A 53,575-nucleotide genomic window follows, 5' to 3' on the forward strand; every position below is an offset into this window, starting at 1 on the left:
CAACTTATTAACCCGTCGCTCATGGGCGACTTTTTAATATTACCAGAATCAACTTCACGAGTCAATAACTTTTTTAAATTATTTTCTTAGAAGTTTAACTTCTTTTGCGGCAACAGATAATAATATATCACCTTATTCATCCGAACGCAATATATTTTTTATAAAAAAAATGGCGGACAAGAATAATTCATATTCTTGCCCGCCATATAGGAAATTAACGATGTCTCATTGCCGGGAATAACAATACATCTCTAATAGATGGTGCATTTGTTAGTAGCATAACTAGTCTATCAATACCAATTCCTAATCCACCCGTTGGAGGCATCCCATATTCAAGAGCTTCAATGAAGTCATCATCCATCATATGGGCTTCATCATTTCCTTCTTCACGCTCTTTTAATTGTGCTTCAAATCTTTCACGCTGATCAATTGGATCATTTAGCTCAGTGAACGCATTTGCATGCTCACGAGCGACGATAAATAATTCAAATCGATCCGTGAATCGAGGATCTTGATCATTTTTCTTTGCAAGTGGAGAGATTTCTACGGGATGACCATATATAAATGTTGGTTGAATTAACTTTTCCTCAACTTTCTGCTCGAAGAACTCGTTAACAATATGACCATACAGCATGGTATCTTTAATTTCTACTCCGTGTTCCTTCGCTAGCGCTCTAGCTTCCTCTACACTCATTTCCTTCCAAAAATCAGCACCTGTATATTCCTTAATGGCATCAACCATATGAAGTCTCTTCCACTCTGGCTTAAGGTTTACTTCATGCTCCCCATATTGAACAGTAGTTGTACCTAACACTTCTTGAGCAATATGAGCAATTACATTTTCAGTAAGACTCATAATATCTTGATAATCAGCATAAGCCTCATACAGTTCAATCATTGTAAACTCAGGGTTATGACGAGTAGATACACCTTCGTTACGGAACACACGACCTATTTCATAAACTTTTTCTAAGCCGCCGACAATAAGGCGCTTTAAGTGAAGTTCGATTGCAATACGCATATATAGTTCCATGTCTAGTGCATTATGGTGTGTAATAAACGGACGAGCTGACGCCCCACCTGCGATAGCATGCATCATAGGAGTTTCTACTTCTAGATAACCCTTTGAATCCAGGTATCTTCTCATTGATTGAATGATCAAACTACGAGTAATAAATGTGTGTCTACTTTCTTGACTCATAATAAGATCAACATAACGTTGGCGATAACGCTGCTCTACATCCTTTAGACCGTGGAATTTATCAGGGAGTGGTCGTAAGGACTTAGTTAAAAGCTGAAAATCTTCTACCTTTACAGAAAGCTCGCCTACCTGTGTTTTAAACAAAGTACCCGTTACACCAACAATATCTCCTAAATCAGCAATATTAAAAATCTCATATTGCTCTTCTCCAACAGCATCTTGGCGAACATAAATCTGTAGTTGCCCTTTAAGATCTTGGATATGTGCAAAGCCAGCTTTCCCTTTTCCACGCTTTGTCATAATACGACCAGCAATAGTTACGGCGATATCTTTATTAGCTAGTTCTTCTTTTTCCATTTCTCCGTATTGACTAATAAACTCTTGAGAGAAACCAGAACGTTCAAATCTCTTTCCAAATGGATCTAGACCTTTTTCTTGAAGAGAAGCTAGCTTTTCTCTTCTGACTTGCAATTGGTCATTAAGTTCCTCATGACTCATTTCTATCAACTCCATTTTCCTTCTTACTATCTATCAAACATCTTTGCTTGAATTATGTAATAACTCCATCATATAAGCATACTATATTATTTTACACAAAGTCAGAAAAACAGACATTAAAAAAAATAAAATAAAATAAAAACTGCCAGATCACTGGCAGTTACATAATTACACGTATTATATTGAATGTGTACTTAGAAGTCAAACCTTAACCTACAAGAGATTCCATTGCTTCTTTTTCTTCCGCTTCAATAACTAAAGCCATTAATAGAGTAACCAGGTCCTCGCGGGTGTTGCACTCATTAATACCATTACGCACCTTTGCATTTCCTTTAATTCCTTTTAAATACCAAGCTGCATGCTTACGCATTTCACGAACGGCAACATATTCCCCTTTTAGAGCTATCAGACGATCTAAGTGTAGAATACACACATCAATCTTCTCACGAACGGTCGGCTCACCCATGAGCTCACCGGTTTGAAGGTATTGAACGGTACGGTAGATCATCCAAGGGTTTCCTAGTGCCGCACGACCAATCATGACTCCGTCACAGCCCGTTTCTTCTAGCATACGCTTAGCGTCCTGAGGTGTTGTTACATCTCCATTACCAATCAAAGGAATTCCAATAGATTGCTTAACCTCACGAATGATATCCCAGTTCGCATGTCCCTCATACATTTGAACACGGGTACGACCGTGCAATGACACAGCCTTCCCACCAGCTCGTTCAACGGCCTGGGCATTCTTAACCGCGTAAATATGGTCTTCGTCCCAGCCCATGCGCATTTTTACTGTAACTGGCTTTTTCACTACATCCGTTACTGCAGAAACCATTTCATAGATCTTATTTGGATCTAAAAGCCACTTGGCCCCTGCATCACATTTTGTGATTTTAGGAACTGGACAACCCATATTGATATCAATAATGTCCGCGTTCGTATTTTCATCAACAAATTTAGCCGCTTGGACCAATGTCTCTTTTTCACCACCGAAAATTTGTAAGCTCAGCGGCTTCTCTCTCTCATCGATGTAAAGCATATTCATCGTTTTTTCGTTTTTTAAAATAATTCCTTTATCACTGACCATTTCGGCACAAACTAATCCTGCACCAAACTCTTTAACTGTTAATCGAAAAGCAGAGTTACATACTCCAGCCATCGGAGCTAACACTACTTGATTTTTCAATTCAATATCGCCAATTTTAAGCATGTTACTCCTCCATCTTACGAATATATTTATTCATCCACCTGTTGTGGCATTAGATCGTTCACTGAAACTTTTAGTGCCTGAGCCGCTGTTTCCACTAAATGTTCTGAAGGCAATCGATTTCCACGTTCTATTTCGCCCAACACGGAAACAGAAACACCGATTTCCTTGGCAAACCCTTCTTGTGTAAAACCCTTTAGTTTTCGAAAAGCGCGAATACGTCTTCCCCATTTTTCTGCTTCCATATTCGTACCCCTTCTTTATCAGCGTTCATATTAAAATAATCCTTTAAAGACTTCTTCTGATTAGATAGCTTGATTGAAGAATCTATCTCAAGTAATGGAGCAAGAACAAACGCACGTTCCTGCATTCTAGGATGTGGAACAATAAGGTTCTCTGCTTCAATATTTTCTTGATTGTAGAGCAAAATGTCAAGGTCTATTATTCTTGGACCCCACTTAATTTCCCTTTTTCTACCTAACTCTTTTTCAATACGAAGACATACTTCCAATAAATCATGTGGTGTAAGTGTTGTTCTAACCATGATTACCATATTTAAGAAGTCATCTTGCTCCGTATACCCAACCGGTACCGTATCATAAATAGAGGACGATTTTACCAAAAATATTCCTGTTTCCTCTTTTAAAAGGTGAATGGCATCAACAAGGTTTTTATACCGATCTCCCATGTTGGTACCTAAGGCAATATAGGCCAAGTTATTCAATTTGATCTACTCCTCATAATTTCAACTGCGACTGATTCGTAATGACCTTGAATCGGTGGATCAGGCTTAATTACCTTTACCGTTACTGCATGGGCTTTCGTAAAGTCTCTTAAACAACGTGTTGCGATTTCCTCTGCCACTGCTTCAACAAGCTTAAAAGGCTCACCTTCTACAATATCTTTACACATTTGAAAAAGCTCACCATAATTGATTGATTCGTTCAAATCATCGCTTTGGCCCGCCTTCTTCAAATCCACTTCAACAACTAGGTCGACCATAAATCTCTGCCCTAAACGATTCTCTTCCGGGAACACACCATGAAAACCATAAAATTGCATTCGGTTGACGTAAATTTTATCCATTATACTCTCCTTTCCCCATCATCGCATCCATCATTTTTGCCATTCGGCTCATTTCCTTCACATCGTGAACTCTAATCATTTGGCATCCCTGTTGAATACCGTAACATACTGTTGCACCCGTTCCTTCCATTCGTTCATCTACAGGCAAATTCAAAATCGAGCCAATCATCGATTTTCGAGAGGTACCAAGAAGAACTGGATAGCCTATTGCTACAAGCTTATGTAGATGTCTCATCATTTCTAAATTAAATGATAAATTTTTCGCAAATCCAATTCCCGGATCTAAAATAATTTGCTCGTCACTAACACCAGCATCTTTTACAAGAGTTATGCTTTCATACAAATCATTCATCACATCCCTAAAGAAGGACTGATAATTCCGATCCTCTCGATTATGCATTAGGATAATAGGTGCCTTTGATTCAGCAGCTATATGCTTCATATTGGCGTCTGCCTTCGCTCCCCAAACATCATTAATAATATGGGCTCCAGCTGCTAGTGCCTGTTTAGCGACATCCGCTTTATATGTATCGATGGATATAGGAACATTGACTGCTTTCGATATCGCTTCTATAACGGGAACTACACGTTCTATTTCTTCCTTAGCAGATACAAATTTCGCCCCAGGTCTTGTAGACTCCCCTCCGACATCAATAATATCAGCTCCCTCATCCACCATCTCTACCGCTCGTTTGACCGCCTCATCTATTCTATTAAAACTTCCACCATCAGAGAATGAATCAGGGGTGGCATTTAGAATCCCCATAATTAATGTTTTCTTCTGAAAATCTAACGTATATGGTCCACAAGTAATCAATTAAACGCCTCCTAATTCCATTATTTCCTTTTTACTCCATAGCTTATTTGAATACAAACGATACTCTTTATGTAGTGCTTGCAATAACTCACCATTCACTCCCGGGAGTACTAACGAGTCTATTTTTGAGATTGCAACAAGCTCTTGAATTGAATTTGTAACAAATACCTCCGTTGCACTATTGAGTATTTCTGGTTGATAAAAACCTTCCTCTACACATATTCCTCTTTTTTTAGCAAGTTCTATGACAAAGGATCGAGTTATTCCGTTTAAGATTCCTGTACGAATGTCAGGGGTAAACAATTTGTTATCTATTACCCAGAAAATATTTGAGACGATGCCTTCAGCAATCACCCCTTCCTTCGTTAGAAAGATTCCCTCCACATCTGTCCGAGTTCCTATTTCTTTTTTTGCTAATAGGTTATTCATATAGTGATGGGACTTCAAACGCAAGGGACCTTCAGGTGTGTTTCGACTAATCTTAAGAAATTGAGCTTCCTTCTCAGTCGGTACACCGGCTTCAGGAAGAGCTTTTACAAACATCATTACAATTGCATCTTCATACGGCTCTACAGGAAGACCTACTCCTCTAGCACCAGCTGATACATTTAATCGAATATAAGCATTGTCCAGCTCGTTCTTTTCCAATAGAGGCTGAAGTGCTTTTACCACCTCGACTATAGTAAGGGATTTTTGAATCCCAAGAATCTTAAGACCACTATTTAGCCGTTCAAGATGATCTACTAATAAAAAGGGATGACCTCCATATACACGAAATGTTTCAAATAAACCCATCCCGTAAAGGAAACCATGGTCAAAGGGAGAGATTCTCGCCTCTTCCTCCTTGATAACTTCTCCGTTCATATATAGATACATATCTATCCCTCATTCTTTGGAGATAATTCCATTTTGTAAAAGGAAACAAAATTCTGAAGTAACTGTTTCCCCGCCGTAGTCATAATGGACTCTGGATGGAATTGGACTCCCTCAATCGGAAGTTCCTTATGTCTGATTGCCATAATCTCTCCTTCTGTCGTCCAAGCAGAAATTTCAAAGCAGTCGGGCATTGTTTCTCGCTTTACAATTAGAGAGTGGTATCTTGTAGCCGGAAATGGGTTTGGTAACCCTTCAAAGATCGTTTTTCCATCATGATACATCAGAGAGGTTTTTCCATGCATTAACCGCTCTGCCTGTACTACATCTCCCCCGAATACTTGAGCAATAGACTGGTGTCCTAGACATACACCGAAAATAGGAATCTTCCCGGCAAACTCCTCTATCGCCCGTAATGATATTCCCGCTTCATTCGGGCTACATGGCCCTGGGGAAACCATAAGAAAATTTGGAGCTAACTCTTGAATATCTTCAATACTTATCGCGTCATTTCGTTTTACTTCTAAATTCTCACCAAGTTCTCCTAAGTACTGAACAAGATTAAAAGTAAATGAGTCATAGTTATCTATCATTAAAATCAAAGCGATTCACCTTTTTCCGCTAGCTCTTTTGCTCGCCAGAGAGCCATAGCCTTTTTCAGAGATTCTTTATATTCATGCTTAGGATTGGAATCGATGACAATTCCTGCTCCCGCTTGAACATACGCTTGTCCATCTTTCACTAGCATCGTTCGAATGACAATATTAATTTCCATGTCATCATTAAACCCAATCCACCCCATGGAACCGGTATAAATTCCGCGCTGAACTGGCTCTAGCTCTTCAATGATTTCCATCGTCCGAACCTTGGGTGCTCCTGTAATCGTACCACCCGGAAAGGAAGCATCAATCAAATCAAAGGATGTCTGGCCCTCTCTTATGACTCCTCGAACATTCGAAACAATATGCATCACATGCGAATACCGTTCTATTACCATAAATTCATTCACTTCAACAGAACCGTATTCACAAACCCTTCCTAAGTCATTACGTTCTAAATCTACGAGCATCACATGCTCTGCTCTCTCTTTTTCATTTTCAATTAATTCCTTAGCAAGCTGCATATCTTCTTCTTCATTCTTTCCTCGAGAACGAGTCCCAGCAATAGGCCTTGTACTAACTTCTTTTCCATGCTTTTTAACTAGAAGCTCAGGTGATCCACCGACTATCTGAAACTCCGGAGTATGTAAATAACTCATATACGGAGAAGGATTCAATTGTCTGAGCTGATCATAAACATTTACCGCCGGAACGGAAATTGCTTTTGCTTGACGGACAGATAAATTCACCTGAAAGATGTCCCCTTGCGCAATATATTCCTGAATTCTTTCTACCGCATGCATAAACTGCTCATCATTCATGGAAACATGTAGCTCATCATTATTAGGAATCAATCTTTCTTGTTCAAACGTCATAAGTGAACCCGACCACTTTGACTCCCATTCATTTAGATCCTCTTCGTTCTCATGGCCGTTTTCTTGAATCTGCAAGAGCCAGAGTGTTTCCTCTTCATGATCAAATATAAACCATTCATTAAAGAGGAAGAAACAAACCTCTGGCATCCCTAAATCATCAGATGACCAGTGGGGCAGCTTCTCTATATATCGTGCATAATCATAGCTTATATATCCAATAAGGCCTCCTTGAAAATCTGGAAGTCCTTCCTGTCGCTCAAGCTTAAATTGCGAAAGATATTCTTTCATTAAATGAAGGGGATTCCCTTGTAATTCCTGTTTATTTCCCTTCTCAACAATCGTTAGTTTATTATTCTTTCCTGTAAAAATCGTTTCGGGTCCAAAAGCGGCAATATTGTATCGTCCACCTCTACCACTTTCTAACAATACATGGTGTTTATACGATTGGGAAAGTTCCCGGTATTTCTGATAGAACCTTTCTTTATCAAAAGGTATTTGTTTGCTACTTACTGTTAATATTTTCAAAAAAGGTTCTCCCCTTTAAAAAAGTGAAAATAAAAGTTCCTTGTCTTATTTTACTATTTGCCTAAATAAAAACAACAGCCCTAGGGACTGTTGCTTATGTTTTATTAGTCTTCGAATTGGTATAATGGAGTACTTAAGTAACGCTCTCCGTTACTTGGAATAATCGCTAAAACTTTTTTACCTGCTCCAAGCTCTTTCGCTACTTTTAACGCAGCACAGATAGCTGCTCCAGAAGAAATACCTCCAAGAATTCCTTCTTCCTTCGCTGCACGGCGTGCATATTCAAAAGCTTGATCATTAGAGATTTGAACCACTTCGTCATAGACCTTTGTATCAAGAATATCAGGGACAAAACCTGCACCGATCCCTTGAATTTTATGCGGACCTGGCTTACCACCAGATAATACAGGAGAATCAACCGGTTCAACTGCATAAATTTTAACATTGTCAAAATTTTGCTTAAGAACTTGACCAGCACCTGTTATTGTTCCACCTGTTCCGATCCCTGCAACAAACGCATCAAGACCTTCACTCATTTGCTCAACAATTTCCTTACCTGTCGTTCTTCTGTGAACTTCCGGGTTAGAAAGGTTTTTAAATTGCTGTGGCATAAAATAGCCGTTTTCTTTTGCTAGCTCCTCCGCTTTACGGATGGCTCCACCCATTCCTTCTGGGCCAGGAGTTAGAACAAGCTCCGCTCCGTATGCACGAAGTAGATTACGTCTTTCCATACTCATCGTTTCAGGCATAACTAGAATAGCTCTATACCCTTTTGCTGCAGCAACCATGGCAAGACCAATTCCCGTGTTACCACTAGTTGGCTCAACAATCGTATCTCCAGCTTTAAGTTCTCCACTCTCTTCAGCTGACTCGATCATCGCAAGAGCGATACGATCCTTTACAGAGCTTCCTGGATTCATATATTCAAGCTTTAAGTATACATCGGCGCTTCCTTCTTCAACAAGACGATTAAGCTTAACAATCGGCGTTTGTCCGACTAGTTCTGAAATAGAGTTTGCTACACGTACCATCAACAACCACTCCTTATTCCGACTAATTTTATTGGTTTAATTTAATTTATATCATAAATTTGCCAAGTGTCAATCTTTTTACACAAAACTCCACTGATTATTCAATGAATTATCGTTCTAATGAACTATCCTAGTTCTGTTCGTAAAACCAATCAACCTTAGCTTCCTTCCAAAAGTCACGGGCCGTTGTGGTTACATCCATTTGTTCTAAGGCAATTTGTCTTCGAATACTATCCTTGACATCTTTAAATTTAAAAGTACGTCCTTTTATTTGATCATGGAGCATAACGATGGCATATCCATTCTCTGTTTTTACTGGACCCGTCCACTCGTTTTCCTTTAAATTTCCTACAGCAGCTAAATAATCACGGGCATACTGATCCATTTCTTCACTAACATAACCAATGTCTCCACCTTGGTTTGCACTGAATTCATCTTTGGACCGCTCCATCGCTAATGCCTCAAAGCTTGTACCCTGTTCAAGTTCCTCTATTGCCTTTTTTGCTTCTGCTTCCGTCTCAACAATAATATGAGAAAGGTGATAGGCGGTTGGTATTTCGTATAGGCTAGAATTTTCCTCATAATACTTTTTTAAATCTTCTTCTTTGACTACCACATCTTTTGTTAACAGCTCATCTAGCATCAGGCTATATTGAATTTGCTGTCTCCATATTTCCTCATCTACATTCTCATTTGTTCCTGAACCATACATGGTTTTTACTAAAAGAAGCTCCCGATCCACAGCCTTTTTGGAAATTGAGATATCATATTTACTAGCTAATTGAGCAATTGCTTTTTGATCAATCATCTCACTTAATACATCACGCCCATACCGCTCTTCCATTTCCCCAAGCCATTCTTGTCTTGTTATTGTCTCTTTCCCTATCGTTGCAACTACTTCTTTACTGCCACCGCTATCCCGTGATAGAAAAAAAATAATCGTAGCACAATTCAATAAGAGAAGGCCGACAACTATAGACCTAAAATACCTTTTATCCACCATTTCTCCCCCAGGTTTATTTATAATTTCGCCTGTTCCTTTAAGCTCTCTAATTCTTCCTTTGTAAATTGGTATTTTTCATTACAGAAGTGACACTGTGCCTCTGCCTGACCATCTGTTTCGATCATATCCTCTATTTCCTCTTTACCTAAAGAGACAATCCCATTAGAGAATTTCTCCTTTGAACAACTACATGAAAATGTAACAGGTAATGTTTCGAGAATTTTTACGTTCTCTTTACCTAATAGCTCATTTAGTATTTGTTCTGGGGTAAGGCCCTTTTCAATCATCTTAGAAATTGGTTCTATCGTTTTTAGACGATTTTCAATTTCCGTAATGGTTTTGTCTTCAGTTCCAGGCATCAACTGAATAATAAAACCACCTGATGCGAGAATACTATTATCGGGATTAACTAAGACACCCACTCCCACGGACGAAGGAACTTGTTCCGAAGTGACAAAGTAATAAGTAAAGTCCTCACCTAATTCTCCTGAGACAATCGGTACTTGACCTGTGAAATTTTCACGAAGACCAATATCTTTAACAACCGACAAAAAACCATCGGTTCCAACCGCTCTTCGAACATCCAGTTTCCCATGTTCATTTAAATCAAAATGGGTTTGAGGGTTGGTTACGTATCCCCGTACCTCCCCTTTTGCATTTGTATCAATTAAAATAGGACCAAGCGGACCTCCACCATTTATCCTAATAGTGATTTTTTCCTCACCCTTTAACATTGCACCCATCATTACACCTGCAGTCATTGATCTCCCTAATGCAGCTGAAGCAGTTGGCCATGTGTAGTGACGTCTTTGTGCCTCTCCTACTGTTTCTGTAGTCTTTGTCGCATAAGCACGAACTTGCCCGTTGTAGGCAAGAGCCTTAATTAAATAGTCACTCATTGTTTTACCCCTTTCAGTCAATCATAGCTGTTCCTTACTTTATCGTTTCCAAATTTCTTTTATAAATAATCTGAAGACCCTTTAATGTTAAAAATGGATCAACAATATCAATAATATTAGATTCCTGTGCAATGAGGTTTGACAATCCTCCTGTTGCAATTACGGTTGGCTTTTCTTTGCTTTGATCCTTCATCCGTTTTACAATCCCTTCGACTTGACCTACATAGCCGAAAAGAATTCCTGCTTGCATGGCAGCAACCGTGTTTTTACCGACAACTCCCTCTGGACGTGCAATTTCTATTCGAGGTAGTTTAGCAGCTCTTGTATATAATGCTTCGGTTGAAATATTAATCCCAGGAGCAATTGCTCCTCCCATATATTGCTTGTGTTCATCTATGTAACAGTAAGTAGTCGCTGTACCAAAATCAACGATAATTAACGGACTTCCATATTCATGGATAGCCGCAACCGCATTCACAATTCTGTCTGCACCAACTTCTCTAGGGTTTTCATACTTAATATTTAATCCTGTTTTAATGCCTGGACCAACAACCAAAGGTTTGATATGGAAATACTTTTGGCACATACGCTCCAACGAAAACATAATCGGTGGTACAACAGAAGAAATAATGATTCCGTCTATATCGGAAAAAGAAAGATTTGCATGTGTAAATAGATTCTTTATGACCATCCCAAATTCATCTTCTGTTTTCGATCGGTTTGTTTCTATTCTCCAATGATGCTTTAACTCTTCTCGGTCATATACACCTAACACTATATTGGTATTTCCCACGTCAAATACAAATATCAAACGTCTCACCACTTTATCAAAATTTCTAAAACGTTAGTTTCATTCTGCCAACATCATACCATAACTATCCAACCCAAGCATAGAAAAGAGGTACTCAAATATGAGTACCCCTTCTTGGTATTTATTCTTTTTTATCCGTTGATTCTGGTTCGGAATCAGCGCTTGAGGATGATTCATCTTCTAAAGATTCCTCTTCCTTTTTGCCACCAATATTCACCTTTACGTCGTCGATAACAGCTGATGTGTTAGTAGACTTAGTCGGATTTTCATCATTCTTTGGTCGATCAGGAAGTGTACCCTTTTCAACTAAGTGCTTAATTTGTTCAGCATCTAGAGTTTCTACTTCAAGTAGCGTATTTGCTATCAAGTCTAGCTTATCGCGATTTTCAGTGAGTACCTTTTTCGCTTTCGCGTAACACTCTTTAATAATCGTTTGAATCTCCACATCAATTTCATAGGCAATCTTATCTGAATAGTTTTGTTCATTGTTGATGTCTCGACCTAAGAACACTTGACCACCAGAAGATTGACCAAATTGTAATGGACCTAACTTTTCGCTCATTCCAAACTCTGTAACCATACGACGAGCAATTCCCGTTGCACGTTGGAAGTCGTTATGAGCTCCTGTACTTACTTCACCGAAGACGATTTCCTCAGCAACTCGCCCTCCTAGTAAGCCAACAATTTTATCAAGTAACTCAGGTTTGGTCATGAAATATCGATCTTCTTTTGGAAGCATAACGGCATAACCGCCTGCCTGCCCACGAGGAACAATCGTTACTTTATGGACCATTTCCGCTTCCTCTAATACAACACCAATAACCGTATGGCCCGCTTCGTGGAAAGCAACAATATTGCGTTCTTTTTTAGATATGATGCGGCTCTTTTTCGCAGGTCCCGCAATGACACGGTCTGTCGCTTCATCAATATCAGTCATATCAACTTTTTTCTTATTTCGTCGAGCTGCAACTAATGCTGCTTCATTCAATAAGTTTTCAAGATCTGCTCCAGAAAACCCTGGAGTACGAGCAGCAATTGCTTTTAAGTTGACTGATTCATCAAGTGGCTTGTTACGTGCATGTACTTTTAATACGGCCTCACGACCAACAACATCCGGACGGTCAACAGTAATTTGACGGTCAAAACGTCCTGGACGAAGCAAGGCTGGGTCTAGTATATCCGGACGGTTTGTAGCAGCAACGATAATAATTCCTTCGTTCGCACCGAATCCATCCATTTCAACAAGCAACTGATTAAGCGTTTGTTCACGCTCATCGTGTCCACCACCAAGACCAGCTCCACGCTGACGTCCAACTGCATCGATTTCGTCAATAAAGATAATACAAGGTGCATTCTTCTTTGCATTTTCGAATAAGTCACGTACACGTGATGCCCCAACCCCAACAAACATCTCTACAAAGTCAGATCCACTAATAGAGAAGAACGGTACACCTGCTTCACCAGCGGCCGCACGGGCTAATAGTGTTTTACCTGTACCTGGAGGTCCTACCAAAAGGACACCTTTTGGTATACGTGCACCTAATTCTGCAAATTTACGAGGATCCTTTAAAAATTCTACCACTTCAACTAGCTCTTGCTTTTCTTCATCAGCACCAGCTACATCTTTAAAACGTACTTTCTTCTTGTCATCGTTGTAAAGCTTCGCTTTGCTCTTTCCAAAATTCATGACACGGCTTCCACCGCCTTGTGCCTGATTTAAAAGGAAGAAGAACAAAATAAAGATAATGACAAACGGAATAATAGAAGTAAAGAAAGTCACCCAACCACTTGTCTCTTTCGCTGGAAGCACATCCACAGTTGGATCGGCCTGCTCAATTCTTTGCAACAGACTTTCACTGTTCCACACATAAGTAATAAATGATTTTCCTTCCTCAGCACCTTCAAGTGTTCCACGAACTTCATAAACCCCTCTTTCAGGCTGGACTGAGATGGATTCCACCTGTTTAGCCTCAAGATGGTCTACGAATTTGCTATAAGATATATTTTCTGTTGGTTCATTATTACCATTAAAAAAGCTAACCACACCAATAATTACTAGAAAAATTAATAAATAAAAGATGGTATTACGAAAAATCCGATTCATCCCTTACCTCCTCCCACGGGTAAACAAACTATAGTAAATAGTAACATAGAAAATTGTTCCAGTATATGAATATGCCTTTGAAATATGCATACTATACTTACCTTATGTCGTGCGCTTACTCGTTATTTGTTGTATAAACTTCCGGCTTTAAAACCCCAATATAAGGTAAGTTACGATATTTCTCTGCATAATCGAGACCATAACCTACAACAAATTCATCAGGAACGATAAATCCAACATAATCAGCTGCAATATCAGCCTTACGACCAGTAGGCTTATCTAACAAAGTAACAATATTAATCGACTTTGCCTTTCGGTAACGGAAAAGTTCCACAAGATAGCTAAGAGTTAACCCACTATCAATGATATCCTCGATAATTAATATATCTCTACCCTCTACTGAAGTATCTAAATCCTTTAAAATTTTTACTTCACCAGAAGAGACGGTCGAATTTCCGTAACTTGAAACATCCATAAAATCCATTTCAAGATATGTATCCATTCGTTTTAAAAGATCTGCCATAAAAGGCATGGCTCCCTTTAGGACACCAATTGCTAACGGAAACTTATCACTATAATCTTGTGATAATTTCGCCCCCAACTCTTTGATTTTTTCCTGAATTTCTTCTTCAGAAAATAAAACTTTTTCAATGTCATTTTTCATCATGATTTGCTTGTGCCCCCTAGAAGATCATTGCTTGTTATATTTTAAAAGTATGTATTTCTTTTGATCAGCTTGAATCCAAGAAGATGTATCCGATTTCTTTATTCCGGGAATCCAAATGATATGATCATTTGAGTCTGTTACTAGCGGCCACCTATTTCTATCAGGAATGGGTAGCTTCTTGTCAATAAAGATATCTTTAATCTTCTTTGTTCCTTTCATCCCTTTCACTCGCATTTTGTCTCCCTCTCTTCTTGTTCTCACCTTCAGTGGAAGACCACTGCAAGGAAAAGGAAGTAGAAGTTGATTAATGTTAGTATATTCTATTTCTTTATCAACATATTCCCAAGTAATGAAATCCCCTGTCGGCAATAACGTTTTTCCAACTGTTAATTCAATCTCATAGGATACATCCTTTGGTACAGAATGTTGAAATTGAAATTCCAACTCCCCATACGAGCGAGCTACCTTTAATTTGTCAGGTAAATCAATCATACCGGAGGGATGAGGGTTGTTGATAAGAGAAAAGATCTGTTCAATGTGAACAGCAGCAAGGGAAGCTGGTTGATGCTTGTAAAGATAGTTTAATATTAGTTTAATCACTCTTCTTTGTAAAGGCATTGGCATTGAGCAGAGGATTTGAATGTCAACTATAATTTTCTTCTCACTTTGAAGCTTCATTACCTTTGGTAATTGTTGGTTAGCTAACTCTTCCATATATCGCTCTGTTTCTTCCATTTCCTCGCTAAACCTCTGAAAATGCTCATGTACCCGTGGGTTCTCGCCTTTTAAAAAAGGAAGAATCGTATGACGAAACCGATTTCTACTATATTTGTTACTATCATTACTAGGATCTCTTCTTGGCTCTAGCCTATTTATTTGGCAATATTCTTCAACCTCTTGTTTAGAAACGCAAAGGAAAGGTCTAAGGAGTGTCCCAGTATCAAACGGTCTTGAAAAAGGGATACCGACTCTAGCTTTTCCTGAACTTCCTCTTGTTAATCTCATAATCACCGTTTCAATTTGGTCATCACCGTGATGTCCTAGCATTAAATAGTGAAGGTTTTCCCTTCTCATCGTTTCTTGAAAAAAAGAATATCTGCATTCCCTTGCTGCCACCTGTGAGCTCAACCCTGTTTCTTCCATGTACAATGGAACATTTATGGAGTGAACAGTTATAGGAATGTTCCTTCCTTCACAAAAGGATTGAACGAACCTTGCTTCACGCTCGGATTCATCTCCTCTAAACATATGGTCAACATGTGAAACAAAAAGCTTTAGTTGATAGCGCTCTTGGCGCTTCCATAGGAAGTGTAAAAGCGCAAGTGAATCTGGCCCACCAGATACACCTACTAAAATGCTAGCTCCCATTAAGTTTATTTTTTTTCGAGTTAGAAAAGCTTCCACTTTTTGTTCAAGCATGAGATTCTTCCTTACTTCATTGTCTTATCATAAGCTTAACATTTTCTATACATTCCTTCAAAAACTAAGGGGGTTATTTATCAATTTTTTATAACTGTCCATAAATATAAAGAAAATATAGAAAGGATAAGGTTGTTACAATAAGCATCGTTTCTAGTGCATATCTTTTCTTTTTCTTTTTAACAATTGTTTGACGACTCTGAGCAGCACGGGTTTGCGCTTGTCTTGTCTGTTGCTGCATGACTGGTTTGGAGTGTTGTTGTTGTGATTTTGTATTTGAAGTCTTCGGCGCACTTGGTCGAGTATGAGTCTTATCTGTATTAATAAGTGCTTCTCTCATTTCGTTAGCTGTTTGATATTTCCCTTGGAGAGCACTTATGATTACTTGTTCAAATTTATGTAACTCAGGCTTTTGTCTAATCATCATCTGAAGCTGATTAAGGCCACCTGAATTTTTTTGGAATCGTTTTGGATAGGATGTATTGATGATAATCATAGCAACTGCAAATAAATCATATGTTGGATCTGCTTTTCTTGAACCTAGTCCCCAATATCCTCTATCATAAAACTCAGTAAATTCTTTGATTGCTCTCCCCTGAATGGTTGTGCCTCCAACATCAATACAACGAATTTTTGATGGCGGTCCTGTAACGATTAAATTTTCCGGCTTTAAGTCACCAAATATCCAACCATTTATATGCAATAAATGTAGATCAGAGAGTAGCTGTAAAACAAGTACTTCAATCCAAACGGATCCCTTTTGTTGGATAAACGTTAAAAAGTCAGGTCCTTTAATATATTCCATTGTATAAAATGATACCTTTCCTGATGGCCTCATCCAATCATCCACATCAACCAAAGAAGGCCCTAGGGTTGACCCTTGGACCTTAGCAAAGGATTTGAGGACATTAACCTCAGAAGTAATTGACATGCCGTTATGACTCAACTTTAACGCTACATACTGATTTAGATGCTGAGCAAGATAAACAATCCCGTTTGCTCCGTACCCAAGCTCCTTCACAATTACATATCTGTTTTTATGCCATTTTCCTTCAACAATTGTCCCTGGTGTTATATTAGACAGATTCTTCAAAGTATTGTTCATCATCACGAGAAAGTAGGCTCCTTAGCGAACGTTTTTTCTTAAAGGATGACAGTGCTTCACGAAGTGCAGGACCGGTTGGGGTGATTCCTCCTGTTGTAAGTTTTGAGAAAACACTAGTTAATGATTCTAATCTAGGGGTCCAGTCTAGCAATTTTTCGACATCATTCTTTTTCCCGGGAAATACATACACAGAGAAATGATTGTCACCTGATCTAGCATTTAGGCTTAACGATAGGTCTAATAAAGCCTCTTTCACAGTCGGAAGCTTATGTTTCATACTTGCGCTTGTATCGACAAGAATCAACACTTCTAGCTCTACCTTTTCCCCAAGTTCATCTACAACCTCCATGACTTCTCCTCGCTTTTCAGGAGGTAAGTCCTCAACTGTCTGTGAGCCACCAAGGATTTGCTGTAGTTCCTTGTTGACTAAACCTTGTAGTGTTTGTGTCATCGCTTTTCTTGTAACCATTTGTACCGTTTGAGAAAGCTGCTGTGAATAGACAACTTGGCTTACACCACCACCAGATAAGGCAATATTCTCAATTTCTCTTAATCCTTGGTCATCAATAACATCCTGTTCCATTACTCCAATCACATTTACAGTTATTCCTTGCTCTTTTGCTAATGCTGAAACAGCAATTGGGTCCTCGCCTTGGTTTGAGCATCCATCAGTTATCAAAAGGATTTGCTTTAATGTGCCAGTTTTCATTTGGATTCCCCTCCACGTCTAAATGTTGCTAACATTTTCGACTAGATAGAGAGGAAATATACATATATTTTCTCTATACTGTATAAAATAACTAGTTTGCTTTTGCTCGATATTTATTAATAGGTATTGTTGACCACTTTGGAGTGTTATGTTTTATCTTCGACACAACGACTGTCATATCATCCTCAATGAACCCTGAACGAGAGCGAATAACTTCCTCCATTATTAAATCAGCCACCTCTTGCGGATCGTCTGTTACTAACTCTCCGATTTTCCGTTTCATCCATAGGTCATAGTTTTCTACATGTTTAGGACCTTCAAATACTCCATCACTCATCATGATTAGAAGATCACCTGCCTTTAACTGTTCACTTACCACATCTACATCAAATTCCTGGATAATCCCCATCGGTAGATTACTCGCTTGAATTTTAATAACAGCATTCCCTCTCTTTATAAAACTTGGTGTTGAACCAATCTTCAAAAACCGAACAGCCGCATTTTGGAGATCTATCATCGCTAAATCTAAGGTTGAAAAAATTTCATCGGTTGTCCTTAGAGATAGGACGGAATTAACCGATTTAATTGCCACCTTCTCCTCTATTCCTGACTGTAGGATCTTTTGCAAAAGTTGCAGAGTTTCCTGACTTTCGATATGAGCCCTTTCCCCATTTCCCATTCCATCACTAATGGCAACAGCATGCTTTCCACCGCCAAGCTCAATCGTTGAATAACTATCCCCTGATACAAAGCCGCCGTCTTTCGCCGCATGAGCAACCCCTGTATCAATCGTAAAGGCCTTTGCAGATCGGAAGGTTACATGACAATACCCATTTGGATAGGAAGCACACTCCTCTGCATTTACGACGATGTTTTCCCCTAAAATATCCGAAAGCATTGGTGCTATAAGTTTTTCACATTCACCATGTCCATTGCAGTAAGGAATGGTTATATCTATATCAACATTTCCTTGTTCAAGACTATAGATCTCAACATGTTCAATATGAACACCATATTCTCGTAATGCTTCTAGTATAAGCTCTTCCTGCTTATAATGATTATCTCTTTCCCTTTGAATTTCCTTCGCAAAGTTCCCCATGACCGTTGAGACACCAAGGAGTTGATCAGCAACAAGCCTTCTGCTTTCCTGGACTTGCTTCTTTAGTTTTTGATTTGCTTGGTAGAAGCTTAGCTCCTGTTGAATGGTATCAACTACCTTTTTGGATTTTGTACAATGTTTCTCCCAATCTCTTGAAAGCTTCACTGGTACAACACCCGAATTTTGATCCATTTCACTCATAATATCCTTCATGTATTCATATGTTGTATTAAAGTTTCTGGACCAGCAATTCTCCTTTTTAAAGCATGTTTGACAGGTCTTTTCGGTTACATTTCCAAGGAAAAAATCAAGTTCTCTATCCTTGTCATTATCCGTACTTTCATCAAATGATGAAAAACTGTCTGACAGAGCTTGAAAGACAGAAGAAAATTGTTCTACTCTTTGTGCAGTGACATCTCTCATTTTCCTCATATACTGCTGTTGCTCTGCAGAATACTCAGGTGTACCGGGGATATGCTTTGCTAATTTAGATGTTAAAGCTTGAGGAGTAAGGAAAAATAATAGAATCGCTGCGGACGTTTCTAATACCGTTTTATAAAGAGAGCCTCCACCCTCCCCATACATCCCAATTAATAAAGTGGCTATTAAAAGCCCGACGGCTACTCCCACTTTTTTCCCTTCTTTTAAAAGCCCTCCTAGTAGGCCCGAAAAAGCTAGTAAACTCATATGATAAAAACTAGTTATGTTTGCTAGGCTGAAAATTAACCCAGTTACAACTCCTACAGTAGATCCTACAGTCGCCCCTGCAACAAATGAAAATACCAAAACTAAATACCTCGACATGATATGTTCAATAGATAAGTCATACAATGACCATCCGATCGTTCCAGTCATAATAGATGCCAACATGATAATTAAACAAACGATCTCTTCTGTTTTTAACGTTTGTCTCCTTTTACTCATAGAAAGTAGAGGGATACTCTGAAGGAAAATCAAAGTAAGTATGAAGCCCAGGCTAGCCTCTACCCCTGCCATCATTCCATCGTAAAGGGTTACATTTCCTGTTGTAAGATAGCATTTTGCAATCTCACCCAAACCCAGAGTGAAGAATACATAAAAGGGGATTGCTCGAACTTCTGTTTTCAGCCATCTTTTAGTTAATCGAAAAGTAAATAAAAATAGAAAGGCTGTGCAAAAAGCAAATGCGGAATTTACAATTGAAAGGGTTGCTGCACCAGCTACTAGTCCGATTAAAGCAAGAGGAGCTTTGTCCTTTTTTACGAAATAGACTGCCGCAAAAAAAGGAAGGGCAAAAGGCGTTAGTTTAGACAATATCAGGGCCCGTCCAAGCAAAAAACCTATGAGTAAAAGAAGAATTCCTTTTTTCACGAAAAACGTCTCTAACTTTGCTTGTAGCTTGTCCAATATATTTCCAAACTCGATCTTATGTTTATTAAAATTGACTTCACCGACAGGATCAATAATATTCCTTTCTACCTTTTCCATAGTTTTTACACCCCATTTTTGTTTCGTTGCAAGCATTATAAAAAACATAAGTTCAAAATTTTGTCATAATTACTCAACATATTCCATTTTTTGTTCGACGTAATTCTCTGATTAATTTAAAACTGGTTCAATAACGTGACAAGATTCTATAAATTTCTTCGCCTTCATAACTATATTCGTAACTTCGGAAGCAAAAACCCCTTTCAAAAAGAAAGGGGTTTTTGTAGAAATTAAAGGAATAAAAATTGGTATATGATTTTAAAAAATTTGGAAATAAACACAAAAAAGCAAGCCGTTTTGTCGGCTTGCCTTAAATTTATAAATATAAGCAGCAAGTTACCCTCTTCTAGCTCCTCTTCCACCGCGCTTAGATTCTGTATTGCGTTTAAGAGAAGACAGTCGATCTTCACTATCTTTTAAGAAACGAGCCATTTTTGATTCAAAGTTCTCTTTAGCAGGCATTCTATCATTTGCTTTCCCTTGACGAGGACGGCCTGCTCCTCTTGAATCATTTCCACCCCCACGATATGGTGGTCTTTCCGATCTTTCTGGACGAGAGCTGCGTTCAGGTCTCTCAGGTCGATCTACAGCTTTTTTAATTGATAAACCGATCTTGCCATCTTTCTCAACATTGATGACTTTTACCTCTACTTGATCACCAACTTTTAGATGGTCGTTAATGTCTTTAACATAATTATCTGCAACTTCACTAATGTGAACAAGACCTGTTGATCCTTCCGGTAGCTCTACAAAAGCTCCAAAATTAGTAATGCCTGTTACCTTTCCTTGTAACTTGCTGCCTACTTCGATTGACATAAAAAGAATGTTCCTCCTTAAGAATATAAAAAATCGTACTTTATATATATTATACAGAAAGGAAAAAAAGCGTGTCAATAAGCCGAGTTACCGGTTCATTTTTCCTTGTCTTTTTTTTCCACTGGAAGATTGAATATAATCTCATTACTATTGGAAAGAAAGTAATCCTTTCTTGCTAGTTTAGCGATATATTCTTCGTCATTTAGTTTAACGATTTCCTCTTTAAGGATAGTTTCATCCTTTTTAAGTGCAACTAATTCCTGATCAGCCTTTTGTTTTTCCTCTTTCATTGCCTCTAGAGTTGCGGATTGCCTAAGGAGTGTAGATACGATAAAGTATGCTGCTAATCCTACGATTACAATAAAAACTGTTAGCCTTCTCATAAGCAGAGTTCTTTTTCTTGCATTTTGAATTACTGCCTTTTCCTGATGCTGCACATATTGTGACGGTATTTTAGATATATTATGTTTCCTGACAACACTCACTTCGGCGTTCCCCCCTTACTCTTTGTCCTTTCTCCATCTAGAAAAGACGTTGTTAATGGTATTCTTTATTCCCTGGAAATTTCCTGCTAACTTATTATATAACTTCTCGACGGATTTTTTAATATGTTTCGGCAACAAATTCCAAAATAATATCAAGAGCCATTGGACAGGGGTGAAAATTACCTTAATTATCATCCATAATACCTGGATTGTCCACTTAACAAGCACGAAAAGTCCCTTTCCTATAATAGTTACTAGACTTACACAACCTAGCAAGAGAGAGACAATTGGCCTATAAATAAGCATAAGGAATATTTTGACAGCATACCGATAAATAGAGATTATCATTGTTATGATAATCTCTAAAACTCTTGCGTAACCTCGCTTTAAGAGACTTTGGTAAGCAGCAAACCCACACAGAATAGCCAGGAAAATATAAGACCTTAATTCTCCTTGGTTAACAACAAATAAAACGTAGAAAAAGATCAAACCCTGTAGAACCCAAAAGAATATGTCGTTTAAAAATACGAGCCAAGACTTCCTTTTTGATCGAATTAAAAATCGATTATACGTATCAATTGCAGCACCTAGATAACTTCCCATAGCAGCCATGGAAAGCATTGTTAAAAATTGTGTTGTTAGCGTCATCGGAATAGCTTGCTAAAGAAGCCTTTAGCCTTCTCCCCATGCTGATCATCTAAATACACAAGATCAAAAACTTTCCCCTTTATTGAAACAATCCCCTTATCCACATCTAGGTTTTTCATCTGCAAATTCTGACCCTTAATAGCTAGAAAGCCCATCACTGTTTCAAGTAGAAACTCTTCGTTATCAAAACTTTCAACTTGCTTTACACCTGTGATGTCTAAAAGTCTACGCCCTCTCATGATGACATCATGATCTGGTACCGTGGTCCCTTTTGAAGTATTTGTGTCATAATATTGGCTCATTCTCTCATCCCTCACAATCACTTTGTACAACCTTTTGTACATATGTATGAAAGATATGAATCAATTAGAACAGAAACATAAGGGAACGATTCGGTGTCCTAGTAGCTATTCAGTGGCTTCCTCAACCTTCTCTTCCTTAACAAGGCTATACATATCCGCTGCTTCCTCTTTTCGGGAGGTTTCTTGAAGCTTTTCAATTTTCACCGTTACAATCTTTTGCCCAAATCGAACAGCCAGCTCATCGCCGACCTTAACAGTTGAGCTCGCTTTAGCTTGAAGGCCATTAATGGTAATCCTTCCTTGATCACTTACCTCTTTCGCAAGTGTTCTTCTTTTAATAAGACGTGAAACTTTTAAAAACTTATCTAACCTCATGTAAAACTCCTCCTCATTGTTCTTCTTTTTTTGCCTCGTTCCAAAACTTATCCAGCTCTTCTAATGTGAATTTATCAAAGCTTTTTCCACTTTCTAATACCTTAGCCTCTATAAAGGCAAAGCGTCTCATGAACTTTTGATTGGTTTGAAATAAAGCTTCTTCTGGCTGAATTTGTAAGAATCGAGCAATATTGACCAGAGCAAACAAGATATCTCCAAATTCTTTTTGCAGATCATCTGTATGTGTTTCCTTTGAGAGTTCTACTTCGAATTCTTGTAGTTCCTCTTTTACCTTTTCCCATGCTTGAACTACATTTTCCCAATCGAAACCTACTTTTGCAGCCTTTTTTTGTATTTCATAGGCACGAATTAAGTTTGGTAAATGAGTACCTATACCATCAAGAATGGAGGTTTCTTGTTCTCCTTTTTCTTCCAATTTGATTTCTTGCCAATTCTTTAAAACATCCTCAGTTGTTTCAGCTGTAGCATCTCCAAATACATGCGGATGCCTTCTAACCATCTTAGATGATATTCCCTCAATTACTTCGTCAATTGAAAAGTATCCTTCATCCTCTCCAATTTGTGCATGCAACATAACTTGAAGCAGTACGTCTCCTAGCTCTTCAATCATGTGGTCAATATCTTCTTCGTTTATTGCTTCAATTAACTCATAAACCTCTTCTAGGAGATACTTTTTTAGGGACTGATGAGTTTGCTTTTTGTCCCAAGGACAGCCATTTGGTCCACGGAGTTCAGCAATAATATTTCGTAGCTTAGAAAATTCTTTATAAGTCAATTCTTCTCTCTTTATAGGCGCTACATATACCGAAGTTAAATTATTTAGTGTTACTTCACGATCAAGCTCATGTAGCTCCACCTTTTTGACCGTTTCTTTGGTTGTTCCTGCTGCTGTAACAATAACTACATCATGGTCATAAGGGTATTTTTCCATCAGTGTCAGTTTCACTTCAGATGCAATAAAGGTATCGTAGACCTGCCCAATAATTACATGCTGACTGACTTGAATATCATCACGCTTCAGATTTGTCCCATCTAATAGCTGGAATCCTTCAATTGGATCCATTTGTACTGCTTGAAACAATGGGTCTAAAAAGCTTTGACCTCCTATAACCTCAATCTCTACCTTTAACGTTCCTGCTCTTTCTAACAGAATTTGAACTGTACGTTCTGCAACCAACGGATGTCCGGGAACAGCATACAAGAGCGACCCCTCAGCGGCCTTTGAAATTAGATCATCACATATGGACTCATATACCTCATCAAATGTATTCTTTGCTTCGTAAACATGGTCATATGAAGTAAACTGCATACCCTCATCTCTAACTAGCTCTTCAACTACTGGATGCTCTTTCGTTCGAAGATACACTTTCTTACTATTCTTTAATAGTTTATATATCCCTAATGGCAGCTGATCTAGATCACCTGCACCCAGACCAACGATTTGAATCTTATTCATACTCATCAACTCCTATTTTTTTTCGGAAGTAATTTTATTAGTTTGCTTCCTAGAGGCAATAAACTCAATTCGCTCTCTTTGAATGTATGTAATTTCAAAATAATAATTAAATAGCTAAGTCCTCCTAAAAAGACACCAAACATTGCCTCAAGCCCCGCCTCTAAACGGTTTGGTTCATCTAGAAAAGGATCAATAAGCCAGCGGTACCCTTTTAAAACAAAAAACATAATTAAAGCAGCCACCGCAACCTTTATTAACTCTTTTCCTTTCATAATCTCTCCCTTTACCCTTGATAGTAGAACCATAAACAAGAGAATAGCAATTATAACAAGGGATAGTACGGAAGCAAAAGCAGCACCATAAGCTCCAAACAGGGGTACGAAATAAATATTAAACAAGTATTTAAACAAACACCCAAGAACAATCATTATAGCGGGAAATATAATTTTCCCTAGTCCTTGAAGTACTGCACATAAAGTAATAATAAGGGAACTTAAAAGGATAATTGTACTTTGCATAGCAAGAATGGATGATCCTTCACTATTTTGAAATAAGAAAATATTAGTCGGTTCAATAATGGATATTAGCCCAATACTTGCTCCGATACCAACCATTACACTAATTAGTAAGGATAAACGGATTCTATCATGTAACATCGATATATCCTTTTTCACTTTTTCACTAGAGATGATGGGTACTAGTGATAATGACATGGATGTAGCCACCACTGTTCCAAGTTGAATAAGTGGTAACCCTCGGTCATAAATTCCTTTCATTTCTTTTGCAGCCTGCTCGTTTGTCATATTTAATAATAACGAATATAAATTTAAGGAATCTCCTAGTTGGATAAACAAAAGAAGCATACTGCTGACACTTATAGCAAACCCTTGTATGCACAGTACTTTTATTATACGCCTAGCTTCAGACCACGTCGGGATCGATTCCTTTTCGAAAAACACCGGTAAATATTTTGCCCTTTTTTTAAAAAAGAAAAGTAAAACCAATACCGCTACAATCCCTCCAACAATGGAGCCAAACATAGCTCCTGCCCCGACTGTATAAAGATCCTCGTTCCTCAAGTAGAAGGCAACCACTAAGATTGTGCTTACCCTTATAAACTGTTCCGTTACTTGTGATATTGCTGTTGGCTTCATATCACCACTTCCCTGGAACACACCTCTCATAATGGATAGAAAAGGGATTAAAAGAAAGATAAAAGAAATTGCCTTTAAGAGAAGTGCAATATGTGGGTCCTTCATAAAAGAGGCTATATAAGGAGCTCCATAAAACAAAGCCACAAATAGTAGAACTCCAATCAACGATAAAAGAATAGAGGATGTAACGATTAGCTTCTTTGCACCTTGAATGTCTTTTACACTCATTTTTTCGATATAAAGCTTAGATATAATGACAGGAAATCCATATGTACATAACACAAGCGCCATTCCGTAGAAAGGATATGCCTGTTGATAGATATAAAATCCAACGTCCCCAACTAGGTTTTGAAAGGGAATCCGGTAAAATGCACTTAATACCTTTACAATAAGCGCTGAAACCGTAAGAAGTAATGTTCCCTTTAGTATGGCATGTGACTCTTTATGGGGTTTAATCACCCTCACCCCCAATTTTAGGTAATTCGGAGTTATTATAGCATATCGGAGACATTCATACATGGTAAGACGGAAAAAGAGGTAGCTATCGCTACCTCTTCTTTCCCTTGAATTTTATGACTCCATTTGCCTAGCTAGAAACCCTGCTGCTGTTTCTACCGCTTTACGCTCTACTTCACCGATAGTGGATTCTTTTGAGAAGATGATGACAGCACCGATAGGATCACCATTTGCAATAATTGGACCCACCGTATATGAAGAAATAGTTTCTTCAATTCCATCAATTAAAGCTACCTCACCCTGTTGTGTAATAATGACGGACGTCCTGTCTTCCATTGTTTTTTCAACAAGGTCACTAATATTCTTATTTAAATAGTCCTTCTTTGAGCTACCCGCAACAGCTATGTATGCATCTCTGTCGCAAATTAAGATTGGATTTCCTAGGCTATCGTATAGAGCCTCTGCATATTCCCTTGCAAAGTCACTTAACTCGCTGATTGGAGAGTACTTCTTTAAAATCACCTCTCCATCGCGGTCAACGAAAATTTCTAACGGGTCTCCCTCACGAATTCGAAGAGTTCTACGGATTTCTTTAGGAATGACGACACGACCCAAATCATCGATTCGACGAACAATACCAGTTGCTTTCATCCAACGTTGCCTCACTTTCATCTGATGATTTAAACGTTTGGCATCCATCTCTTTACGTGGTGAAATGATTGCCATTGTTTGAACTTAGTATCTTTCATATGGAAAGTTCTATACACTTACATAGTTTTTTCTCTAAAATGTTAAAATTAACAGTCGTGGATAAATAATCCAATTTATCTTTATTTACCCCTTATCCTATCGATTAAACATTTTACTATGCTTGATTATCCCTTAAGAGACAATACTTCCTAGATCCTTCCTTGCATTATGAAGACCCTTCATCATTTTGAAAGCAGCTTCTAACCACTGATCTATCCCAATCCCCTTAATATGAAGAACCATCTTTAATTTACTTCCGTCCATTCCAAGTCCAACCATACGGCCAAATTGGCTGCTTACCTCAAATATCTTTTGACCATCTATTTGAGAACTGTCCTCTTCAGAGACAATGATATTAATTTCATTTTTACTTTGCTTAATTGTCTCAACACCTGCCATTCTCGCATACACCTTTAACTCGGATAATTGGAACAAGTACGCAACTTCATCAGGATATTCACCAAATCGATCGATCATTTCCTCTTGAAGCTCTTGTACATCTTCAAGAGTTAATAGTCCACGGAACCGCTTATACATTTCAATTTTTTGATTTCCATCACGAATATATGTGTCTGGTAGGTACGCATCTACCTCTACATCAATCTCAACAGATTTTGTAACTACCTCTTTATCAATACCGACTTTTCTTTCCTCGATTGCTTCCTTAAGCATCTGAGAATATAAATCAAATCCGACAGAATCAATAAATCCATGCTGTTCGGCACCTAATAGATTACCAGCCCCACGAATAGATAAATCCCTCATTGCTATTTTGAATCCAGATCCAAGCTCCGTAAACTCTTTAATTGCCTGAAGCCTCTTTTCTGCAACTTCTGTTAAGACTTTATCTTTTCTATAGGTAAAATACGCATATGCAACTCGATTGGATCGACCTACACGTCCTCTCAGCTGATACAACTGAGAAAGTCCCATTCGGTCCGCATCAAATACAATCAAGGTGTTTACATTTGGAATATCTACACCTGTTTCAATAATGGTTGTACTAACGAGTACATCCGACTCCCCTTCTAAAAATCCAAGCATGACAGATTCAAGCTCATTCTCAGACATTTTCCCATGTGCATACGTCACGCGTGCATCTGGAACAAGCGCGGTAATTTCTTCCGCCTTTCTTTCAATATCCTCCACACGATTATAAAGGAAATACACCTGTCCACCGCGTGCTAATTCCCTCTCAATCGCTTCCTTAACCAATCCACCATTATACTCCATTACATATGTTTGAACGGGAAAACGGTTCTCTGGTGGGGTTTCAATGACAGATAAATCTCTTACTCCTAACATGGACATGTGAAGAGTTCTAGGTATAGGAGTAGCTGTTAACGTTAGAACATCCACATTTGTTTTTAGTTGCTTAATCTTTTCTTTATGTGTTACTCCAAAACGCTGTTCTTCATCAATAATTAACAGTCCTAAATCGCGATACGTAATATCCTTCGAGAGAATTCGATGTGTTCCAATCACCACATCAACCGTACCTTGCTTTAAACCATTAATTGTTTCATTCTGCTGCTTTCTACTTCTAAATCTACTTAACAGACCAATATTGATAGGATAGTCCTGAAAACGCTCCCTCATTGTTTCATAATGCTGTTGCGCTAAAATCGTAGTTGGAACTAATAAGGCAACCTGCTTACCATCTGCAATGGCTTTAAATGCTGCACGAATGGCCACCTCTGTTTTCCCATAGCCTACATCCCCGCATAGCAGTCGATCCATCGGACGTTCTCTTTCCATATCCTTTTTAATTTCATGGATAGAACGCAGTTGATCCTCTGTTTCTTGATATGGAAAGGCTGATTCAAACTCTCTTTGCATATCTCCATCTGGATTGAAGGCATATCCGACAGCAGCTTCTCTTTCTGCGTAAAGCTTAATAAGATCATCAGCAATGTCTTGAACAGATGACTGAACCTTTGTTTTGACTCGTTTCCAGTCGTTCCCGCCAAGCTTATATATTTTGGGCTCCTTACCTTCTGAACCTACATATTTTTGCACCAAATCAATTTGCTCGACAGGAACATAGAGCTTATCCGTCCCTTGATAACGAATGTGCAAATAATCCTTATGCACTCCGTTAATGACAAGAGTTTCTATTCCCAAGTACTTCCCTATCCCATGGTTCACGTGAACAACATAGTCGCCCACTTTTAACTCTGAGTAACTCTTAATTCTCTCAGCATTTGATAGCTTTTGCCTTCTTGTTTGTCTCTTGGAGCGTTTATTAAAGAGCTCTTCTTCTGTTATAACAACGATTTTCTGTATAGGTAACTCGAAGCCCGTTTGTAGTCCGCCTTGCATGATTTGAACTTTTCCTTTTAAAATATCCTGCTTTTGGTTCGCCACAACAGCTTCAATTTCATAGTCTTCTAATACTCTTTCAAGCTTCTTACTTTTCTCACTATCCTCACCTAAGAAAATGACGGAGTACTTTCCTTTTTTCCACCGCTCAATTTCCCCTTTTAGTACATTCATCTGTCCATGGAAATTTTGCATTTGTTTACATGCAACATTAATGATGTTTTGAGGATTCGTATTTGGAACATGCCTTAGGAAAAGCGACATATAAACAATTGGTTTTTTTGATTTTTGAAACATCCCATTTAAATGGTGAGATACAGGAATATCATGGACAATCTTGCCTTCCCCAAGGAGGCTTGTATACCATTCTGCTTCTTCCTTATCTAAAGAGTCGCTCATCTCCTGAACTCTACTAATTTCATCTACAAAAATAAGACCATTTTTCGGCAAATAGTCTAATAGACTGTTAGACTTTTCATAGGCAAATGACAAATACTTAAATAGCTGCTCTGGTCTTTGGCCATTCTTTAATTGTTCAATTTCATACCCTATATTTTGAGACAATAACGTTTTTACCTTCTCATCCTTCAGCTTTTTCAAACTCTTGGCTAAGTGGTCTTCAAGCCTTTTTGCCATGATTGGATAATGAGCATCATCTAGTGGAGATTCGGTGGCTGGTCCGATAAAAACTTTAGATAGCTTTTGCTTTGAGCGTTGGTCTTCTAAGGAAAAGGTACGAATAGAATCAACTTCTGTATCAAAAAACTCTACTCGAATCGGATCCGCTTCCGTAAGTGGATATATATCTAAAATTCCTCCACGAATACTAAATTCACCAGGTGCTGCAACCATTTCCGACCTTGTATAGCCCATTTTTACAAGCTGAACACTGAGCTCGCCCAGCTCAATATCCTGACCCAGCGAAATGGTATATTGTTTTGATTTCCAAAGCTCGAGTGGCGGAAGATATTTTCTAACTCCAGCAATCGGAGCAATAATAATTCCACCTGCATTGCTGCTTAAATAATTTAAAGCTTCAATTCTCTGAGCCTTTAATTCTGGACTAGCAATACTCATCTCAGCCGCTATTAACTCATTAGCGGGATAAAGAAAAACCTCATCAACATCCACCAGTTGTATTAAATCATCATATAGCTTTTGGGCTTGTAACAAATTATGAGTAACGATTAACATCGGCTTTCTCATACGTTCATATACAGAAGCCAAAAATACTGTTCTTGCAGAACCAGATAACCCAGCAATCAGCTGTTCAGTAATACCCTCTTCAATTCCTGAAAGGACGGATTTCGTATCGTCTAGTTCACTAAATAGTTGTTTTATTGCTAACATGTATTACCCTCCTCCCAATACCTATACCTTTTATGTAATATGAAAACAGAAAAATGCTTTGGATGTTTCTCCAAAGCGTTTTACTGAATGAGATAATCTTGTCCATGGAAGTCTGGATTTCTTTCAAGCAGCTCCTGACAATCCTCACAAATTGATTTAATATGGATATTTCCCTCTGTATCATAACTTACCATATCGAGTCGTTCTTCACCATTCAGCTTGTGAAGCCCTAATCTTTCGGACTCTAAAGTAGATTGTTCAATCGTGCCCATTGTATGCCCGCAGTGTCGGCAATGGTAATGAATGGCCATGCCTGTCCCTCCTAGTAAACAATTCATTAAGCTTAGTATTGACCTATTAGGACAGACTTTATTCATTAGTACTTATATACGATATGAAATCCACCTACTAATCATAACCGAAGATTCATTTTTTTATTATGATTATTGATTATAACGATTCATTACCTGCAAGAAAGGCTCCTTTAGCCAATCTAAGCAAGCCTCACCACTCTTCTTCACTATAAGGTCAATGGTTTCTTGCTCTTCCTTGGTAAACCTACTAAGAACATAGTCACTTATGCTCATACCATTTGTTGGCCTTCCGACTCCAATTCGTATCCGTTTGAAATCCTGTGTACCAAGATGAGCAATAGAGGATTTGATACCATTATGCCCTCCAGCACTGCCTTTTTCTCTTAAACGGAGCTTTCCAACTGGTAAGTCTAAGTCATCATAGATGATCACGATATCCTCAATCGAAATATTAAAATAATCCATCAGCGGACGGATAGATTCTCCGGATAAATTCATATAGGTTAATGGCTTTAAGAGAAATACCTTTTCCCCATTCACATAGCCAACACCATAAATCCCTTTGAATTTTGATTGATCCAGCTTAATATTATATTCATTGGATAAATGGTCAATGACTTCGAATCCTACATTGTGTCTGGTTTGATCAAACTGCTTTCCTGGATTGCCTAAACCGATAAATAATTTCATGTTTCACCTCTTACAACATCAAAAGGGGGCTGGCCAAACAAATATGGTCAGTCCCTGTTGTGATTGCTCTGTATCTTTAATTATTCGACAGCCTTTGTCTCTCTTCCTTCTTGATTTTCAGGAATTCCTGGTTCTTGTTCTTCACCAGTACTAATTTCCTCTTCCTGTCTAGGAGGAAGGATAGAGACGACGGTCTCATCATCTTCATGGTTAATATGGTAGGATGTACTTCCTTGAATATCTGCGATAGACATCGTTTCACCAACTTGCAGATTGCTAACATCGACTTCAATAACCTGAGGAATGTCCGCTGGTGTTGCTGTAATACTTACTTCATGTAAAGGTTGCTGAAGAACCCCACCATCTTTAACACCCGCAGCTTCCCCAATAAGAGTAACACGAACATTTACTTCAATTTCTTTTGACATATCGACAGCTAGAAAATCTGCGTGTAAGATTTCCTTCTTTATTGGATCCATTTGATAATCCGATAATATGACATCATAAGTTTCTCCATCAAGATCAAGAGAAATTACACCATTTCTCCCCACTTCTCGAATTGTTTTAAGGAAATCAACAGCATTTATGTACAGTGATTTATTATCTACATTTGTGCCATAAACAACTGCTGGGACTTGTCCTTCGTGACGCATAATTGATAAAGTGGATTGACGGAAATCCTCACGTTCCTGTGCATGTAATTGCGTAGTCAAAATCGTTTTCTCCTTCCAATATTAAGGTCTCTTTATAAAAAATGCCCTTAAACAGGAAAGTCTAAACGTAGAAAATTTTAATTTCAGCAAACAGATGAGGCTTGCACAAATAGCAAGCCCCAGAGTTTTAATCAAATAGTATACTTACAGATTGTTCTTCGTGAACGCGGATAATAGCCTCTCCTAAAAGCTCAGCAACAGATAGTTCTTTGATCTTTTTAGAGGATTTCTTCTCTTCTGATAAAGCAATGGAGTTTGTTACAACAAGCTCTTTAATCTTAGAGTTTTCAATTCTTTCAATAGCCGGACCAGAAAGGACCGCATGAGTACAGCATGCATATACTTCAGCAGCACCATTTTCTACAAGCGCATTAGCAGCTAGTGTAATTGTCCCAGCTGTATCAATAATATCATCGATTAATATTGCCGTCTTTCCTTCAATATTACCTACAATATTCATTACCTCAGCCACATTTGGTCTAGGTCGACGCTTATCTATAATTGCAATCGGTGCCTTAAGTCTCTCTGCCATTTTACGAGCTCTTGTTACACCACCATGATCTGGAGAAACAACAACAATATCACCACTTAGATCCTTCTTACTAAAGTACTGCGATAAAATAGGAACACCCATCAGGTGATCAATCGGAATGTCAAAGAACCCTTGGATTTGTGGTGCATGTAAATCCAATGTAATTACGCGTGTAGCTCCTGCAGTTTCAAGTAAATTAGCTGCTAGCTTAGCCGTAATTGGTTCACGAGCTCTTGCTTTACGGTCTTGACGTGCATAGCCGTAATATGGCATTACGATACCAATTGATTTGGCAGATGCTCTTTTAAGAGCATCAATCATAATTAATAACTCCATCAAATGCTCATTAACCGGTGAGCTTGTTGACTGGATAATAAATACATCGCAGCCACGGATACTTTCCTCAATATTAATTTGAATTTCACCATCGCTAAAACGAGTAACCGAACACTTTCCTAATTCCACTCCGATAACCTTAGCGATTTCCTCGGCTAATGCAGGATTAGAATTAAGTGTAAACACCTTTAAATTTGGATCTAAATACTGATTTGACATGATGGACCTCCGATTGCTTATTTCTGTTTACTATTTAATTTTGAAGCATACTCTTCTTTATTTACTTGCTTTGCTCTAGCTATAGCGAGTGCGTTCCCTGGAACATCCTGAGTAATGGTTGATCCAGCAGCTACATACGCGCCTTCTCCCACTTTTACAGGAGCCACAAGGTTTGAGTTACAACCTATAAATACATTATCTTCAATTTTTGTTAAGTATTTATTTTTCCCATCATAGTTTACGGTAATCGATCCACAACCAATGTTTACATTGGTACCAACCTCAGCATCTCCAATATAGCTAAGATGCGATGCTTTGCTTCCTTTGCCGAATACTGCCTTTTTAATTTCAACAAAGTTACCAATTTTCACATCATCATGAATATTCGATTGAGGTCTTATGTGCGCAAAAGGACCAATGACAACATCCTTACCAATCTCACTATCGTAAGCCGCTGACTGACGGATAGCAGTACCTCTCCCTATTTTACAATTCTGGATTTCTGTATGTGGACCAATAATACAATCCTCTCCAATAACCGTTCCACCAGCTAATATCGTCCCTGGATAAAGAATGGTATCTTGACCAATTTCTACATCTGGACCAATATATGTACTTGCAGGGTCGATTATTGAAACACCGTTTCGCATATGCCACTCATTTGTACGCTCTTTAAAGATACGCTCTGCTTCAGCTAACGCTACTCGATCATTTACGCCCAATGTTTCTTCAAAATCTTCTGTTTGATAAGCAGCTACTACTTCGCCAGCCTTTTTTAGAATTTCAATAACATCTGGTAAATAGTATTCACCTTGGACATTATCATTAGAAACCTTTGAAAGAGCATCAAAGAGAGCTTTATTATCAAAACAATAGGTTCCCGTATTGATCTCCTTTACTAAGCGTTCTTCACTTGTTGCATCTTTATGCTCTACAATTTTTTCTACCGATCCATCTTCATTTCTAATAATACGTCCATAGCCTGTCGGATCATTCGTCCATGCTGTTAAAATCGTTGCTTTTGCAGAAGTCTCCTCATGATGCTTGAACAATGCTTCCATTGTTGTTGCTTTAATTAATGGAGTGTCTCCACATACAACAATAGTAATGCCTTCTTTGTCCTTTAGTATATCCGTAGCTTGCATAACAGCATGTGCTGTACCAAGCTGTTGCTCTTGAAGCACGTAGCTACTCTCTTCACCTAGCTGTGCCTTTACAAGTTCCGCACCGTGTCCAATTACTGTAACAATACTGTTTATATTAAGCTTTTTCACATGATCGATTACATGCTGCACCATTGGCTTCCCACCAACAGGATGGAGAACTTTATACAATTTTGATTTCATTCTAGTTCCTTGCCCTGCGGCTAATACTACCGCATACCGATTCGACATTTACAGGCCTCCAATATACCTTTTTATCCATTAAGAATATATCTTAAATATACGTATATTTCAAGAACAGATAAAAAACTGCATGATTTTAACATAAAAGAAGGTTTAATTGGTTATTTTTTCGGGTAGTAGTATGTTGGAGAGAAGAAAGGGTATAAAAATACATAAAAAAGAGCCTTACTAGGAAGTAGGCCCTTGTTGTTAATTTTTTTAGGAAGCACCGGCTTCTTCAAATTCAACTTCTAATTCACCTAAACGGTGGTACTCAGCTAAAACTGCTTCTTGAATCTTCCCACGTGTACCTGAATTAATCGGATGAGCGATATCGCGGAATTCTCCATCTGGTGTGCGTTTACTAGGCATAGCAACGAATAATCCGTTATTTCCGTCTATCACGCGGATATCGTGAACAACAAACTCATTATCAAGCGTAATGGATGCGATTGCTCTCATACGTCCGTCTGTATTAACGCGGCGTAATCTTACGTCTGTTACTTCCATCCTGTTCACCACCTTTGCACAATTAGATATAATCTACGTTTAAATATTCAACAAATTTTTCATATCTCCTTCCTCTATTTCAATTTTTTTTGAAAAATTAGTCAAAATCATGAACTTTTTAGTCGAAATGCGAAAGAGCCTTGCTAAGCCCCGACAAGCATAAGACGAATCGCGCAGGAAGGCCTGCCTTCTGGAGTGATTTGGCTTATGAACTCGAGGGGCTAGGCGCTTGAGCTGGACAACGATCAATGGTCATAATTACATTTAGAAAATAAAAAACACTCGTCTTATTTGACGAGTGCAATTACTTCGATTTCTACTAATACATCCTTCGGTAGTCTTGCTACTTCCACACATGAACGGGCTGGTTTATGTACAGAGAAATACTCACCATACACTTCATTAACAGCAGCAAATTCATCCATATTTTTAATAAATACAGTTGCCTTAACTACTGTTTCAAGGGAAGCTCCCGCTTCTTTTAAGACCGCCTTTAAGTTTTTAAATACTTGATGAGTTTGTTCTTTTACATCACCTTGAAGTAAATCACCCTCAGCAGTTAAAGGAATTTGACCAGAACTATAAAACATATTGTTAACTACAATCCCTTGAGAATATGGTCCGATAGCTGCAGGTGCTTGATTGGTTTGAACTATTTTCATACTAATTCCTCCTGTTTATGTAAAAAATAATTTCCTTCACTCACTTGGATTTGCTTTTCTTTTACATCAACATCCGAAAGCTTTACTAAGGATAAATAATCATCCACTAGTCTCTCTTCAATTTTTTCTGCTTCCACTAGTACGGCAATTCCAGCTAACTTAGCATTAAACTCATGTAACATACTAATCATTCCGTTAACCGTTCCGCCTGCTTTCATGAAATCATCAACAATTAAAACATTAGCGCCTTGCTCCATGCTCCGTTTTGACAGTACCATCGTTTGAATTCTTCCTGTTGATCCAGATACATAGTTAATACTAACAGTCGAACCTTCTGTTACTTTATTATCTCTTCTTACGATGACAACCGGTACATTTAAATGACTCGCAACGGCATACGCCAAAGGAATTCCCTTGGTTGCAACAGTCATAACAAGATCAATTTTCTCTCCTGTAAAAGCAGAAGCCAGCAAACGACCTGCCTTTTGAACAATTGCTGGGTCTCCTAGTATATCTGTCATATATAGGTACCCACCCGGTAGCAAGCGATCAGGGTCAGCTATAAGGTCGCATAATTCATTAATAATGGGCCTAGCTTCCTCATTTGATACTTTTACGGTATACTTCACACCACCTGATGCTCCAGGAACCGTTTTTAGTGTTCCGATTCCTCTCTTCTCAAAAGTCTCCTTTATGATTGCTAAATCTTCACTTATAGATGATTTGGCAGAACCATATCTTTCTGAAAAGAAAGAAAGTGAGACTAATTGCTGGGGGTGCTCAAGCAAATAATTCGTCATATCTACTAACCTTTCGCTTCGACGAAACTTCATAATTGACCTCCCATATCCGAATATTTTAACGATAATATACCATTAATGTACGGATTTAATCAAGGGTATGGCGTTCTCCTAGCATTCTTACTGCAAAAACCTGGTCACAAAATCCTCTTAACCCATTATAAAGTCGATGCATTCTTGAATCATGGTGAACAAGAGCAAAAACAGTTGGACCACTGCCACTCATTAACACCGCATCGGCACCAAACCGTTGCATTTGTTCCTTGATTTGAGCGACTTCTGGATAGAGCTTTAACGTCACTTCCTCTAGTACATTTCCGACATTGTTACAAACACCCTCAAAGCTTCCTTCCTCAATCGCCTCGACCATAGCAGGAAGATTGGGATGACTGATACCACTTAACTCAAGTCTTCTATACACGTCCGCTGTGGAAACACCGATAAAAGGTTTTGCCAAAACTATCCAACAAGTAGGTGGGGCAGGGAGCTGTGTAATCTTTTCCCCACGTCCTCTTGCTAAGGCCGTTCCTCCATAGACACAAAAGGATACATCCGATCCAATTTCTGAACCTAACTCCGCAAGCTCGTCCAACGTTAAATGTAAATCCCAGAGCTTGTTTAATCCTCTTAATGTTGCGGCTGCATCACTACTTCCACCAGCTAAACCTGCCGCAACAGGTATATTCTTCTCAATTGAAATATAAACTCCAGCTGTCACATGATATCTTTCTTTCAATAGCTTTGCTGCTTGAAAGGCTAGATTCCTTTGGTCGTCTGGCACAAAGCGATTTTGGGAATTGATTCGAATCGCATCCTCTTTTAAAAGGGTTAATTCAACCCGATCAGCCAGGTCTATCGTTGTCATGATCATTTCTACCTCATGAAATCCATCCGTCCGTTTATGTAATACATCTAACGATAAATTGATCTTTGCAGGAGCTTTTATTAAAAGCTTCAACATCTCCACCTACTTTAAACATTCTCTCTAGTCCATTTTTGTCCTATTTTACCACAAAACCGTAAAAGTAAGACCTATCCACACAAAAAAGCCGGAGAATCAATTTTCTCCGGCTTTTGTCGCAACGAATTCGATTGTTAGTTAACTCTCGCATGAAGGTAAAAGGTTGCTTATTTTTAGCGCTTTTCCACTAACTGCTGCTGCGCTATTTCAATAGCACGTTTAACCATGTTGCCAGCGTCTTTAGCTTTGATGCCGCCCCAACCTTCTTTTTGAACGACATCGTAGAATCCCAGCTCCTTCGCCAGTTCCTCTTTAAATCCTTCTGACATCATCCCTCTTCTTCTGCTCACGATTAACATCCCCTTTCTTCATCACGACACTATTATTATGTTGAAGTGGTTAGAAATTCATTAGCTTTTAGAGAAAAATTGATTAATTTTATGTATAGATTTTTAAAAGAAATATAAAATAAAAAACAAATTAAAAAGCAGCAAACCATAGTTCGCTGCTCACACGATAAGGACAATTTTAACTTAATGCCATTTGTCCTGTTGTATCTTCATAGAATGTAATTTGAACCGTTTCAGTTAAAACGTCTGCATAGCTGTATGATACACGTTCGAAAGCATTTTCTTCTTGATCTAACTCAATCACAAACACAGATGGATACGTTTCTGCAAGAATTCCGTATCTTTCAATTGTCTTTCTTCGACCACCATTGGCCTTGAGTAAAAGTCTTTTTCCTAAGTTTGAATCAAGAGCTTTTTTAATATCAACCAAAGTTTTTGCCATTCGGTCCACCTCACTATGTAAAGTATAACACATTTACACTGCATAGTCAAACAAAATAATAAATTATAACAGTGTTTAAAAATAAAAGTCAATAATTTTTGTTCAGCATTTTCTTCTAATTTTCAACATTTTTAGGATGACCTATTTTATTTGAATTATGTACCGAATTTTTAAACAAAAAAACACCGTTCTAGTTTGAACGGCTTTTTTCACTCATGATTTCCTTTGTTATAAGGCATTCCTGTTCGTAGTACACCTTTTGTTTCGATTCCTCCGAGACCTTTTTCTCCTGATAATGTGTTTCTTAGTACGTCCCATACGTTAATTCTTTCCATAAAGGGAGTAAAAGAGATTTTAGCTACAATATAGACGGGATCAAGGGCATGTATATTAACCCTTGAAGGAGAGCTAGCAAAATTGGCACCTGCTTGAATTAATGACTCAAAATGCGACTGACATGCTCCTGCAAATATGACTAACTGGTCGAGATGGGGAAACTTTTTCCTCGCCTCTCTTACGGTTTGAACAAAGTGCTTAGAATGTCGATAAGCATTTATATCCGTAGGCTTTCCCTTCGCCTTTGAATACGCATCATGCCCTGTTATAACGAGGATATCTGGACGATAATAATCAATCAAAGACCCAATTTTATTGGGCATTTCTTTTTCATTTACGTGTATTCCTGTTACAGGTACTCCTATTTTCTCATAAAGAGTTAAGCACTTTTGTAAATAAGAGGGGTCACCATCAAGATGTAATACTTTCCCCGGGACCTGAAAATAATTAAATGGTTTACTGTATCCTTCTGTCGCCTCATATTCCTGTTTAAAATGCAAAAGGTCTACATCCTGTCGAAAAAGCTGGTACGATTGTTCCTCTAGTGATTGATACTCCGATGCCACCCTTGAGCGTGTATTTTGATCAATAACAACTAAATCTTCATAGGGGGCATCCGCAATCAATCGGAAATCCTCTCCATACAATACAGCTAGCTTCTTTCCCTTTTCTTCTCGTATATCTATAACTCGAAAGATAATATCACAATGATACGAAACTCTCCCAACGACATCCAAAAGGTTGATCGTCAATATAGTCACTCCAATTAGCCCAGAAACTAGAGCATTCAGATAAAATTATTCTTAATTATCTTATGCAAGAAGGTAGCAACTCGTGATACATAGAAAGGCGTAAGCGCCTTGTTCAGCCCCGACAAGCATAGGACGAATCGCGCAGGAAGGCCTGCCTTCTGGAGTGATTTGGCTTATGACCTAGGAATAATGGCTAAATTATTCCCTCGAGGGGCTAGGCGCTGAAGCTAGACAAAGATCAAAATTAATAACTTAATTAAAAAAAAGACCCTCAATTGGGGTCTTTTTAGGCAAAATGGTCGAGCAACGCATCACTAAGTTGAGCAAACTCAGCAATCGATAAGGTCTCTCCCCTTCTAGAAGGCTCAATTTCAGCCTTTTCAAGCGCCTGCAATATGTTGTCCTTTTTTACTTTTCCGTCCGGTAACTGGCTTGTTAAGTTGTTTAGAATCGTTTTTCGACGCTGAGCAAAGCTTGCTCTTGTAACTTGAAAGAAAAAGTCTTCATTCCGTACTTTGACAATTGGCTCTTCCCTGACAGTTAATCGAATAACGGCAGAATCTACATTTGGCTGAGGCATGAAGACGGTTTTCGGAACGACCATCACCGTCTCCGCTTCCGTATAATATTGGACAGCAATTGAAAGTGAGCCATAGGCCTTTCCACCAGGTTTGGCAGCAATACGATCAGCTACCTCTTTCTGAAGCATACAAACAATTCCTCTTATCGGTAGTTTTTCCTCTAATAACTTCATAATAATCGGGGTGGTCACGTAGTATGGCAAATTAGCTACAACCATTATGTCCTGTATCCCTGCGAACTGCTCCTCGATTACCTTTTTTACATTTGCTTTTAATACATCTTCATGAATAATGGTTGTGTTCGGATACGGAGATAGCGTCTCTTTAAGAATTGGAAGCAATCGCTGATCAATTTCAAAAGCAACCACCTTTTCACTATTTCTAGCCAATTGCTCTGTTAATGCTCCGATTCCGGGTCCGATTTCAATCGCTCCGGATGTCTCAGTTAAATCCGCATGATCAACAATTCTCTTTAAAATATTGGTATCAATTAAGAAGTTTTGACCTAAGCTCTTTTTAAAAGAAAAACCAAACTTCTTTAGAATTTCCTGTGTCCTTACAGGGGTAGCTATATCTTTATTCATCTGTTTCCTCCTGAAAAATAACGGCTAGCGCTTTTGAAAACTCTGTTTTACTAATTTGAAACATCATTAATCGTTTATAAAGCTGTTTTCCATTTGTATAACCAATTGATAGGAGTTTGCCAAGCTTTTCTCTTCTTTCCTTCGCTTTCGGGCCACCGATTAAACCTGCTGTGAGTAAGTCCTCTTGTGTAATCTGTATTTCCACTTCTTCCTTCATGATGTGAGCGTGACGAAGAGCCTTACGAATGACTTCCACTGAAGCGTGTTCAACCCCAACTCCCTTACCTCTTTTATGTAGTGCATCCTCCTTGGGGATAAATGCATGTTTGCAATTAGGGACAGACTCTGTGATCGTTTGCCTTATTTTCTGCCCAGGATAATCTGGATCGGTAAAGACAATCACTCCCCTCGTCTGCTGGGCTCTTCTAATCCTATCGATCGTTTCCGCATTTATAGCAGAACCATTTGTCTCTATTGTATCAGCGTCTACAGCTCTTCGAATGGCTGTAGTATCGTCTTTACCTTCCACAACGATAATTTCTTGTATCTTCATAAACTCCTCCAATACACATACCATTAAATAAAAAGTCTTCATGAAAAAAAATTAAAATAATTGAAATAAAAATGAAACATTCCAGCTACTTAATTCGTCTATATAGTATAAACCAATTGTAATGAAAAACGGACAAAAACACAAAAAAGCAGAGGGCAGCCCCCCTGCATACTGAAAATTAGTTCAGAATTTTAATTTTAACGGTTCTACGACCCCAACGATAGGCATCTGACTTAGAAGCAAAGAAGACATCAATTTTATTTCCCTTGATTGCCGTTCCTTTATCGGCTGCAACAGCATAGCCGTAGCCTTCTACATACACCTTAGTCCCTAGCGGAATCACACTTGGGTCGACTGCAATAACTTTCGCACCTGGATTAGCATGAAGATTCAATCCTGTTGCTGTAGTACCAGAGCAACCATTACAACTAGCCGTATAAGCAGTAGAGGTGACAAAAAACTCTTTGCTTACGCTATCATTCCCACGTGACACTGTTTGGGCACTTACCTTTGTGCCTACAGCTACAACCTTATCCTGCTTCTCTTTAACCTGTGTTTCTTTTAGAAGTGTTCTAGAGACTTCCTTGCCATTCTCTAATACAACCTCAAACTCCTTTTTCTTGAGTCCTTCTTGACCCGGAGTTACTACCTTTTCTGTACCTTTTGAGAGATTACTATCATTCTTTGTAACAACTGCATAATGAATCGGTTCTTCCACTACATCGGTGACTTTTTCAACTCTAACGATGCTTATAACAGCATCCTTCTCAATAACTGAGTCTTTTTCTGGCTCTACACGGTCTAGTTCTCCTAGAGTGATTCCTTGTTGTAGTAAAAAGTCAGCGACCGTAGTCGAAGTAGTAGTCCATGCTTCTTCCTCTGTACCACCATTATTTAGTTTAAACGGAAACGCAATGTTTACTTTAATGTTCATATTCTTCTTAATTGCAGTGTCTAAATCAGGTGTAACCTTATCGTGCTCATTAAGTACAATTTCTTGTTCCTTTAAAAACTCCTCTACAGTATCAGCTGTAGACCAAACTGCTTTTTTCTCGGTGTCTTTTACCATTTGGACCTGTTTGGCAGGTTTATAAACAACTTCTAAGTTGTCTTTGACCTTTGTGTTTGCCGAGGGAAACACATAGTCTTCTGAACGAAGAGCGATGTCTAGTTCGTCGAAAATATCTTCAATTGTAGCTGCATGTGTCTTGATGATACGTTCTTGGCCATCTAATGTCATAGCAACAGTTTCCTTCGTGGTTTCATAAACGGTAAACCCAGTAGCTGTTGTGAAAACTATGAAACTAGCAGAGATAATGGCCCACTTCTTTGTCCTAAAAGACCTAGAAAACAGGTTTTTCATGTTTTGGATCACGATGAAAAACGCCTCCTTTTCTCTCGGAGTGATTATATAAAGTATCTTAGCGCCTGTCAACCCTCAGGATTTTCCTCTGAACGTATTCCCTATTATGACTAATAGATTTCAAAAAAGAAAGAGAGAGTTGTCGACACGGTTATCCTATGAGAGAAAGGAGACATGTAGAACTTTTTAGAAAAAGAAAAGAATTGGACAAGCTTTTATTTTATTCGACAGGTTTCTTTATCATTTTATGCCGAATAATATTTTTGCATTTTCTGTAGTCGCTTGTGAAACTTCTTCGTATGAAATTCCCTTTAATTCAGCAATTTGCTCTGCTACTAGCTTCACATAGCTCGGTTCGTTTCTTTTTCCTCTATAGGGATGTGGAGCAAGATACGGGCAATCGGTTTCGATTAGAAGCTTATGTAAGGGAATCTCTTGTGCCACTTCTTTTGGTTTCTTTGCATTTTTGAATGTAACGGGTCCGCCAAGAGATATATAGAAGTTCATTTCCACACATTCCTTAGCAACCTCCACACTCCCGCTAAAACAATGCATAATGCCACCTACTTCAGCAGCATTTTCCTCTTTTAGGATCGTTACAATATCCGCTGTTGCTTCTCGATTATGAATAACAATTGGCAGTTTTAGTTTTTTAGCTAATTGTATTTGCCTTCTAAAGACCTCTTGTTGAACATTCTTTGGTGACTTATCCCAATAATAATCCAGTCCCATCTCACCAATAGCTACCACCTTGGGATGTTTGGCAAGCTCTTCTATCCAACCCAAGTCTTCATCACGCATGTCAATTGCATCCACTGGATGCCAGCCGATACTAGCATACATAAAATCATATTCCTCAATTAGCTCCATTGCTCTGGTAATGGTTGGTCGATCAAAACCTACAACAACCATATTTTGGACACCTTCTGTTCTAGCTCGGTCAATCACTTCATTTAAATCCTCTGAAAACTGTTCTGCATTTAAGTGTACATGGGTATCGAATAACATTAATTTCCTCCAATATTATATTTTTGTTACATATATGTTATTTGCTTCTCAACTGTTAAATCTAGAATCTTGACCATTTATTGCCTGAATTTAACAAACAGATAAGAAAAACATAGGAATGAGACAAGTGTAATGTTACACGTGAAACATTTCTATGTTTTATCTAAGTATGACTTTATTCCTTATTTCACTTTTGCTCCTAATGGAAGAGAGTCACTTACTGTAGCTAATGACATGATTCCATCCTTCTGACCTGCAAGAATCATTCCTTGAGATAATTCTCCGCGTAATTTTACAGGCTTTAAATTCGTTACACAAATCACCCTTTGTCCTACTAAATCATCAGGTTTATAAAATTGTGCAATACCTGAAACCACCTGTCTACGCTCATAGCCAAGATCTAACTGAAGCTTTAATAGCTTATCTGCTTTTTTAATGGGCTCAGCTTCTACTACTTGAGCTACACGCAAGTCGACTTTCATAAAATCATCGATAGTGATTTCTTCAACTTCTGGTATTTCCTCTGCTTTTGTTTCTTCTACAACTGGTTTTACGGTCGGTTGCATTTTTTCTTTAATAAATGAAACCTCTTCTTGAATATCAAGTCGCGGGAAGATAGGCTCACCTTTCTCCACCTTTGTACCTTCTGGAATCATTCCAAATCTCTCGAGGCTTTCCCAAGACTGAAGGCTATTTTCTACAATAGAAAGCTGCTTAAATATATCTTTTGGTGTCTTTGTAAGGAATGGCTGAAGCATGACAGCTACTCTTCTAAGCGATTCAGCTAGATGAACCATTACACTTGCTAATTCTTCGGTTTTCTCTTCATCCTTTGCTAAAGCCCAAGGTGCCGTTTCATCAATAAATTTATTTGTTCGGCTAACCAGCTGCCAAAGGGCTGTAAGTGCAACAGAGAACTCCATATTGTCCATTGCTTCTTCATATCTTTCCACAGTATCTTCATTGACCTGAAGAAGCTGTGCTTCAAACTCGCCGTTTGAGCCTTGGTACATCGGAATGATTCCATCAAAATATTTATTAATCATAGCAACGGTACGATTCAATAGGTTTCCTAAATCATTGGCTAAATCAAAGTTAATTCTTTCTACAAACCCTTCTGGTGTAAATACTCCATCTGCTCCAAATGGAACTTCTCTTAATAAGTAGTAACGAAGGGCGTCAAGTCCGTAACGATCAATCAAGGTTACTGGATCTACCACATTCCCCTTAGACTTAGACATCTTTCCGTCTTTCATTAAAAGCCAGCCGTGAGCAAATACTTTTTTAGGAAGTGGGAGATCTAAAGCCATAAGCATAATTGGCCAATAGATGGTATGGAAACGCACAATCTCCTTACCAACTAAATGTACATCTGCTGGCCAATAAGTTTCATACTTAGAAGCATTTTCTGTGCCATAACCTAATGCTGTAATATAGTTTGATAATGCATCGATCCATACATAGATAACATGCTTGGGATTTCCCGGTACTTTAATGCCCCAGTTAAATGTCGTTCTTGATACAGCAAGATCCTCTAATCCAGGTTTAATAAAGTTATTAATCATTTCATTTTTGCGTGACTCTGGCTGAATAAAACCAGGATTCTCTTCATAATACTGCAATAACCGATCAGCATACTTACTTACTTTAAAGAAGTAGGATTCTTCTTTTACTTTTTCTACAGACCTACCACAGTCAGGGCAATTCCCTTCATTGAGTTGTCTTTCCGTAAAAAAGGATTCACAAGGGGTACAGTACATTCCTTCATATTGGTCAAGATAAATATCACCTTGCTCAAGAAGCTGTGAAAAAATTTTCTCTACTACCGTTTTATGTCTATCCTGTGTCGTTCGGATGAAATCATCATATGAAATATCAAGTTTTTTCCAAAGGTCTTGAATACCTGCTACTATATTGTCAACGTATGCTTGTGGAGTGACACCTGTTTCCTCAGCCTTTCGTTGAATTTTTTGGCCATGTTCATCCGTACCCGTTAAATACATGACATCAAACCCTCGTAACCTCTTATAACGAGCCATCGCATCGCCAGCTACTGTTGTATATGCATGTCCAATATGTAAGTTTCCACTAGGATAATAAATTGGTGTTGTTAAATAAAATGTCTTTCTTTTCTCACCCAAATCACTCACTCCTCATCCGATTATCATTACGAATCAAGTCCATCTTTATACTCGTCAGGATAGCCTCTTATCTCATCAAAATATACCTAATTATGATGAAATGTGCAATATAATCGACTATATAGCCCTTACCTATCTCCCCTATAATGAACACACACTCTTCAGTAGCAGCAATCCGTTGGTTATTGTCGAATAATGTAGTTGATTATAATAATTTGTCGACATTTGTTTTTCATCTTTTTTGTATAGAAAATACTAAATAAAAACAAATTACCCCTTAAAACACTGATATAACAACGTTTTATCACTACCTAAAATTTTCTAATTTTATCAGATATAAAGTTATTGACGTTTTTGGGAATGGCTGGTATTATAAAAACATAAAAGAAATTTGTCGAATAATGGCGAATAAGAGAGAGAAAAAATAAATAAATTGGACATTTGAGAGGGGCAAAAATTTATGAAATCTACTGGTATTGTTCGTAAGGTTGATGAGCTTGGTCGTGTAGTTATTCCTATCGAATTAAGACGTACACTTGGAATTGCGGAAAAAGATGCGTTAGAAATTTATGTTGATGATGAGCGTATCATTCTTAAAAAGTATAAGCCAAATATGACTTGCCAAGTAACTGGTGAAGTTTCTGATGATAATATCACACTAGCAGGTGGGAAGTTAATCCTTAGCCGCGAAGGTGCAGAGCAATTACTTCAAGAAATCCAAAACAACTTTCAAGTTTCTAAATAATATTTCTTCATAAAAAAGCTTCTCGGATAACCGAGAAGCTTTTTTATTCTTGAACATGATAAACCTGATATACTTCACGCTTTTGTAGATTTCGATCCTTTGCAACTTCCTTTATTGCTTCCTTAGATGAATGTCCTTTAACAGTAATATAATGATCGATATGTTGAGAAATAGATAAACTTTCCCACCAACTTTCTTCTTTTACTGCCTCTTCCTTACTTCCTTCTATTATCATACAAAATTCCCCACGTACTTCCCCATGGGTTGCCCATTGCACCAATTCGGATGTCGTTCCTCTAATAAACTCCTCGAACTTTTTAGTTAATTCTCGGCATAATGTCATTTGTCGATTTCCAAAGATCTCCTCGATCTGCTGAAGTGTTTCCTTCAAACGATGGGGTGACTCATAAAAGATCATCGTCTCTTTATGATTTTTTAGTGCTTCCAGTTCTTTCTTCCGATCCTTTTTCTGCCTTGATAAAAACCCATAAAAATAAAATGGCTGCGTACTAATACCTGATGCTATTAAAGAGGTAAGTGCTGCATTTGCCCCTGGTAACGGGACAACCGCAATTTCCTCATTTGTTGCTTCCACAACTAATTCATAACCTGGATCAGAAATCGTTGGCATTCCTGCATCACTGACAAGAGCAATCTTTGATCCTTCCTTTAGCTTTTCTATGATCTTTGCTCCACTTACCATCCGGTTATGTTCATGATAACTAACAATAGGTGTATCAATTTCAAAGTGATTACAAAGCTTTTTTGTATTTCGGGTATCTTCAGCTGCTATGTAATCTGCTTCTTTCATAATCCGTACGGCCCGAAAGCTCATATCCTCTAAATTTCCAATTGGAGTAGGAACCAAATAAAGGATTCCTTTATTTCCTTCATTTTCAAAGCTTTTTTGTTGCCACATGTAGATCACCAACTTCCGCATTTACTTCATTTTCACCGTACAATATTTCTTTTATTTCCTCAGTATATTCATTGTTATCACGATAAACAAATATAGGTGGAAGTACTTTTAAATCCGGACTACCATCTTTTATCGCCTCTATTAGTAATATATTAGCTTCCTTTCCTACCTTTGGATACACCATCTGTATCCGCTTAGGTTCTAAACGGTATTTTCTCATTAACGTTACGATATCTAACAGTCGCCCTGGTCTGTGCACGAATGCAACCTTACCACCTTGTCGGACAAGGTGACTAGATACAGAAATAGCATCTTCTAAGGTACATAATATTTCGTGTCGTGCTATCGCTAAATGCTCATTTGCATTTTTTTCTTCTTTCCCACCAGTTAGGAAATAAGGAGGGTTACATGTAACAGCATCAAATTTCCCATAGCCAAGATGTTTTGGCATATCCTTAATATCTCCATGAATCATTTCAATTTGCTGATCAAGCTGATTATATTGAATACTTCTAACTGCCATATCATACAGACGTTCCTGTATTTCTACTCCCGTTATTTTCCCCTTTGTTCTTGTACTTAAAAAAAGAGGGATCACTCCATTTCCACTACATAAATCGATGATATTTCCTTTTTGTATTGGCATATAAGCAAATCTAGCTAATAATACAGCATCTAGAGAGAATGAAAATACCGTTGGGCTTTGGATAATCCGTAAATTTTCAGCTAATAAATAATCCAAACGTTCATCGCCTTTTAACATATGGTCTTGTCCTCCTACCTGAATTCCTTTATTCTCTGAAAAAAAGGCCCCCTTGTCAAAGGAGACCTTCTTATTTTTTATTTAAAAAGGATAAGCAGAACAAACAGTCATCCTTTCTAGGACTACCGAAGTGAAGATTACAAATGTGAAATCCTTCTTGATAAAGGCGCGCAAGGTTATCATAGCCTTCTCCTATATCAATAATCTTTTCATTCTGCGTCTCTTCCGCCTTTTTACCTTTTTTGCTTTTACTTACTTTAGGTTGTTGTTGTCTCTCGATGGATGTTCGATCAAGGTGTCTCCTTAAGTGTTCATTTTCTAACTTTAAGGAGTTATTTTCTTCAAGCGTTTCAGCCAAATGTTTCTTTAACTCACCTAATTGCTTATATAGATGCCCAATTTGAGCTTCCATATTGCTTACTGAATCAAATATTTCTTTTTTATTCACACCTTCCACCTCATTAATCTGTGGATTGAATCTATACAGCGCCTTCCTTTAATATTTCATCGAGAGTATATTCGAGGACACGCTCATGATCAGCCAGTTCTACCTGGAGTACTCTTTCCAGTATATTTAACCCAACCACTCGACCAGGTCCTTGTGGTGTAGAAATAACTTGACCTAGGTCAGGCAATAACTCTTTTGCTGACTCATATTCATCATTTTCATATTTCAAGCAACACATAAGTCGCCCGCATAACCCTGAAATCTTCGTAGGATTCAATGAGAGATTTTGATCTTTTGCCATTTTTATAGACACCGGGTCAAAATCACCAAGAAAGCTGGAACAGCAAAGCATTCTACCACATGGACCAATTCCACCAAGCATTTTAGCTTCATCTCTAACACCAATTTGACGAAGTTCAATTCTTGTACGGAATATAGCCGCTAAATCCTTTACAAGCTCACGGAAATCAACTCGACCATCAGCTGTAAAATAAAAAATGACTTTATTTCGGTCAAATGTATATTCAACATCGACTAGTTTCATATCTAGTTGATGGGTTGATACTTTTTCACAGCAAACATCATATGCTTCCTTTGCTGCAAATCGATTTTCTTCAACAATTAGACGATCCTTTTGATCTGCAATTCTAAGGACTTTTTTAAGAGGCAACACCACATCATGCTCATCGACCTTTTTCGGTGCAATGACCACTTTGCCATACTCAACCCCTCTTACTGTTTCAACAATAACAAATTCATCCTTTTGAATTGAGAGCTCTCCGGGATCAAAATAATATATTTTACCCGCTTTTTTAAAGCGTACTCCAACTACATTATACAAATGAAGATCCCTCCTGCAATCGTAACACCAGCTCTTCCATTAGGAGCTGGGGATTCATATTGGCTTGCAACTTTCTTTTTGCTTCCAATATTAATGCCATCCCATCTGCAACTTGCCCTCCTGATATATGAAGCGCATACTGCTGTAGACGAACCTTTTCGCTGACGAAAACTACCTGGCTTGTTTTCTCAAGCTGTAAATATAGTAAATCTTTATATAATAGAAGAAGTAAGTCTAAACCTTGATCAAACTGTTCTTTTTCTTTAAAGTGTAAAAACCATTCCTCTTGGAGCATCACCAAAGCTTCGAGAGGGTTCTTTTTTAGCACTTCATATAATTTTAACACTATTTTTTGAGCTTGTGCAAACCAATCGTTATGACTTAGCTCCAAAGCCTCATCTAAATTATTGGTAAGTTGGGCAATTATAGGAGCTTTTGTCCTTTCTACCCCATGTTCATCCAATTTTTTTATCAATACAGCAGGAGAGAAAGGTTGGAATTTTATCATTTGGCAACGGGATAAAATAGTTGGAAGAATTTGTTGAGCTCCCTCTGTTAACAAAATAGCTGTTGTCTCTGAGTGAGGCTCTTCTAAAAACTTTAATAAACTATTTGCGGCATTCCCTGTCATTCTGTCAGCATGCACAATAATGTACATTTTTTTCTTTGATTCTACGCCCGTTTTTGAAAATTCCGCTTGTAACTCTTGAATTTGCTTTTTCTTTATCGATAGACCATCAGGCTCTACCAAATGGAGATCAGGATGATTCCCACTTGTAATCCTTCTACAATTACTGCATGAATCACATGGGATATAGTGATCAAGAGGACTGGAGCAGAAAAGACTTTTGGCTAATAAAAAACTAGCTTCTTTTTTCCCGATTCCTCTCATGCCTTCGAATAGATAGGCATGAGCTAACCTATCCTTTTTTATACTGTTCTTTAATAGCTTCCCAACCATTGGCTGCACCTGATCCATCTCATCCCAAGTCTTAAGCATCGTCTCACTCACTTACGTATATAAATTAATTAAAAGACCTTTAATTTCTCCAATTTTCCCTAGTAAATCAATAGAGTTTCCTTCTTTTTCAAGAATTCCCTCTGTTAAATCGACTAGCTTTTCATCAATTGTTTCTACGATTTTTAACGATCTGCCTTGTCCATACTGATTCCAGCTATGGGATTGCTTTAGATCCATACCAAAATCAACGGCTTCCTTCACAAACTTCTTGACCAATGTTTTATACTTTGAAAGGTCTTTGAATGTCCTAGACCTGGATAACCTTTCACCAGCACTTTCAATATCTTTCAAGAGACTTTGAAGTTGCCCCATTTGCATCTTTTGATCCTGTTTTTGAACTAGCTCATTAAATTTTAAACCAGTGTTCCCGGCTGTCTTCTGTTCAGACCGAATCTTATCTGTATTTAAACGAATATCTTGATTTATCTTCATTGGTGACCTCGCTATTAAAAGTGATGGAACTGCTCTACAGGTAATACAAAAACTGTAGCTCCTCCTACTTCTACTTCCACTGGAAATGGAACATAAGAGTCTGCATTCCCCCCCATTGGAGAAACAGGAGCCACCATCTGGTCTCTTGATTTACAATTATCTTTTATAATTTGCAAAGCTTTATCAACACGTATATCTTCCGTTCCAATCATAAAGGTAGTATTCCCCGATTTCAAGAATCCTCCTGTAGTTGCTAGTTTTGTTGCACGAAAATTATTATCAACTAAAGCATTGGATAACCGATTACTATCTTGGTCCTGAACGACTGCTAAAATTAATTTCATATCATCCACCCCTTAGCAATATTTCTGAATTATTATCTTTATTATAACAGGTAATCGCAGTTGTACCATGTACTAGCCTATATTCATAATAGGAAATTCAAGGATTGGTTTTAAAAAATAAATAAAGTGCCTTATCTAATAAGACACTTTCCTCACTTATGAGTGATTTATTACTTTTACTAATTTGCTTAAAGCAATCTGAAAGACATCTTCTAATGACTGAGACGCATCAATCATTACTATTCTATCCTTAAACCGCTCTAGAAGGAGATGATATCCTTCCCTCACCTTTTTGTGGAAGTGAAGTTCCTCCAAATCAAGTCGGTTTACTTCTCTCCCTTTATGCTGGCCAATTCGGTCTAAGCCAATTTCGGGATCTATATCAAAATAAAAAGTAATGTCTGGCATCATGCCTTCAATCGCAAAGTGATTAATGCTATACACTTCATCAATACCAAGCCCTCTTGCATACCCTTGATAGGCTAATGAACTATCTATAAATCGATCACATAAAACGATGGATCCCTCATGAAGATGTGGTACTACCTTTTCAACCAAATGCTGGCGCCTAGCTGCTGCATATAGTAAAGCTTCTGTTCTAGAATCCATAGCTGTGTTTTCTTTATCTAAAATTACTTCCCGAATTTGTTCAGCAATCGGTATGCCACCTGGTTCTCTTGTTATGATAACCTTTATCCCTTGTTCCTTTAGTTTAGTAGCTAACATCCCGATAATGGTCGTTTTTCCAGCACCCTCTGGACCCTCTATTGTTATAAATAAACCCTTACTCATAGTATCCTCCAACCAATTCACTTTTTTCTAATTATCAAATACTTTTATTTTCTGCAGCTTTATATTTTCTCCACCTTGGAATCTCGATCCAGCCTCTAATAAATGGTGAATTTGCTTAATATTATCGTTTCTTATTAATTCACCAGGCAATAATAACGGAATTCCAGGAGGATAAGGAATAATACTTTCAGCACACACTCGTCCCTTTGCCTCTGACAATGGTACAATCTCTACTGCCTTTTGCTGTTGTTCCTTATATGTCATTTCTAAAGTAGAAATACAAGTACCTTCGGTTAAACCTTGAGAACTGATAGAGATCCTTTCCTCTTCCTCAATTCCATCTTTTAAAGCATACACTACTTCCTCTATAGGATAAAAATCCCCACATTTTAAAAGTGGAAAAATAAAAAGAACATTAAACTCATCTGCTAGCTCCGTATAGATACCATATTCCTCTAATTTTGACTGCAATTCAAAACCTGTTATTGCTGTTTTGGATTGTATCGTAATTTTTAAAGGGTCTCCCTCATCTTTATAAGAAAGTAACTTAATAGAAGGAATCTTATTTAGCTTCTCCCTAAACTCAAAGATAAAGTGAAGAGTGTATTGGAGATCCTTTTCCTCATAGGTTGCAATATATTTTCTAGCAAGGTCAAGAGAAGCCATAATTGGATAAGATGGGCTACTAGATTGTAACATACGAAGATATATCTTTATTCGATCAAGATCAACCATTTCACTGTTGTAGTGTAAATAAGATCCCATGGTCATAGCTGGTAATGTCTTGTGTGCAGACTGTACCACCACATCAGCACCAAGCGCTGTTGCGCTCATAGGAAGTCCTTTCCTTCTGCTAAAATGTGCCCCATGTGCCTCATCCACTAATACAATTATCTTGTGTTCATGGCAATAAGAAATAATCTCCTTTAGGTTTGTTACCATTCCATAATAGTTGGGATAAGTTACAATTAGCGCTTTAACCCGAGGGTGTTTTTTCACTGCCTCTTGAATACTCTTAATGGTTATTCCACCAGCCACTTGCCAATCTGTATCAAACTCCGGTGCTATAAAAACTGGTTTTGCACCAACCAGGCTCAATCCATTCATGATGGACTTATGGCAATTCCTTTGGACAAGAACTTCTTCCCCTTCAGTTACGGTTGCAAGGATCATAGCCAAATTCCCAACTGTTGATCCATTCACAAGAAAAAAGCTTTTTTTTACTTGAAAATAATTAGCCAATAGAGCTTCTGCCTCTTGGATTGCCTCACTAGGGGAGTGCAAGTCATCCAATCCTGATAGTTCAGTTACATCCACATCTAGAATGCTTTGAAATAACGAGTGAGAATCCTTTAAAAATACCATTCCATTTTTATGTCCCGGGACATGAAAGGAAATGGATTTTTTATTTTTATGTTTTATTAGTGCGTCGTATAATGGGGTGTTTTTTTGGTTCATCTGACATCCCTCTTACCTATTCAATATTCATACTTGTCTATTTTAACAAACTAGTCCTTTTAATACTTATTTATTTTTAAAAAGTTAACAGTAGACATACAACGATTTACTTAAAACACATAAAATAGTATTCAAGCAATCTACCGAAGAGATTATTCGAAAAATTGTATACAAAAGAGTGATCTTGGAAATAATAGGTTGTATGGAGGTGGAGTTATTTTGGAACCGATAATAGCCACAAAACAGGTTGGGGAAATTTGTGTTGTTTGCGAGCAGTCAAAACCGAAGGGAATACATCTATACACTTCATTCATATGCATTGAATGTGAGCGAAGTTTAGTAACTACGCCAACAACGGATCCTAAATATAAATATTACATTTCAAAACTTAAAAAAATTAATAAACCCGAAATTTATTCATAATAAAGGAAAAACAAAAAAGCACTCATA

The 53,575-nt window shown here is 38.0% G+C and carries 56 protein-coding genes; 2 read left to right on the top strand and 54 right to left on the bottom strand.

Annotated elements, in window-relative coordinates; genetic code table 11:
• Positions 1-214: 214 nt before the first annotated feature.
• The 45 genes from lysS to metG form a co-directional block, all read right to left on the bottom strand.
• The gene (gene lysS, locus BKO01S_RS20985) at positions 215-1,708 is read right to left on the bottom strand and encodes a lysine--tRNA ligase (protein WP_232311291.1); all 1,494 of its coding nucleotides are present in this window, start codon (positions 1,706-1,708) and stop codon (positions 215-217) included.
• Positions 1,709-1,907: 199 nt separating this feature from the next.
• Positions 1,908-2,909: a tRNA dihydrouridine synthase DusB gene (dusB, locus tag BKO01S_RS20990; RefSeq protein WP_066059173.1), complete on the bottom strand. Its 1,002-nt coding sequence runs from the start codon at positions 2,907-2,909 to the stop codon at positions 1,908-1,910.
• Between the two features lie 26 nt (positions 2,910-2,935).
• Entirely contained in the window at positions 2,936-3,151 is a 216-nt protein-coding gene (locus tag BKO01S_RS20995; RefSeq protein WP_066059176.1) for a helix-turn-helix domain-containing protein, read from the bottom strand.
• Entirely contained in the window at positions 3,103-3,630 is a 528-nt protein-coding gene (gene folK, locus BKO01S_RS21000; RefSeq protein ID WP_066059179.1) for a 2-amino-4-hydroxy-6-hydroxymethyldihydropteridine diphosphokinase, read from the bottom strand. Before folK ends, BKO01S_RS20995 begins: the two co-directional genes overlap by 49 nt.
• On the bottom strand, positions 3,627-3,992 hold the full coding sequence (gene folB / locus BKO01S_RS21005; RefSeq protein WP_066059182.1) for a dihydroneopterin aldolase: 366 nt from the start codon (positions 3,990-3,992) through the stop codon (positions 3,627-3,629). The genes folK and folB overlap by 4 nt, the downstream gene beginning before the upstream one ends.
• The gene (folP, locus tag BKO01S_RS21010; protein ID WP_084362172.1) at positions 3,985-4,758 is read right to left on the bottom strand and encodes a dihydropteroate synthase; all 774 of its coding nucleotides are present in this window, start codon (positions 4,756-4,758) and stop codon (positions 3,985-3,987) included. The genes folB and folP overlap by 8 nt, the downstream gene beginning before the upstream one ends.
• 51 nt (positions 4,759-4,809) lie before the next feature.
• Positions 4,810-5,685 carry an aminodeoxychorismate lyase gene (gene pabC, locus BKO01S_RS21015; protein ID WP_066059187.1) on the bottom strand — a complete coding sequence of 292 codons (876 nt, stop codon included), beginning with the start codon at positions 5,683-5,685 and terminating at the stop codon, positions 4,810-4,812.
• Positions 5,686-5,687: 2 nt separating this feature from the next.
• Positions 5,688-6,284: an aminodeoxychorismate/anthranilate synthase component II gene (gene pabA / locus BKO01S_RS21020; protein ID WP_066059189.1), complete on the bottom strand. Its 597-nt coding sequence runs from the start codon at positions 6,282-6,284 to the stop codon at positions 5,688-5,690.
• Entirely contained in the window at positions 6,281-7,681 is a 1,401-nt protein-coding gene (locus BKO01S_RS21025; RefSeq protein ID WP_066059192.1) for an anthranilate synthase component I family protein, read from the bottom strand. Before BKO01S_RS21025 ends, pabA begins: the two co-directional genes overlap by 4 nt.
• A 104-nt stretch (positions 7,682-7,785) precedes the next feature.
• Positions 7,786-8,712, bottom strand: a complete 927-nt coding sequence (gene cysK / locus BKO01S_RS21030) for a cysteine synthase A (protein ID WP_066059195.1) — start codon at positions 8,710-8,712, stop codon at positions 7,786-7,788.
• Between the two features lie 130 nt (positions 8,713-8,842).
• Entirely contained in the window at positions 8,843-9,712 is an 870-nt protein-coding gene (locus BKO01S_RS21035; protein ID WP_066059317.1) for a peptidyl-prolyl cis-trans isomerase, read from the bottom strand.
• A gap of 20 nt (positions 9,713-9,732) precedes the next feature.
• The gene (hslO, locus tag BKO01S_RS21040; RefSeq protein WP_066059197.1) at positions 9,733-10,614 is read right to left on the bottom strand and encodes an Hsp33 family molecular chaperone HslO; all 882 of its coding nucleotides are present in this window, start codon (positions 10,612-10,614) and stop codon (positions 9,733-9,735) included.
• Positions 10,615-10,648: 34 nt separating this feature from the next.
• The gene (locus tag BKO01S_RS21045) at positions 10,649-11,425 is read right to left on the bottom strand and encodes a type III pantothenate kinase (protein WP_066059199.1); all 777 of its coding nucleotides are present in this window, start codon (positions 11,423-11,425) and stop codon (positions 10,649-10,651) included.
• Between the two features lie 121 nt (positions 11,426-11,546).
• Positions 11,547-13,529: an ATP-dependent zinc metalloprotease FtsH gene (gene ftsH / locus BKO01S_RS21050; protein WP_066059200.1), complete on the bottom strand. Its 1,983-nt coding sequence runs from the start codon at positions 13,527-13,529 to the stop codon at positions 11,547-11,549.
• 115 nt (positions 13,530-13,644) lie between these two features.
• Positions 13,645-14,196: a hypoxanthine phosphoribosyltransferase gene (gene hpt / locus BKO01S_RS21055; RefSeq protein WP_066059203.1), complete on the bottom strand. Its 552-nt coding sequence runs from the start codon at positions 14,194-14,196 to the stop codon at positions 13,645-13,647.
• 24 nt (positions 14,197-14,220) lie between these two features.
• Positions 14,221-15,615 (bottom strand): tRNA lysidine(34) synthetase TilS, encoded by a 1,395-nt coding sequence (gene tilS / locus BKO01S_RS21060; RefSeq protein WP_066059206.1) that lies wholly within the window; start codon positions 15,613-15,615, stop codon positions 14,221-14,223.
• Between the two features lie 88 nt (positions 15,616-15,703).
• Positions 15,704-16,723, bottom strand: coding sequence for a serine/threonine protein kinase PrkT (gene prkT / locus BKO01S_RS21065; RefSeq protein ID WP_066059209.1), 1,020 nt, complete (start codon positions 16,721-16,723; stop codon positions 15,704-15,706).
• Positions 16,692-17,429, bottom strand: a complete 738-nt coding sequence (locus tag BKO01S_RS21070) for a vWA domain-containing protein (RefSeq protein ID WP_066059213.1) — start codon at positions 17,427-17,429, stop codon at positions 16,692-16,694. Before BKO01S_RS21070 ends, prkT begins: the two co-directional genes overlap by 32 nt.
• Before the next feature lie 91 nt (positions 17,430-17,520).
• Positions 17,521-19,995, bottom strand: coding sequence for a stage II sporulation protein E (gene spoIIE / locus BKO01S_RS21075; RefSeq protein ID WP_066059216.1), 2,475 nt, complete (start codon positions 19,993-19,995; stop codon positions 17,521-17,523).
• 336 nt (positions 19,996-20,331) lie between these two features.
• Entirely contained in the window at positions 20,332-20,811 is a 480-nt protein-coding gene (locus tag BKO01S_RS21080) for a S1 domain-containing RNA-binding protein (protein WP_066059219.1), read from the bottom strand.
• 95 nt (positions 20,812-20,906) lie between these two features.
• The gene (locus BKO01S_RS21085; protein ID WP_066059222.1) at positions 20,907-21,296 is read right to left on the bottom strand and encodes an FtsB family cell division protein; all 390 of its coding nucleotides are present in this window, start codon (positions 21,294-21,296) and stop codon (positions 20,907-20,909) included.
• Positions 21,297-21,311: 15 nt separating this feature from the next.
• Entirely contained in the window at positions 21,312-21,944 is a 633-nt protein-coding gene (gene yabQ / locus BKO01S_RS21090) for a spore cortex biosynthesis protein YabQ (protein WP_066059224.1), read from the bottom strand.
• Positions 21,941-22,246 (bottom strand): sporulation protein YabP, encoded by a 306-nt coding sequence (yabP, locus tag BKO01S_RS21095; RefSeq protein WP_066059226.1) that lies wholly within the window; start codon positions 22,244-22,246, stop codon positions 21,941-21,943. The genes yabQ and yabP overlap by 4 nt, the downstream gene beginning before the upstream one ends.
• Positions 22,247-22,351: 105 nt before the next feature.
• Positions 22,352-22,621 carry an RNA-binding S4 domain-containing protein gene (locus BKO01S_RS21100; RefSeq protein WP_066059228.1) on the bottom strand — a complete coding sequence of 90 codons (270 nt, stop codon included), beginning with the start codon at positions 22,619-22,621 and terminating at the stop codon, positions 22,352-22,354.
• Between the two features lie 13 nt (positions 22,622-22,634).
• Positions 22,635-24,098 (bottom strand): bifunctional methyltransferase/pyrophosphohydrolase YabN, encoded by a 1,464-nt coding sequence (yabN, locus tag BKO01S_RS21105; protein WP_066059231.1) that lies wholly within the window; start codon positions 24,096-24,098, stop codon positions 22,635-22,637.
• A gap of 5 nt (positions 24,099-24,103) precedes the next feature.
• Positions 24,104-25,711, bottom strand: a complete 1,608-nt coding sequence (locus BKO01S_RS21110) for a putative polysaccharide biosynthesis protein (RefSeq protein WP_232311292.1) — start codon at positions 25,709-25,711, stop codon at positions 24,104-24,106.
• A 111-nt stretch (positions 25,712-25,822) separates the two neighbouring features.
• Positions 25,823-26,359, bottom strand: a complete 537-nt coding sequence (gene spoVT, locus BKO01S_RS21115) for a stage V sporulation protein T (RefSeq protein ID WP_066059234.1) — start codon at positions 26,357-26,359, stop codon at positions 25,823-25,825.
• A gap of 231 nt (positions 26,360-26,590) precedes the next feature.
• Positions 26,591-30,130, bottom strand: coding sequence for a transcription-repair coupling factor (gene mfd, locus BKO01S_RS21120; RefSeq protein WP_066059237.1), 3,540 nt, complete (start codon positions 30,128-30,130; stop codon positions 26,591-26,593).
• An 80-nt stretch (positions 30,131-30,210) separates the two neighbouring features.
• A complete protein-coding gene (gene fin, locus BKO01S_RS21125; RefSeq protein ID WP_066059241.1) occupies positions 30,211-30,441 on the bottom strand; it encodes an anti-sigma-F factor Fin in 231 nt (76 codons plus the stop codon).
• Positions 30,442-30,573: 132 nt separating this feature from the next.
• Positions 30,574-31,134, bottom strand: a complete 561-nt coding sequence (pth, locus tag BKO01S_RS21130) for an aminoacyl-tRNA hydrolase (RefSeq protein ID WP_066059243.1) — start codon at positions 31,132-31,134, stop codon at positions 30,574-30,576.
• A gap of 80 nt (positions 31,135-31,214) precedes the next feature.
• Complete coding sequence (locus BKO01S_RS21135; protein ID WP_066059246.1) at positions 31,215-31,847, bottom strand: 50S ribosomal protein L25/general stress protein Ctc; 633 nt, start codon at positions 31,845-31,847, stop codon at positions 31,215-31,217.
• Positions 31,848-31,974: 127 nt separating this feature from the next.
• Entirely contained in the window at positions 31,975-32,934 is a 960-nt protein-coding gene (locus BKO01S_RS21140) for a ribose-phosphate diphosphokinase (RefSeq protein ID WP_066059249.1), read from the bottom strand.
• A gap of 17 nt (positions 32,935-32,951) precedes the next feature.
• Positions 32,952-34,328 carry a bifunctional UDP-N-acetylglucosamine diphosphorylase/glucosamine-1-phosphate N-acetyltransferase GlmU gene (glmU, locus tag BKO01S_RS21145; protein WP_066059252.1) on the bottom strand — a complete coding sequence of 459 codons (1,377 nt, stop codon included), beginning with the start codon at positions 34,326-34,328 and terminating at the stop codon, positions 32,952-32,954.
• Between the two features lie 210 nt (positions 34,329-34,538).
• Positions 34,539-34,829 (bottom strand): septation regulator SpoVG, encoded by a 291-nt coding sequence (gene spoVG / locus BKO01S_RS21150; RefSeq protein WP_003347151.1) that lies wholly within the window; start codon positions 34,827-34,829, stop codon positions 34,539-34,541.
• 287 nt (positions 34,830-35,116) lie between these two features.
• Positions 35,117-35,491, bottom strand: a complete 375-nt coding sequence (gene ridA, locus BKO01S_RS21155; protein WP_066059255.1) for a 2-iminobutanoate/2-iminopropanoate deaminase — start codon at positions 35,489-35,491, stop codon at positions 35,117-35,119.
• Entirely contained in the window at positions 35,488-36,324 is an 837-nt protein-coding gene (gene purR / locus BKO01S_RS21160) for a pur operon repressor (protein ID WP_066059258.1), read from the bottom strand. Before purR ends, ridA begins: the two co-directional genes overlap by 4 nt.
• Before the next feature lie 55 nt (positions 36,325-36,379).
• Positions 36,380-37,249, bottom strand: a complete 870-nt coding sequence (gene ispE, locus BKO01S_RS21165) for a 4-(cytidine 5'-diphospho)-2-C-methyl-D-erythritol kinase (protein ID WP_066059260.1) — start codon at positions 37,247-37,249, stop codon at positions 36,380-36,382.
• Between the two features lie 176 nt (positions 37,250-37,425).
• Positions 37,426-37,602, bottom strand: a complete 177-nt coding sequence (locus BKO01S_RS21170) for a small, acid-soluble spore protein, alpha/beta type (RefSeq protein WP_066059263.1) — start codon at positions 37,600-37,602, stop codon at positions 37,426-37,428.
• Positions 37,603-37,780: 178 nt separating this feature from the next.
• Positions 37,781-38,044, bottom strand: coding sequence for a biofilm formation stimulator Veg (veg, locus tag BKO01S_RS21175; protein WP_066059266.1), 264 nt, complete (start codon positions 38,042-38,044; stop codon positions 37,781-37,783).
• Positions 38,045-38,253: 209 nt separating this feature from the next.
• Complete coding sequence (yabG, locus tag BKO01S_RS21180; protein WP_066059269.1) at positions 38,254-39,132, bottom strand: sporulation peptidase YabG; 879 nt, start codon at positions 39,130-39,132, stop codon at positions 38,254-38,256.
• A 286-nt stretch (positions 39,133-39,418) separates the two neighbouring features.
• Positions 39,419-40,297, bottom strand: coding sequence for a 16S rRNA (adenine(1518)-N(6)/adenine(1519)-N(6))-dimethyltransferase RsmA (gene rsmA / locus BKO01S_RS21185; RefSeq protein ID WP_066059271.1), 879 nt, complete (start codon positions 40,295-40,297; stop codon positions 39,419-39,421).
• On the bottom strand, positions 40,290-40,850 hold the full coding sequence (gene rnmV / locus BKO01S_RS21190) for a ribonuclease M5 (protein ID WP_066059274.1): 561 nt from the start codon (positions 40,848-40,850) through the stop codon (positions 40,290-40,292). Before rnmV ends, rsmA begins: the two co-directional genes overlap by 8 nt.
• 178 nt (positions 40,851-41,028) lie before the next feature.
• Complete coding sequence (locus tag BKO01S_RS21195; RefSeq protein ID WP_066059323.1) at positions 41,029-42,213, bottom strand: resuscitation-promoting factor; 1,185 nt, start codon at positions 42,211-42,213, stop codon at positions 41,029-41,031.
• Between the two features lie 240 nt (positions 42,214-42,453).
• On the bottom strand, positions 42,454-43,221 hold the full coding sequence (locus BKO01S_RS21200; RefSeq protein WP_066059277.1) for a TatD family hydrolase: 768 nt from the start codon (positions 43,219-43,221) through the stop codon (positions 42,454-42,456).
• A 182-nt stretch (positions 43,222-43,403) separates the two neighbouring features.
• Positions 43,404-45,362, bottom strand: a complete 1,959-nt coding sequence (gene metG / locus BKO01S_RS21205) for a methionine--tRNA ligase (RefSeq protein WP_066059279.1) — start codon at positions 45,360-45,362, stop codon at positions 43,404-43,406.
• A 460-nt stretch (positions 45,363-45,822) separates the two neighbouring features.
• On the opposite strand from metG, the gene abrB reads away from it, so the two are divergent.
• The gene (gene abrB, locus BKO01S_RS21210) at positions 45,823-46,107 is read left to right on the top strand and encodes a transition state genes transcriptional regulator AbrB (protein WP_066059282.1); all 285 of its coding nucleotides are present in this window, start codon (positions 45,823-45,825) and stop codon (positions 46,105-46,107) included.
• A gap of 43 nt (positions 46,108-46,150) precedes the next feature.
• Here the strand turns inward: abrB and rsmI are convergent, their stop codons facing one another.
• The 9 genes from rsmI to BKO01S_RS21255 all read right to left on the bottom strand — a co-directional run bounded on the left by rsmI (position 46,151) and on the right by BKO01S_RS21255 (position 53,125).
• The gene (gene rsmI, locus BKO01S_RS21215; protein ID WP_066059285.1) at positions 46,151-47,026 is read right to left on the bottom strand and encodes a 16S rRNA (cytidine(1402)-2'-O)-methyltransferase; all 876 of its coding nucleotides are present in this window, start codon (positions 47,024-47,026) and stop codon (positions 46,151-46,153) included.
• Positions 47,004-47,789 (bottom strand): tRNA1(Val) (adenine(37)-N6)-methyltransferase, encoded by a 786-nt coding sequence (locus BKO01S_RS21220; RefSeq protein ID WP_066059292.1) that lies wholly within the window; start codon positions 47,787-47,789, stop codon positions 47,004-47,006. The genes rsmI and BKO01S_RS21220 overlap by 23 nt, the downstream gene beginning before the upstream one ends.
• 70 nt (positions 47,790-47,859) lie before the next feature.
• Positions 47,860-48,237 carry a DNA replication initiation control protein YabA gene (yabA, locus tag BKO01S_RS21225; RefSeq protein ID WP_066059297.1) on the bottom strand — a complete coding sequence of 126 codons (378 nt, stop codon included), beginning with the start codon at positions 48,235-48,237 and terminating at the stop codon, positions 47,860-47,862.
• Between the two features lie 31 nt (positions 48,238-48,268).
• On the bottom strand, positions 48,269-49,078 hold the full coding sequence (locus tag BKO01S_RS21230) for a PSP1 domain-containing protein (RefSeq protein ID WP_066059301.1): 810 nt from the start codon (positions 49,076-49,078) through the stop codon (positions 48,269-48,271).
• Positions 49,071-50,078: a DNA polymerase III subunit delta' gene (gene holB / locus BKO01S_RS21235; RefSeq protein WP_066059326.1), complete on the bottom strand. Its 1,008-nt coding sequence runs from the start codon at positions 50,076-50,078 to the stop codon at positions 49,071-49,073. The genes BKO01S_RS21230 and holB overlap by 8 nt, the downstream gene beginning before the upstream one ends.
• A gap of 12 nt (positions 50,079-50,090) precedes the next feature.
• Positions 50,091-50,531 (bottom strand): YaaR family protein, encoded by a 441-nt coding sequence (locus BKO01S_RS21240; protein WP_066059303.1) that lies wholly within the window; start codon positions 50,529-50,531, stop codon positions 50,091-50,093.
• A 14-nt stretch (positions 50,532-50,545) separates the two neighbouring features.
• Complete coding sequence (darA, locus tag BKO01S_RS21245; RefSeq protein ID WP_066059305.1) at positions 50,546-50,875, bottom strand: cyclic di-AMP receptor DarA; 330 nt, start codon at positions 50,873-50,875, stop codon at positions 50,546-50,548.
• Positions 50,876-51,031: 156 nt separating this feature from the next.
• Complete coding sequence (gene tmk / locus BKO01S_RS21250) at positions 51,032-51,667, bottom strand: dTMP kinase (protein ID WP_066059307.1); 636 nt, start codon at positions 51,665-51,667, stop codon at positions 51,032-51,034.
• A 27-nt stretch (positions 51,668-51,694) separates the two neighbouring features.
• A complete protein-coding gene (locus BKO01S_RS21255) occupies positions 51,695-53,125 on the bottom strand; it encodes an aminotransferase class I/II-fold pyridoxal phosphate-dependent enzyme (protein ID WP_066059309.1) in 1,431 nt (476 codons plus the stop codon).
• Positions 53,126-53,344: 219 nt separating this feature from the next.
• Between BKO01S_RS21255 and BKO01S_RS21260 the strand changes: the two genes are divergently transcribed.
• Positions 53,345-53,548, top strand: coding sequence for a sigma factor G inhibitor Gin (locus BKO01S_RS21260; protein ID WP_066059314.1), 204 nt, complete (start codon positions 53,345-53,347; stop codon positions 53,546-53,548).
• Positions 53,549-53,575: the final 27 nt, after the last annotated feature.

Origin of the sequence: Robertmurraya korlensis NBRC 107688 (assembly GCF_001591645.1) — a bacterium.
In the GTDB taxonomy this organism is placed as follows: Bacteria; Bacillota; Bacilli; order Bacillales; family Cytobacillaceae; genus Robertmurraya_A.

Excerpts from the sequence above, each read along its gene's own strand:
- prkT (WP_066059209.1), bottom strand. The coding sequence starts at position 16,723 with ATGATGAACAATACTTTGAAGAATCTGTCTAATATAACACCAGGGACA.
- rnmV (WP_066059274.1), bottom strand. The coding sequence starts at position 40,850 with ATGAAGATACAAGAAATTATCGTTGTGGAAGGTAAAGACGATACTACA.
- yabP (WP_066059226.1), bottom strand. The coding sequence starts at position 22,246 with ATGAGCCAATATTATGACACAAATACTTCAAAAGGGACCACGGTACCA.
- folP (WP_084362172.1), bottom strand. The coding sequence starts at position 4,758 with ATGGGGATTCTAAATGCCACCCCTGATTCATTCTCTGATGGTGGAAGT.
- purR (WP_066059258.1), bottom strand. The coding sequence starts at position 36,324 with ATGAAGTTTCGTCGAAGCGAAAGGTTAGTAGATATGACGAATTATTTG.
- spoVG (WP_003347151.1), bottom strand. The coding sequence starts at position 34,829 with ATGGAAGTAACAGACGTAAGATTACGCCGCGTTAATACAGACGGACGT.
- pth (WP_066059243.1), bottom strand. The coding sequence starts at position 31,134 with ATGAAATTATTTATCGGTTTAGGCAATCCAGGAAAGCAGTTTGATCAA.
- hpt (WP_066059203.1), bottom strand. The coding sequence starts at position 14,196 with ATGATGAAAAATGACATTGAAAAAGTTTTATTTTCTGAAGAAGAAATT.
- abrB (WP_066059282.1), top strand. The coding sequence starts at position 45,823 with ATGAAATCTACTGGTATTGTTCGTAAGGTTGATGAGCTTGGTCGTGTA.
- holB (WP_066059326.1), bottom strand. The coding sequence starts at position 50,078 with ATGCTTAAGACTTGGGATGAGATGGATCAGGTGCAGCCAATGGTTGGG.
- ftsH (WP_066059200.1), bottom strand. The coding sequence starts at position 13,529 with ATGAATCGGATTTTTCGTAATACCATCTTTTATTTATTAATTTTTCTA.
- fin (WP_066059241.1), bottom strand. The coding sequence starts at position 30,441 with ATGGCCATTCATTACCATTGCCGACACTGCGGGCATACAATGGGCACG.
- tmk (WP_066059307.1), bottom strand. The coding sequence starts at position 51,667 with ATGAGTAAGGGTTTATTTATAACAATAGAGGGTCCAGAGGGTGCTGGA.
- yabQ (WP_066059224.1), bottom strand. The coding sequence starts at position 21,944 with ATGACGCTAACAACACAATTTTTAACAATGCTTTCCATGGCTGCTATG.
- BKO01S_RS21220 (WP_066059292.1), bottom strand. The coding sequence starts at position 47,789 with ATGTTAAAAGGCGATGAACGTTTGGATTATTTATTAGCTGAAAATTTA.
- spoIIE (WP_066059216.1), bottom strand. The coding sequence starts at position 19,995 with ATGGAAAAGGTAGAAAGGAATATTATTGATCCTGTCGGTGAAGTCAAT.
- BKO01S_RS21100 (WP_066059228.1), bottom strand. The coding sequence starts at position 22,621 with ATGAGGTTAGATAAGTTTTTAAAAGTTTCACGTCTTATTAAAAGAAGA.
- BKO01S_RS21195 (WP_066059323.1), bottom strand. The coding sequence starts at position 42,213 with ATGAAAAACCTGTTTTCTAGGTCTTTTAGGACAAAGAAGTGGGCCATT.
- folB (WP_066059182.1), bottom strand. The coding sequence starts at position 3,992 with ATGGATAAAATTTACGTCAACCGAATGCAATTTTATGGTTTTCATGGT.
- mfd (WP_066059237.1), bottom strand. The coding sequence starts at position 30,130 with ATGTTAGCAATAAAACAACTATTTAGTGAACTAGACGATACGAAATCC.
- yabN (WP_066059231.1), bottom strand. The coding sequence starts at position 24,098 with ATGAATAAGATTCAAATCGTTGGTCTGGGTGCAGGTGATCTAGATCAG.
- veg (WP_066059266.1), bottom strand. The coding sequence starts at position 38,044 with ATGGCAAAAACTTTGGTTGATATTAAAAAAGCTCTTGATTCAAACTTA.
- cysK (WP_066059195.1), bottom strand. The coding sequence starts at position 8,712 with ATGGTACGTGTAGCAAACTCTATTTCAGAACTAGTCGGACAAACGCCG.
- BKO01S_RS21080 (WP_066059219.1), bottom strand. The coding sequence starts at position 20,811 with ATGTCAATCGAAGTAGGCAGCAAGTTACAAGGAAAGGTAACAGGCATT.
- ridA (WP_066059255.1), bottom strand. The coding sequence starts at position 35,491 with ATGAAAATAGTTCAAACCAATCAAGCACCTGCAGCTATCGGACCATAT.
- rsmA (WP_066059271.1), bottom strand. The coding sequence starts at position 40,297 with ATGAATAAAGATATAGCTACCCCTGTAAGGACACAGGAAATTCTAAAG.
- BKO01S_RS21255 (WP_066059309.1), bottom strand. The coding sequence starts at position 53,125 with ATGAACCAAAAAAACACCCCATTATACGACGCACTAATAAAACATAAA.
- dusB (WP_066059173.1), bottom strand. The coding sequence starts at position 2,909 with ATGCTTAAAATTGGCGATATTGAATTGAAAAATCAAGTAGTGTTAGCT.
- darA (WP_066059305.1), bottom strand. The coding sequence starts at position 50,875 with ATGAAATTAATTTTAGCAGTCGTTCAGGACCAAGATAGTAATCGGTTA.
- BKO01S_RS21070 (WP_066059213.1), bottom strand. The coding sequence starts at position 17,429 with ATGAAAACTGGCACATTAAAGCAAATCCTTTTGATAACTGATGGATGC.
- BKO01S_RS21240 (WP_066059303.1), bottom strand. The coding sequence starts at position 50,531 with ATGAAGATAAATCAAGATATTCGTTTAAATACAGATAAGATTCGGTCT.
- rsmI (WP_066059285.1), bottom strand. The coding sequence starts at position 47,026 with ATGTGGCAACAAAAAAGCTTTGAAAATGAAGGAAATAAAGGAATCCTT.
- spoVT (WP_066059234.1), bottom strand. The coding sequence starts at position 26,359 with ATGAAAGCAACTGGTATTGTTCGTCGAATCGATGATTTGGGTCGTGTC.
- pabC (WP_066059187.1), bottom strand. The coding sequence starts at position 5,685 with ATGTATCTATATATGAACGGAGAAGTTATCAAGGAGGAAGAGGCGAGA.
- BKO01S_RS20995 (WP_066059176.1), bottom strand. The coding sequence starts at position 3,151 with ATGGAAGCAGAAAAATGGGGAAGACGTATTCGCGCTTTTCGAAAACTA.
- hslO (WP_066059197.1), bottom strand. The coding sequence starts at position 10,614 with ATGAGTGACTATTTAATTAAGGCTCTTGCCTACAACGGGCAAGTTCGT.
- BKO01S_RS21200 (WP_066059277.1), bottom strand. The coding sequence starts at position 43,221 with ATGTTATTCGATACCCATGTACACTTAAATGCAGAACAGTTTTCAGAG.
- BKO01S_RS21140 (WP_066059249.1), bottom strand. The coding sequence starts at position 32,934 with ATGTCAAATCAGTATTTAGATCCAAATTTAAAGGTGTTTACACTTAAT.
- tilS (WP_066059206.1), bottom strand. The coding sequence starts at position 15,615 with ATGCTTGAACAAAAAGTGGAAGCTTTTCTAACTCGAAAAAAAATAAAC.
- glmU (WP_066059252.1), bottom strand. The coding sequence starts at position 34,328 with ATGTCGAATCGGTATGCGGTAGTATTAGCCGCAGGGCAAGGAACTAGA.